General features: G+C 66.3%; 42 protein-coding genes (1 of these 42 running past the window's edge). 28 read left to right on the top strand and 14 right to left on the bottom strand.

The genetic code is table 11. From position 1 onward, the window contains the following. Positions 1-589: 589 nt before the first annotated feature. Positions 590-871 carry a hypothetical protein gene (locus tag BP26_RS0116405; protein ID WP_029921657.1) on the bottom strand — a complete coding sequence of 94 codons (282 nt, stop codon included), beginning with the start codon at positions 869-871 and terminating at the stop codon, positions 590-592. Positions 872-1,225: 354 nt separating this feature from the next. Here BP26_RS0116405 and oxc point away from each other — a divergent pair, with 354 nt between their 5' ends. From oxc to frc (BP26_RS0116425), 4 genes are all read left to right on the top strand, one after another. After that, positions 1,226-3,016 carry an oxalyl-CoA decarboxylase gene (gene oxc, locus BP26_RS0116410; RefSeq protein ID WP_036517167.1) on the top strand — a complete coding sequence of 597 codons (1,791 nt, stop codon included), beginning with the start codon at positions 1,226-1,228 and terminating at the stop codon, positions 3,014-3,016. 27 nt (positions 3,017-3,043) lie between these two features. Continuing rightward, entirely contained in the window at positions 3,044-4,297 is a 1,254-nt protein-coding gene (frc, locus tag BP26_RS0116415; RefSeq protein ID WP_029921659.1) for a formyl-CoA transferase, read from the top strand. An 82-nt stretch (positions 4,298-4,379) separates the two neighbouring features. Beyond that, positions 4,380-4,829, top strand: a complete 450-nt coding sequence (locus BP26_RS0116420; RefSeq protein ID WP_029921660.1) for a PAS domain-containing protein — start codon at positions 4,380-4,382, stop codon at positions 4,827-4,829. Between the two features lie 230 nt (positions 4,830-5,059). Then, positions 5,060-6,307, top strand: coding sequence for a formyl-CoA transferase (gene frc, locus BP26_RS0116425; protein ID WP_029921661.1), 1,248 nt, complete (start codon positions 5,060-5,062; stop codon positions 6,305-6,307). A 236-nt stretch (positions 6,308-6,543) separates the two neighbouring features. On the opposite strand, the gene BP26_RS29580 is transcribed toward frc (BP26_RS0116425), so the two are convergent. After that, positions 6,544-6,699, bottom strand: a complete 156-nt coding sequence (locus BP26_RS29580) for a hypothetical protein (protein WP_157572571.1) — start codon at positions 6,697-6,699, stop codon at positions 6,544-6,546. A gap of 985 nt (positions 6,700-7,684) precedes the next feature. Here BP26_RS29580 and gcl point away from each other — a divergent pair. The 7 genes from gcl to BP26_RS0116470 all read left to right on the top strand — a co-directional run bounded on the left by gcl (position 7,685) and on the right by BP26_RS0116470 (position 15,469). Then, positions 7,685-9,442 carry a glyoxylate carboligase gene (gene gcl, locus BP26_RS0116440; RefSeq protein ID WP_029921662.1) on the top strand — a complete coding sequence of 586 codons (1,758 nt, stop codon included), beginning with the start codon at positions 7,685-7,687 and terminating at the stop codon, positions 9,440-9,442. Between the two features lie 67 nt (positions 9,443-9,509). Further along, complete coding sequence (gene hyi / locus BP26_RS0116445; RefSeq protein ID WP_029921663.1) at positions 9,510-10,286, top strand: hydroxypyruvate isomerase; 777 nt, start codon at positions 9,510-9,512, stop codon at positions 10,284-10,286. A gap of 45 nt (positions 10,287-10,331) precedes the next feature. Beyond that, positions 10,332-11,231 carry a 2-hydroxy-3-oxopropionate reductase gene (gene glxR, locus BP26_RS0116450; RefSeq protein WP_281172770.1) on the top strand — a complete coding sequence of 300 codons (900 nt, stop codon included), beginning with the start codon at positions 10,332-10,334 and terminating at the stop codon, positions 11,229-11,231. 113 nt (positions 11,232-11,344) lie between these two features. Continuing rightward, positions 11,345-12,649 (top strand): glycerate kinase type-2 family protein, encoded by a 1,305-nt coding sequence (locus BP26_RS0116455; protein WP_036517170.1) that lies wholly within the window; start codon positions 11,345-11,347, stop codon positions 12,647-12,649. Next, the gene (pyk, locus tag BP26_RS0116460; protein ID WP_029921666.1) at positions 12,633-14,045 is read left to right on the top strand and encodes a pyruvate kinase; all 1,413 of its coding nucleotides are present in this window, start codon (positions 12,633-12,635) and stop codon (positions 14,043-14,045) included. The genes BP26_RS0116455 and pyk overlap by 17 nt, the downstream gene beginning before the upstream one ends. A 41-nt stretch (positions 14,046-14,086) precedes the next feature. Further along, positions 14,087-14,458 (top strand): cyclophilin-like fold protein, encoded by a 372-nt coding sequence (locus BP26_RS0116465; RefSeq protein ID WP_029921667.1) that lies wholly within the window; start codon positions 14,087-14,089, stop codon positions 14,456-14,458. Positions 14,459-14,491: 33 nt separating this feature from the next. Then, complete coding sequence (locus BP26_RS0116470) at positions 14,492-15,469, top strand: NAD(P)H-quinone oxidoreductase (RefSeq protein WP_029921668.1); 978 nt, start codon at positions 14,492-14,494, stop codon at positions 15,467-15,469. A 58-nt stretch (positions 15,470-15,527) separates the two neighbouring features. Here BP26_RS0116470 and BP26_RS0116475 read toward each other — a convergent pair whose 3' ends face one another. The 3 genes from BP26_RS0116475 to BP26_RS0116485 form a co-directional block, all read right to left on the bottom strand. Next, on the bottom strand, positions 15,528-16,307 hold the full coding sequence (locus tag BP26_RS0116475; protein WP_029921669.1) for a fumarylacetoacetate hydrolase family protein: 780 nt from the start codon (positions 16,305-16,307) through the stop codon (positions 15,528-15,530). A 156-nt stretch (positions 16,308-16,463) separates the two neighbouring features. Further along, positions 16,464-17,093, bottom strand: a complete 630-nt coding sequence (locus tag BP26_RS0116480; protein WP_029921670.1) for a Crp/Fnr family transcriptional regulator — start codon at positions 17,091-17,093, stop codon at positions 16,464-16,466. 192 nt (positions 17,094-17,285) lie between these two features. Further along, a complete protein-coding gene (locus tag BP26_RS0116485; RefSeq protein ID WP_029921671.1) occupies positions 17,286-18,314 on the bottom strand; it encodes a 2-dehydropantoate 2-reductase in 1,029 nt (342 codons plus the stop codon). 708 nt (positions 18,315-19,022) lie between these two features. Here BP26_RS0116485 and BP26_RS0116490 point away from each other — a divergent pair. From BP26_RS0116490 to BP26_RS0116515, 5 genes are all read left to right on the top strand, one after another. Continuing rightward, on the top strand, positions 19,023-20,837 hold the full coding sequence (locus BP26_RS0116490) for a hypothetical protein (RefSeq protein WP_029921672.1): 1,815 nt from the start codon (positions 19,023-19,025) through the stop codon (positions 20,835-20,837). Positions 20,838-21,156: 319 nt separating this feature from the next. Next, complete coding sequence (oxlT, locus tag BP26_RS0116500) at positions 21,157-22,482, top strand: oxalate/formate MFS antiporter (protein WP_051749069.1); 1,326 nt, start codon at positions 21,157-21,159, stop codon at positions 22,480-22,482. A 78-nt stretch (positions 22,483-22,560) separates the two neighbouring features. Next, the gene (gene sucC, locus BP26_RS0116505) at positions 22,561-23,823 is read left to right on the top strand and encodes an ADP-forming succinate--CoA ligase subunit beta (protein WP_084183161.1); all 1,263 of its coding nucleotides are present in this window, start codon (positions 22,561-22,563) and stop codon (positions 23,821-23,823) included. A 219-nt stretch (positions 23,824-24,042) separates the two neighbouring features. Beyond that, complete coding sequence (locus BP26_RS0116510; RefSeq protein ID WP_029921675.1) at positions 24,043-25,119, top strand: HAMP domain-containing protein; 1,077 nt, start codon at positions 24,043-24,045, stop codon at positions 25,117-25,119. A 34-nt stretch (positions 25,120-25,153) separates the two neighbouring features. Then, positions 25,154-25,690, top strand: a complete 537-nt coding sequence (locus BP26_RS0116515) for a DUF8082 domain-containing protein (protein WP_029921676.1) — start codon at positions 25,154-25,156, stop codon at positions 25,688-25,690. A 19-nt stretch (positions 25,691-25,709) separates the two neighbouring features. On the opposite strand, the gene BP26_RS0116520 is transcribed toward BP26_RS0116515, so the two are convergent. The 3 genes from BP26_RS0116520 to thiC form a co-directional block, all read right to left on the bottom strand. Next, positions 25,710-26,522 carry a thiazole synthase gene (locus BP26_RS0116520; RefSeq protein WP_029921677.1) on the bottom strand — a complete coding sequence of 271 codons (813 nt, stop codon included), beginning with the start codon at positions 26,520-26,522 and terminating at the stop codon, positions 25,710-25,712. 87 nt (positions 26,523-26,609) lie between these two features. Further along, complete coding sequence (gene thiS / locus BP26_RS30365; protein WP_036517173.1) at positions 26,610-26,813, bottom strand: sulfur carrier protein ThiS; 204 nt, start codon at positions 26,811-26,813, stop codon at positions 26,610-26,612. Between the two features lie 4 nt (positions 26,814-26,817). After that, positions 26,818-28,731, bottom strand: a complete 1,914-nt coding sequence (gene thiC, locus BP26_RS0116530) for a phosphomethylpyrimidine synthase ThiC (RefSeq protein ID WP_029921679.1) — start codon at positions 28,729-28,731, stop codon at positions 26,818-26,820. 509 nt (positions 28,732-29,240) lie between these two features. Between thiC and BP26_RS0116535 the strand changes: the two genes are divergently transcribed. From BP26_RS0116535 to ppc, 5 genes are all read left to right on the top strand, one after another. After that, positions 29,241-29,729 carry a formate dehydrogenase subunit gamma gene (locus BP26_RS0116535; RefSeq protein ID WP_029921680.1) on the top strand — a complete coding sequence of 163 codons (489 nt, stop codon included), beginning with the start codon at positions 29,241-29,243 and terminating at the stop codon, positions 29,727-29,729. Continuing rightward, positions 29,726-31,264, top strand: a complete 1,539-nt coding sequence (locus tag BP26_RS0116540; RefSeq protein WP_029921681.1) for a formate dehydrogenase beta subunit — start codon at positions 29,726-29,728, stop codon at positions 31,262-31,264. The genes BP26_RS0116535 and BP26_RS0116540 overlap by 4 nt, the downstream gene beginning before the upstream one ends. Before the next feature lie 12 nt (positions 31,265-31,276). Continuing rightward, positions 31,277-34,135, top strand: coding sequence for a formate dehydrogenase subunit alpha (fdhF, locus tag BP26_RS0116545; RefSeq protein WP_029921682.1), 2,859 nt, complete (start codon positions 31,277-31,279; stop codon positions 34,133-34,135). Positions 34,136-34,152: 17 nt separating this feature from the next. Then, positions 34,153-34,398 (top strand): formate dehydrogenase subunit delta, encoded by a 246-nt coding sequence (locus BP26_RS0116550; protein WP_029921683.1) that lies wholly within the window; start codon positions 34,153-34,155, stop codon positions 34,396-34,398. Between the two features lie 122 nt (positions 34,399-34,520). After that, positions 34,521-37,286: a phosphoenolpyruvate carboxylase gene (gene ppc / locus BP26_RS0116555; protein ID WP_029921684.1), complete on the top strand. Its 2,766-nt coding sequence runs from the start codon at positions 34,521-34,523 to the stop codon at positions 37,284-37,286. Positions 37,287-37,292: 6 nt separating this feature from the next. On the opposite strand, the gene chrA is transcribed toward ppc, so the two are convergent. The 4 genes from chrA to BP26_RS0116575 all read right to left on the bottom strand — a co-directional run bounded on the left by chrA (position 37,293) and on the right by BP26_RS0116575 (position 42,863). Continuing rightward, positions 37,293-38,495 carry a chromate efflux transporter gene (chrA, locus tag BP26_RS0116560; protein WP_029921685.1) on the bottom strand — a complete coding sequence of 401 codons (1,203 nt, stop codon included), beginning with the start codon at positions 38,493-38,495 and terminating at the stop codon, positions 37,293-37,295. Positions 38,496-38,607: 112 nt separating this feature from the next. Next, on the bottom strand, positions 38,608-39,759 hold the full coding sequence (locus tag BP26_RS0116565) for an alpha-hydroxy acid oxidase (protein ID WP_029921686.1): 1,152 nt from the start codon (positions 39,757-39,759) through the stop codon (positions 38,608-38,610). 127 nt (positions 39,760-39,886) lie between these two features. Continuing rightward, complete coding sequence (glk, locus tag BP26_RS0116570; RefSeq protein WP_157572572.1) at positions 39,887-40,894, bottom strand: glucokinase; 1,008 nt, start codon at positions 40,892-40,894, stop codon at positions 39,887-39,889. Then, the gene (locus tag BP26_RS0116575; RefSeq protein WP_051749074.1) at positions 40,887-42,863 is read right to left on the bottom strand and encodes a glycoside hydrolase family 5 protein; all 1,977 of its coding nucleotides are present in this window, start codon (positions 42,861-42,863) and stop codon (positions 40,887-40,889) included. The genes glk and BP26_RS0116575 overlap by 8 nt, the downstream gene beginning before the upstream one ends. A gap of 100 nt (positions 42,864-42,963) precedes the next feature. Here BP26_RS0116575 and BP26_RS0116580 point away from each other — a divergent pair, with 100 nt between their 5' ends. Further along, positions 42,964-44,349 carry an MFS transporter gene (locus BP26_RS0116580; protein WP_245611826.1) on the top strand — a complete coding sequence of 462 codons (1,386 nt, stop codon included), beginning with the start codon at positions 42,964-42,966 and terminating at the stop codon, positions 44,347-44,349. On the opposite strand, the gene BP26_RS0116585 is transcribed toward BP26_RS0116580, so the two are convergent. Beyond that, positions 44,313-45,023, bottom strand: coding sequence for a TetR/AcrR family transcriptional regulator (locus tag BP26_RS0116585; RefSeq protein ID WP_084183164.1), 711 nt, complete (start codon positions 45,021-45,023; stop codon positions 44,313-44,315). The genes BP26_RS0116580 and BP26_RS0116585 overlap by 37 nt on opposite strands. Before the next feature lie 183 nt (positions 45,024-45,206). On the opposite strand from BP26_RS0116585, the gene BP26_RS27740 reads away from it, so the two are divergent. Beyond that, complete coding sequence (locus tag BP26_RS27740; RefSeq protein WP_169740726.1) at positions 45,207-48,371, top strand: tannase/feruloyl esterase family alpha/beta hydrolase; 3,165 nt, start codon at positions 45,207-45,209, stop codon at positions 48,369-48,371. Between the two features lie 245 nt (positions 48,372-48,616). Here the strand turns inward: BP26_RS27740 and BP26_RS0116600 are convergent, their stop codons facing one another. Beyond that, entirely contained in the window at positions 48,617-49,240 is a 624-nt protein-coding gene (locus BP26_RS0116600) for a TetR/AcrR family transcriptional regulator (protein ID WP_029921691.1), read from the bottom strand. Positions 49,241-49,436: 196 nt separating this feature from the next. On the opposite strand from BP26_RS0116600, the gene BP26_RS0116605 reads away from it, so the two are divergent. The 5 genes from BP26_RS0116605 to BP26_RS0116625 all read left to right on the top strand — a co-directional run. Then, entirely contained in the window at positions 49,437-51,983 is a 2,547-nt protein-coding gene (locus BP26_RS0116605; protein WP_084183166.1) for a TonB-dependent receptor, read from the top strand. A gap of 52 nt (positions 51,984-52,035) precedes the next feature. Beyond that, the gene (locus BP26_RS0116610) at positions 52,036-52,962 is read left to right on the top strand and encodes an alpha/beta hydrolase (RefSeq protein WP_169740727.1); all 927 of its coding nucleotides are present in this window, start codon (positions 52,036-52,038) and stop codon (positions 52,960-52,962) included. Positions 52,963-53,041: 79 nt separating this feature from the next. Then, positions 53,042-56,452 (top strand): alpha-L-rhamnosidase, encoded by a 3,411-nt coding sequence (locus BP26_RS0116615; protein ID WP_051749073.1) that lies wholly within the window; start codon positions 53,042-53,044, stop codon positions 56,450-56,452. A 298-nt stretch (positions 56,453-56,750) separates the two neighbouring features. After that, entirely contained in the window at positions 56,751-57,380 is a 630-nt protein-coding gene (locus BP26_RS0116620) for an energy transducer TonB (RefSeq protein ID WP_029921695.1), read from the top strand. Between the two features lie 75 nt (positions 57,381-57,455). Continuing rightward, positions 57,456-57,671, top strand: partial view of a MotA/TolQ/ExbB proton channel family protein gene (locus BP26_RS0116625; RefSeq protein WP_036517176.1) — the start only. The gene runs 621 nt beyond the window's last position; the window shows 216 of its 837 coding nt (coding positions 1-216); its start codon is at positions 57,456-57,458; its stop codon lies off the right edge, out of view.

Raw genomic sequence — 57,671 nt, forward strand, 5'->3', positions numbered from 1 at the left:
ATGTTGAGCAGGGCGTCGAAGTGGATGCGGCCGCCCAGGCTGGCATCGAAATTGCCATCGCTGGACTTGATCTTGATGCCGCCCGTGGTGGAGGCATCGTCCGCATAGGCGGCGCTGGTGCCCAGGCCGATGAACACGGCCAAGGCACTGTAACGAAACAGTCTATTCACTTGTATCTCCCATCCCAGTGGTTGAAGGACTACTCAAACGAACATCGGAACGACTGGCGGCTGGCCGGCCATCCTTTGCTGCTCTTCAAGGGGCTTTAAGCAACACCCCGGTATATTCGGCCTGACGGACCTGCGGTGGGAGTTTGATCGTGTCACCGGCCAGTACTGCATCCACGCAACCCCCGGCCGCCAAATGGCGGACGAATCCGCGGGCTGCACGAAGGCGCTTTGGAAATGGCGACATTTCAGGTCTCCTCAAATTTTTATAGATACAGCTGCGGCAGCCTCTTCGGGCCCCGCATCGGATTCCGTCATGCTTCTGCCAGCACAGACGCATGACGCCAGGCAAAATTATGGCGATGTCGCTTTCATCGCGGCATTGACCATGGTCAAGATTCTAGACATTAGTTGTCACATTGTCACAATGTCGAAATCCCCTGTGCCGCCGGCTCTTTTTGCAGGGACCGGATTTGTGGATTGATGGCAAGCATTCCGGCCTGATCAGTACTTTCCCGGGTGGGATCTCCCAAGACGGCGTGCTGCGGCTTGCGCGATACCGCGCCGGACCAACGCAGACCATCTGCCTGCGCTTCGGGCCAGCGCGCGCCCCCGAGCAGCAACGCCAAGCCGAGTGACGCGCCGAGTGCGCCGAAGGCTGCGGCCAGAACCAGCAAGGCGGCAACGATGATATTCCAGGGCATGATCGAAGCTCCGCGACGGCACGTTCCAGCACTGTAGGAACAGCGGCCCGCGCTTGCATTGATCGCGGTCAAGCATATTGCCGGTGCGCAATCGCCACGACCCGGGCATGCATTGCACCCGGGCAGCACATCTTCTGCTGCCGATCCCCTCCTGGGGGCTCGTTTTCCTGGCAATCGCGTGCGTCTGTTTCATCGAAGCCGGAAAAGTTGACCGTGGTCAATGCGGTGCGTGAAACAGTCTCCCTATGATGCCCCCCAATCCAGAGCGCGGATGCCACGAGGCGCCGGCCTGCGAAATACAAGTGCGGCGCGCAAGTCCACCTTTACAGACGAAAGAAGTCACCAGGAGAAACCATGGCATCAGTCCTCACACAGGCGCCACCCGCGGCCGACGACGCGCCCAAGGCGAAAAGCCGCGAAGCCGCCATCACATCGGTCCTGCATCCGCAGGAATCGGCGGCGCCCCTGACCGATGGCTTTCACCTGGTCATCGACGCACTGAAGCTGAATGATCTGAACACCATCTTCGGCCTGGTCGGCATTCCGATCACCGACCTGGCGCGCCTGGCGCAGGGCGAAGGCATGCGCTTCATCGGGTTCCGCCATGAGCAGCACGCCGGCAATGCCGCCGCCATCGCGGGCTACATGACGCAGAAGCCCGGCATCTGCATGACCGTTTCCGCCCCGGGCTTCCTCAACGGCCTGACTGCCCTGGCCAACGCCACCACCAACTGCTTCCCGATGATCCTGATCAGCGGGTCGAGCGAGCGTGAAATCGTCGATCTGCAGCAGGGCGATTACGAGGAGATGGATCAGCTCAATGCGGCCAAGCCCTATGCCAAGGCCGCCTACCGCGTACTGCATGCCGAGGACATCGGCATCGGCGTGGCGCGCGCGATCCGCGCCGCCGTGTCCGGCCGCCCGGGCGGCGTCTATCTCGATCTGCCGGCGAAGCTCCTGGCCCAGACCATGGATGCCGCACGTGGCAAGCAGTCCCTGGTCAAGGTGGTCGATGCGGTGCCGCGCCAGATTCCCGCTGCGGATTCGGTGCGGCGTGCGCTGGATCTGCTGAAGAGCGCCAAGCGTCCCTTGATCCTGCTCGGCAAGGGCGCCGCCTATGCCCAGGCCGATGCCGAGATCCGCGCCCTGGTCGAAAAGACCGGAATTCCCTATCTGCCGATGTCGATGGCCAAGGGCCTGCTGCCGGACACCCATGAGCAGTCGGCCGGTGCCGCCCGTTCCTTCGTGCTGGCCGAGGCCGACGTGGTGATGCTGATCGGCGCCCGCCTGAACTGGCTGCTGTCGCACGGCAAGGGCAAGACCTGGGGTGGTCCCAAGCAGTTCATCCAGCTCGACATCGCGCCGACCGAAATCGACAGCAACGTGGCCATCGCCGCGCCCGTCATCGGCGACATCGGCTCTTCCGTCTCCGCCCTGCTGGCGGGCATCGGCTCCGGCTTCCCCAAGCCGAGCGCCGAATGGACCGGCGCCATCGCCGAGCGCAAGGACAAGAACCTGAAGAAGATGGCGGTAACGCTGGCGCAGAATCCGTCGCCGATGAACTTCCACAGCGCGCTCCGCGCGATCCGCGATGTGCTGAAGACGCGTCCGGACATCAACGTCGTCAACGAAGGCGCCAATACGCTCGACTACTGCCGCAGCATCGTCGACATGTACGAGCCGCGCAAGCGCTTCGACTCCGGCACCTGGGGCATCATGGGCATCGGCATGGGCTACGCCATCGGCGCCGCCGTGGTCAGCGGCAAGCCGGTCGTCGCCATCGAAGGAGACAGCGCCTTCGGCTTCAGCGGCATGGAGCTGGAAACCATCTGCCGCTATGAGCTCCCGGTCTGCACCATCGTCTTCAACAACAACGGCGTCTACCGCGGCACCGACGTGAACCTCAGCGGCGGCAAGGACGTCGCGCCCACCGTGTTCGTGAAGGGCGCGCGCTACGACAAGATGATCGAGGCCTTCGGCGGCATCGGCTACAACGCCACCACGCCGGAAGAACTGACCAAGGCGCTGCTCGAATCCATCGCCTCGGGCAAGCCGAGCCTGATCAATGCCGTCATCGATGAAGCGGCGGGCACCGAGAGCGGCCGCCTGACCAATCTGAATCCGCAGAGCGCGGCGAAGAAATAACAGTCTCAGTCAATCGAGGAACTTCCCATGAGCAACAAGCCACTTGCAGGCATCAAGATCATCGACTTCACCCATGTGCAGGCCGGCCCCGCCTGCACGCAGATGCTGGCCTGGTTCGGCGCCGACGTGATCAAGGTCGAGCGTCCCGGTTCGGGCGACGTGACCCGCTCCCAGCTGCGCGACATCCCCGATGTCGATGCGCTGTACTTCACCATGCTCAACAGCAACAAGCGTTCGTTGACCCTGGATACCAAGAAGCCGGAAGGCAAGGAAGTCCTGGAGAAGCTGATCCGTGAATCCGACGTGCTGGTGGAGAATTTCGGCCCCGGCGCGCTCGACCGCATGGGCTTCTCCTGGAAGCGCATCAACGAGCTGAACCCGAAGATGATCGTGGCCTCGGTCAAGGGCTTCAGCGACGGACACCACTACGACGACCTCAAGGTCTACGAGAACGTGGCGCAGTGCGCCGGCGGCGCGGCCTCGACCACCGGCTGGTGGGATGGCCCGCCCACGGTGAGCGCTGCGGCCCTCGGCGACAGCAACACCGGCATGCACCTGGCCATCGGCATCCTCACCGCCATCATCGGCCGCCAGCAGACCGGCCGCGGCCAGAAGGTGGCGGTGTCGATGCAGGACAGCGTGCTCAACCTGTGCCGTGTCAAGCTGCGCGACCAGCAGCGCCTGGATCGCCTTGGCTACCTCGAGGAGTATCCCCAGTACCCGCATGGCACTTTCAGCGATGTCGTCCCGCGCGGCGGCAATGCCGGCGGCGGCGGCCAGCCGGGCTGGGTGCTCAAGTGCAAGGGTTGGGAGACCGATCCGAACGCCTATATCTACTTCACCATCCAGGGCCACGCCTGGGCGCCGATCTGCGAGGCGCTGGGCCGGCCGGAGTGGATCAAGGATCCGAACTACAGCACGCCGAAGGCGCGCCAGCCGCACATCATGGATATCTTCGCCACCATCGAAGCCTGGCTGGCGGACAAGACCAAGTTCGAAGCGGTCGACATCCTGCGCAAGTTCGACATCCCCTGCTCGCCGGTGCTGTCGATGAAGGAACTGGCCGCCGATCCCTCGCTGCGCGCCAGCGGCACCATCGCCGAAGTGCCGCACAAGGAGCGCGGGACCTATCTCACCGTGGGTAGCCCGATCAAGTTCTCCGACCTCAAGCCTGAGATCACCGGTTCGCCGCTGCTGGGCGAGCACACCGATGAAGTCCTGGCGGAACTGGGCTACGGCAAGGAGCAGATTGCCGCGCTGCACAAAGCCGAAGCGGTCTGAGCGGGATAGACTGACCGCCCCCGGCGGACTCCGTTCTGGTGAATGGAGTCCGCCGGGGCTCGTCTGCGCCAAGGAGAATCCCATGCTTTCCGATACCGAACTGAAGCAACTCGTCGAAAGCGCCGCCGACGCCATCATGGTCTGCGACGCGCAAGGCGCCATCACCTTCTGGAACGGCTCGGCCGAGCGTATCTTCGGCTTCACCGCGGCGGACATGCTCGGGCAATCGCTGGACATGATCATTCCCCAGCGTCAGCGGCAGCGTCATTGGGACGGCTACCACAAGACGATGGCGACGGGCATCACCAAGTACGGCGCCGACCTGCTGCGCGTACCGGCGCTGCACAAGGATGGGCGCACGCTGTCGATCGCTTTCACGGTGTCGATGCTGCATACGGCGGACGGCAAGGTGAGCGGGATCGTCGCGATCGTACGGGACGAGACCCGGCGTTTCGCCGAAGATCGCGAACTGCGCAAGCGCCTGGCGGAGCTGGAATCCCGGGCGGGCGCGGCTACGGCGGCGGTTGGCTGAACGGGGTTTCCCCGGCGGTTGGCGGAAAAGCTTCGAAATCAACACAAGGAAGTGTATGGTCCGGCACAGTCCGGGCCGGCGGGTTCGCGTGCCCTGGGGCTGCAGGGCGCCGGGCCCTGTATGCTCGGCACAAGCTGGCGCGGTACCTGGTGCGGGCGATTCACGGATAAGCTCTTGGGGCTGGTCCACGCGGTTGCGGTAAAACAGAAAATCCCCAAAGGAGGGGTTGCATGAGCAAGGCATTAGACGGCGTCCGCATCCTGGACTTCACCCACGTGCAGTCCGGGCCGACCTGTACCCAGTTGCTGGCCTGGTTCGGCGCCGACGTGATCAAGGTCGAGCGCCCCGGCGAGGGCGACGCCACGCGCGCGCAGCTGCGCGACGTGCCGGACGCGGACAGCCTGTATTTCACCATGCTGAATCACAACAAGCGTTCGATCACGCTCGACACCAAGGACGCGATGGGCAAGCAGGTCCTGGAGACGCTGATCCGCCAGTGCGACGTGCTGGTCGAGAACTTCGCTCCCGGCGCGCTGGACCGCATGGGCTTCTCCTGGGCCCGCATCAACGAGCTCAACCCGCGCATGATCGTCGCCTCGGTCAAGGGCTTCGGTCCCGGTCCGTACGAGGACTGCAAGGTCTATGAAAACGTGGCGCAGTGCGCCGGCGGCGCGGCTTCCACCACCGGCTTCGACGACGGTCCGCCGATGGTGACGGGTGCGCAGATCGGCGACAGCGGCACCGGCCTGCACCTGGCGCTGGGCATCGTGGCGGCGCTGTACCAGCGCAACAACACCGGGCGCGGCCAGAAGGTGCTGGCGCCGATGCAGGATGCGGTGCTGAACCTGTGCCGCGTCAAGCTGCGCGACCAGCAGCGCCTTGAGCGCACCGGCGTGATGAAGGAATACCCGCAGTATCCGGACGGCACCTTCGGCGACGCGGTGCCGCGCGCCGGCAACGCTTCCGGCGGCGGCCAGCCGGGCTGGATCCTCAAGTGCAAGAACTGGGAGACCGATCCCAACGATTACATCTATTTCATCACCCAGGCGCCGGTCTGGGGCGCCATCTGCAAGGTGATCGGCAAGGAAGAGTGGATCACCGATCCGGACTACGCCACGCCCCCGGCGCGGCTGCCGCGTCTGAAGCAGATCTTCGCCGTTATCGAAGAGTGGACCATGACCAAGACCAAGTTCGAAGCCATGGACATCCTCAACAAGTTCGATATTCCCTGCGGGCCGATCCTGTCGATGAAGGAAATCGCCCACGAGCCGTCTTTGCGCAAGACCGGCACCATCGTCGAGGTCGACCATCCGACACGCGGCAAGTACCTGACGGTGGGCAACCCGATCAAGCTGTCCGACAGCCCCACCGAGGTGACGCGTTCGCCCCTGCTCGGGGAGCACACCACCGAAGTGCTGGAGCAACTGGGTTACAAGGCCGAGCAGATCGAGGCGATGCGGGCCCGGAAGGTTATCTAGCTGCGAGCGTCAGGATCGGCGCGTGCCGGCGGTGCGGCGCTTCCTTGCGGAGAATCCGGAAAGCGAACGGGCAACAAAAAAGCGCAGGCCGAAACCTGCGCTTTTTTAATACTCAAGCTGACGTCTTGTGTCGCAGCTTCGGCCGGTAAGCCGGGGTCAGCGAAAAGCGCGCTGACCAAGCTCTAAAACAGGCAAACCCAGCCTACTTCGCTCACATGCCGGAACAGCGTTGAAAATCACAGACCGCGCAGATGCGTCTCGTCGTAATGATCCATCGAGCGCTCGATATCCTTGGCCAGCTTCTTCACCTTCTGCCAGACGCCCAGGATCTGCTGCTTGAAACCGGTCTTCAGGCCTTCTTCGGTGGAACCCACCAATTCACGTGCACTCATTACGCGCTCTCCAGTAACCAATTGAATTCAAGCAGGTTTTCTATGGAAACTGCTCGAATATTACAGGGTTAGAGTACGCGGATTGTTGCAACGCATCAACAGAGATATTGTCAAGCTATAGCTTAGAAAAACTAAAGCGACTTGAGTTGCCGGGACGTCATCGCGCATCGTCCCTGTCACCAAAAAATGGGGCCGCAGGATAGCCATCCAAGACCCTTGTTTCAAGCGGTCGGGTAACTGGCTTCGCGTCTTGTGTCGATGCCCGATAGTGGGTCCCATCTGGGAAGGCGGCGGTAACGAGCTATCAGTGCCTTTTGACGGATCCGGGATTCTCTCCGGAATCGAAAATAATACGCGGCAGATTTCGCGGCTCGACGAGCGGACATGTTTTAGCTGTGCGGTGCTTGCGGTGGCGTCACACCGCCGATGCGAATTTCCGGATTCATGATGTCCGCATGATGGCGCCGCAAAAAAATGCGGCGATTCGGGCGTCGCATCGCGGGCCGGCATGCGTCTCTTCCGATTCCATCATGATCGCGATGCGGAGTGTGTCGCTGGCGCTCCACTGCATCCATCGCGTGTTGGTGGATCGACACACTCCGGGCCTTGCATCCATGCCGCGAATCACCCTGTTCTCCTGGGAAATGCCGTCGTGGATCTCGCGTCCGCAACGGTGCCGCGGCTTTTAATTTTCGAATCTTGACCGCCGTCAAGGCGCTCCACGAGCGGGTTTTCGCACAATCCCGCCATCGTTCCGGCTCGTACCGGACGACCAGAAAAACGACCATTCAAGAATCACTTCATGAATGGATTCACGAACGGATTGGCAGGAGCGGGATTTTGGACCGGAACTTGAATCATCTCCGCAAAAAGGCCGGCGTCGTTTCCGGCGCGGTGCGGATGTGCGCTTCGGTTCCCTGTGCCCGCGTCCCATCGCGCGCTTGCGCGCGGCTGCATCGGTAGTCCCTTTAAGGAGAGTTTTCGCATGGCCAAGATGACGGCGGCCGACGCGGCGGTCCGCGTGATGGAAATCGAAGGCGTGGAGCACGCCTTCGGCATACCCGGTGCGGCGATCAATCCGCTCTACGCCGCGATGCAGCGCCGCGGCAGCATCGCCCATGTCCTGGCGCGCCACATGGAAGGCGCATCGCACCTGGCCGAAGGTTACACCCGCAGCAAGGCCGGCAACATCGGCGTCTGCATCGGCACCTCGGGCCCGGCCGGCACCGACATGATCACCGGCCTGTATTCGGCGCAGGCCGACTCCATTCCCATTCTCTGCATCACCGGCCAGGCGCCGCGCGCGCGGCTGTACAAGGAAGACTTCCAGGCGGTCGACATCGAATCGATCTCCAAGCCGGTGACCAAGTGGTCGGTCACCGTGCGCGAGCCGGCGCTGGTGCCGCGCGCTTTCCAGCAGGCCTTCCACCTGATGCGCTCGGGCCGTCCCGGCCCGGTGCTGATCGATCTGCCGTTTGACGTGCAGATGGCTGAGATCGAATTCGATCCGGACACCTACCAGCCGCTGCCGCTGTACAAGCCGACGGCGAACCGCAAGCAGATCGACAAGGCGCTGGACATGCTGTTCGCCGCCGAACACCCGTTGATCGTGGCCGGCGGCGGCATCATCAATGCCGACGCCTCGGATCTGCTGGTGGAGTTCGCCGAGCTCACCGGCGTACCGGTGATTCCGACCCTGATGGGCTGGGGCACCATTCCGGATGAGCATCCGCTGATGGCCGGCATGGTTGGTTTGCAGACCCAGCACCGCTACGGCAACGCCAGCATGCTGGCCGCCGACTTCGTGCTCGGCATCGGCAACCGCTGGGCCAACCGCCACACCGGTTCGGTCGAGGTCTACACCCAGGGCCGCAAGTTCGTGCATGTGGACATCGAGCCCACCCAGATCGGGCGCGTGTTCTGCCCCGACCTCGGCATCGTTTCCGACGCCAGGGCGGCGCTGGAGCTGTTCGTGGAAGTGGCGCGCGAGCGCAAGCAGGCCGGCCAGTTGCCGGACTGGAGCGACTGGGCCGCCGACTGCCAGGAGCGCAAGCGCACCATGCTGCGCAAGACCCACTACGACAACGTGCCGATCAAGCCGCAGCGCGTCTACGAGGAAATGAACAAGGCCTTCGGCAAGGACGTGTGCTACGTCAGCACCATCGGCCTGTCGCAGATCGCCGGCGCCCAGTTCCTGCGCGTCAACAAGCCGCGCCACTGGATCAACTGCGGCCAGGCCGGCCCGCTGGGCTGGACCATTCCCGCCGCGCTGGGCGTGTGCGTGGCCGATCCCTCGCGCAAGGTGGTGGCGCTGTCCGGCGACTTCGATTTCCATTTCATGATCGAGGAGCTGGCGGTCGGCGCGCAGTTCAAGATTCCCTACATCCACGTGCTGGTGAACAACTCCTACCTGGGGCTGATCCGCCAGGCGCAGCGCAATTTCAAGATGGACTACTGCGTGCAGCTGTCCTTCGACAACATCAACGCGCCCGAACTCAACGGCTACGGCGTCGATCACGTGGCGGTGGTCGAAGGCCTGGGCTGCAAGGCCATCCGGGTGACCCAACCCGACGATATCCTGCCGGCACTGAAGCAGGCGCAACTGTGGCTGAAGGAGTTCGCCGTGCCGGTGGTGGTGGAGATCATCCTCGAGCGCGTCACCAATATCGCCATGGGCACCGAGATCAATGCCGTCACCGAATTCGAGGAAATCCTCGATGTCGAATCGACGGTCCATGCATAAGGCCACAAGCGCCGCGACGGCCGGCTTCGTCGCCGGCCGCGGCTGACACACGCCAGGAGGAATAGGAATGCCCAAGTTCGCCGCGAACCTGACCATGCTGTTCAACGAGATCGACTTTCCCGAGCGCTTCGAGGCGGCGGCGAAAGCCGGCTTCAAGGGCGTGGAGTACCTGTTCCCGTACGCCTATCCCGCCGAGCAGCTGGCCGGCCTGCTGCAGCAGCACAAACTGAGCCAGGTGCTGCACAACCTGCCGGCCGGCGACTGGGCCAAGGGCGAGCGCGGCATCGCCTGCCAGCCGGAGCGCGTGGGTGAGTTCCAGGATGGCGTCGGCAAGGCCATCGGCTATGCCCGCACGCTCGGCTGCAAGCAGCTCAATTGCCTGGTGGGCATCGCGCCCCAGGGCGTATCCGCGGACAAGGTGCGCGCCACGGTGCTGGCCAATCTCAAGTTCGCGGCCCAGGCCCTCAAGGAAGCGGGTATCAAGCTGCTGATCGAACCGGTCAACACCTTCGACATTCCCGGCTTCTACCTCAATCGTACCGCGCAGGCGCTGGATTTCATCGCCGAAGTCGGTTCCGACAACCTGTACCTGCAATACGACATCTACCACATGCAGCGCATGGAGGGGGAGCTCGCCAACAGCATCAAGGCGCACCTGCCTCAGATCGCGCACCTGCAGCTCGCCGACAACCCCGGCCGCAATGAGCCCGGCACCGGCGAGATCAACTACGCGTTTCTGTTCAAGTTCATCGACCAGCTCGGCTACGACGGCTGGATCGGTTGCGAATACAAGCCCAGGACCACCACCACCGACGGCCTGGGCTGGCTCAAGTCCAGCCTCTGAAGCGTCCGCCAGTGACGACGCAGCACCCGGTGCACACAAGGAGATATGAAGATGGCTAAAGTTGGCTTCATCGGATTGGGAATCATGGGCGCGCCCATGGCAGGCCATCTGCGTGCGGGCGGCCACGAACTCTACGTCTACGACCTGAACCCGATTCCCAAGGACCTGCTGGAAAAGGGCGCCGTCGCCTGCGCCTCCGGCAAGCAGGTCACGGAGCAGGCGGAAATCATCGTCACCATGGTGCCGGATACCCCCCACGTCGAAGCGGCACTGTTCGGCAAGGGCGGCGTGGCGGAAGGCCTGAAGCCGGGCAAGATCGTGGTCGACATGAGCTCGATCTCGCCGATCGAGACCAAGAAGTTCGCCGAGCGGATCGGCCAGCTCGGTTGCCAGTACCTCGACGCGCCGGTTTCCGGCGGCGAAGTCGGCGCCAAGGCCGCCTCGCTGACCATCATGGTCGGCGGTCCCGAGGAAGCCTTCGCCAGGGTCAAGCCGCTGTTCGACCTGATGGGCAAGAACATCACCCTGGTCGGCGGCAACGGCGACGGCCAGACCTGCAAGGTGGCCAACCAGATCATCGTCGCCCTGACCATCGAAGCCGTCGGCGAGGCCCTGCTGTTCGCCTCCAAGGCCGGCGCCGATCCGGGCAAGGTGCGCCAGGCGCTGATGGGCGGCTTCGCCGCCTCGCGCATTCTGGAAGTCCATGGTGACCGCATGGTCAAGCGCACCTTCGAGCCGGGCTTCCGCATCGAACTGCACCAGAAGGACCTCAACCTCGCGCTGCAGGGCGCCAAGGCGCTGGGTGTCTCGCTGCCCAATACCGCGACCTGCCAGGAACTGTTCAACTCCTGCGCCGCGCATGGCGGCTCCAAGTGGGATCACTCCGGCATGGTGCGCGCGCTGGAGATGATGGCCAACCACGAGATCGGCTCGAAAAAAGGGTAGGCTGAAGGCCGGGAATGTGAAGATCATCGCAACCCGGCCGCTTCCGGAAACCAGCCGGCGTTGCGATGACCTGAGCGTCGCGCGCCGCCTGTTCCATTCTTCACGGGACCGACATGCCAGCACCGCATGACCTGCTGCGACAGCTATTCGACGCCGCCATCGCCGCGGCGATGCCGGACAAGTGCATCCCGCAGCACCTGCCGGCGCCGCCGAAGGGCCGCCTGATCGTCATCGGCGCCGGCAAGGCCTCGGCGGCGATGGCGCGGGCGGTGGAGAAGAACTGGCCGGGCAAGTTGTCCGGACTGGTGGTGACCCGCTACGGCTACGCCGTGCCCTGCGAGCACATCGAAATCGTCGAGTCGGCCCACCCGGTGCCGGACGCGGCCGGCGAGACCGCCGCGCGGCGCATGCTGGAGCTGGTGCGGGGCCTGTCGCCGGACGACCTGGTGCTGTGCCTGATTTCCGGCGGCGGCTCCTCGCTGCTGCCCTTGCCGCTGCCCGGCCTGACGCTGGAGGACAAGCAGTCGGTCAGCCGCGCCCTGCTCAAGTCGGGCGCCAGCATCAGCGAGATGAATTGCGTGCGGCGCCACCTGTCCGCCATCAAGGGCGGGCGGCTGGCCGCGGCCTGCCATCCGGCGCAGGTGCTGACCTTGCTAATTTCGGATGTGCCCGGGGACAATCCCATCGACATCGCCTCGGGGCCGACCACGGCCGACCCTACCACTTGCGCCGACGCCCTGGAAATCATCCGGCGCTACGGCATCGAGGTGCCGGCGGCGGTGCTGAAGATTCTCGAAAGCGGGCAGGGTGAGAGCATCAAGCCCGGCGATGCGCGGCTGTCGCGCGCTACCACGCGCCTGATCGCCACGCCGCAGATGGCGCTCGAAGCCGCCGCCGCCGTGGCGCATGCTGCAGGCGTGCCTGCGCTGCTGCTCGGCGACAGCCTGGAAGGCGAAGCGCGCGACGTCGGCAAGGTGATGGCCGGCATCGCCCGCTCGGTGGCGCAGCATGGCCATCCGCACGCGGTGCCCTGCGTGCTGCTGTCCGGCGGCGAGACCACGGTGACGGTGCGCGGCAACGGCCGCGGCGGCCGCAATGTCGAGTTCCTGCTGGCGCTGGGCATCGCGCTCGATGGCCATCCCGGCATCTGGGCCATCGCCGGCGACACCGACGGCGTCGACGGCGCCGAGGAGCGCGCCGGCGCGCTGCTGGCGCCGGACACCCTGGCGCGCGCCCTGGCGCAGGGCATCAATCCCAAGGACAGCCTGGCCGACAACGATGGCCACGGTTTCTTCACGGCGTTGGACGACTCGGTGGTGACGGGACCGACGCTGACCAATGTCAACGATTTCCGAGCAATCCTGATCACTGCGGAGGCGGCCCCGGGGCCGACACACAAAGATGCGCCGACAACGTAACGCCAAGATCGTCGCCACGCTCGGGCCGGCCAGCGCCACGGTGCCCATCATCCGCGCGCTGTTCGACGCGGGCGTGGACATGTTCCGTCTCAATTTCAGTCACGGCAACCATGAGCAGCACCAGGAGCGGCTGACCATGATTCGCGAGGTGGAGCGCAGCGTCGGCCGTCCCATCGGCGTGCTGATGGACCTGCAGGGGCCGAAGCTGCGCGTCGGCACCTTCGCCAACGGGCCGGTGATGCTGGCCACCGGTGCGCACTTCCGTCTCGACCTGGACCGCACGCCCGGCGACGGCAACCGCGTCAGCCTGCCGCATCCGGAAATCTTCGCCGCGCTCAGGCCGGGCACCGATCTGCTGCTCGACGACGGCAAGATCCGGCTGCATGTCACGCGCTGCGGCAGCGACTTCGCGCAGACCGAGGTGGCGGTCGGTGGCCAATTGTCGGAGCGCAAGGGCGTCAACGTGCCGCACGTGGTGCTGCCGCTGTCGGCATTGACCGAGAAGGATCGCCGCGACCTCGAGTTCGGCCTGGAGCTGGGTGTGGACTGGCTGGCGCTGTCCTTCGTGCAGCGCCCCGAGGACATCGACGAGGCGCGCGAACTGACCCGGGGCCGCGCGCAGATCATGGTCAAGCTGGAAAAGCCCGCCGCGGTGCAGCGGCTGGACGAAATCATTGCCAGGTCGGACGCGATCATGGTGGCGCGCGGCGACCTCGGCGTGGAACTGCCGGCCGAACAGGTGCCGGCGATCCAGAAGCGCACCATCCGCAGCTGCCGCGCCGCCGGCAAGCCGGTGATCGTCGCCACCCAGATGCTGGAGTCGATGGTGGGCTCGCCGGTACCGACGCGGGCCGAGGCCTCGGACGTGGCCACCGCCATCTACGACGGTGCCGATTCCGTCATGCTCTCCGCCGAATCCGCCAGCGGCAAATTTCCGGTGGAAGCGGTGCAGATGATGAATCGCATCATCCAGCAGGTGGAGCGGGACCCGACCTACCGCCAGCTGATCGATACCTCGCACACGCCGCCCCGGCCCACCCAGGCCGATGCCATCTGCAATGCCATGCGCCATGTGACCAGCCTGATGCATCCGGCGGCGATCGTGACCTACACCAGTTCCGGCCATACCAGCCTGCGCGCCGCGCGCGAACGTCCCGAGGCGCCGATCCTGAGCATGACGCCGGCGATCGGCACGGCGCGGCGGCTGGCGTTCGTGTGGGGTGTGCACTCGGTGCATACCCATGAAGTGGCCGACGTGCCGGAGATGGTGGAGTACGCCACCCAGACGGCACTGAGCGAAGGTTTCGCCAAGAGCAAGGACATCATCGTCATCGTCGCCGGCATGCCCTTCGCTACGGCTGGCACCACCAACCTGCTGCGCATCGCGCAGATCTGAGCCGCAGCGGCCGGCGGCGTCGGCGAATCCGGAGGCAGCTCATGCAACGCATCAGGATTTCCTGGCCCAAGGGTGAACTGACCGCGGTACTGGCGGATACGCCGACCGCGCGCAAGCTGGTCGCCGCGTTGCCCTGCAGCTCCCGGGCGCAAACCTGGGGCGAAGAGGTCTACTTCAGCCTGCCGGTGGATGCGACGCTGGAAGCGGATGCCGTCCAGGTGGTCGATCCCGGCACGGTCTGCTTCTGGGTCGAGGGCTCATCGTTGGCCTTGCCCTACGGTCCGACCCCGGCGTCGCGCGGCAGTGAATGCCGGCTGGTCAGCAGGGTCAATGTTCTCGGCAAGCTGGAAGGCGACCCACGCCAACTGGCCAAGGTGGCGGATGGGGTTACCATGCACCTCAGCCTGCTTTGAATTGCGGAGATTGCCGTGACCTTGCCGAAGAACATGAGAGCCGTGGAAATCGCCGTCCCCGGCGGCCCCGAAGGCCTCAAGCCGACCATACGCCCCGTGCCGGAGTTGCGTCCGGGCGAGGTGCTGATCCGGGTCGCCGCCGCCGGCGTCAACGGGCCCGACCTGGTGCAGCGGCGCGGCAGCTATCCGCCGCCGCCGGGCGCTTCAGACCTGCCCGGCCTGGAAGTGGCGGGCACCATCGCCGCCGTGGCCGGAGGCGTGACGTCGCTCAAGGTCGGCGACGAGGTTTGCGCCCTGCTTACCGGTGGCGGCTATGCCGAATACTGCGCCACACCCGCCGGCCTGTGCCTGCCGGTGCCGAAAGGGCTGGACCTGGTGCAGGCCGCCTCGCTGCCGGAGACCTATTTCACGGTGTGGTCCAACGTCATGGATCGCGGCCGCCTCGCGGCGGGTGAAACCCTGCTGGTGCAGGGTGGCGGCTCCGGTATCGGTGTGGCGGCGATCCAGATGGCCAAGGCTTTCGGCAACCGCGTGCTGGTGACGGCGGGCTCCGCCGAAAAATGCGCGGCCTGCGAGAAGCTCGGCGCCGACAAGGCGATCAATTACCGCAACGAGGACTTCGTCGAAGCGGCGCGGCAGTTCACCGACAACAAGGGCGTCGACGTAATCCTTGACATGGTTGCCGGCGACTATGTCGCCCGCGAGCTCAAGCTGCTCGCCCCGGATGGCCGACTGGTGATCATCGCCCTGCTCGGTGGCGCCAAGGGCACGGTGGATTTCTCGGCGGTGATGCTGAAGCGACTGACGGTGACCGGCTCGACCCTGCGCCCGCGCCCGGTGGAGTTCAAGGCGGCCATCGCTCAGAACCTGAAGAGCAAGGTGTGGCCGCTGATCGAGGCGGGGAAGATCAAGCCGGTCATTCACTCCACTTTCGCATTGGCGGATGCCGCCAAGGCGCATACGCTGATGGAGAGCGGCGGCCACATCGGCAAGGTTGTATTGATCCCCTGAGGTCAGTTCCCCGGGGACGGATAACGCCGCTCCCGGCGGAGCGGCGTCAATCCACTCTCTAGCCGGCGGCGCCCAGCGTGTTCGACAGCGAGCCGATGCCCTCGATGAACACTTCCACCGTGGAGCCGTCCTTGATCGAGCCGATGCCGATCGAGGTGCCGCAGGCGATGACGTCTCCGGGCAGCAGCGTCATGTCGTGCGAAATCATGCTCACCTGCTGCTCCGGGCTGAAGATCATGTCGGACAGCGGGTAGTTCTGCCGCTCGACGCCGTCCAGCCGGGTGATGACGTGCGCCTGCTTCCAGTCCAGTTGCGTGGCGATCGCCGGGCCGATGCAGCTGAAGGTGTCGAAGCCCTTGGAGCGGCACCACTGCGCGAAGTTGGGATCCTCGTTGAGCAGTTCGCCGGCGGTGACGTCGTTGATGCAGGTATAGCCGAAGATGCAGTCGGCGGCCTGTTCCAGCGGCACGTTGCGGCAGGTCTTGCCGATGACGATGGCGAGTTCGCCCTCGTAGGCGATCTTGCCGGCGTAATCCTTGGGACGGACGATGGGATCGCCGGGGCCCGACAGCGAGGTCGAAGGCTTGATCAGGAACAGGGGGTGCGTGGGCGCCGCCTTGCCGAGCTTGGCGCCGAGCGCCCGGAAATTGTTCCATAGCGCCACCACCTTGCTCGGTGCGCAGGGACTCAGCAGCGATACATCCGACAGCGGGAAGGCCGGGCCGGCCGGCAGCGGCGTGCCCCAGGGATCGCCGCTGTATTCGGTGACCTGGCCCTGCTCGAGGATGCCGAAGCCGATGGCCCCGTTGCCGTGTTTGAAGCGTATCCAGTGTTTCACGATAGTCCGCTCTTCGGGAGGCCGGGAGTCCGGCGTTGGATTGCTGCGGTGATGTTCCAGAACGCGGGGCTCGCGCCGCCTGGGTTCTGTTTATCGGGTGCGCTGTTTCAAAAGACCTTGTGAAGCGCGTTGCAATTTGACCGGAATGATGTTGCTTCAGATCTTGCCCTGGTGCTTCAGCCGGCTCAGGGTTTCGGCCGAGATGTTGAGGTAGGACGCCATCTCCTTTTTCGGGATGTTGTCGAACAGGTCGGCGTGCTTGCGCAGGAAGCGATGCACCCGTCCGGGGGCGTCGAGCAGGTGCAGGGTGATGGTGTGCGCCATGATGTCGCTCATCACCAGCATCACCTCGTACTCGAACGCCTGCTTCAGCGGCAGGTGATGGTCGATGAAGGCCGCCCACTCCGGCAGCGGCAGCTTGACCACGCGCGCCTTGGTCACGCTGACGATGCTGTACGGCGTCTGGTTCTTCAGGCGCCAGGCGGCATAGCTCGTCTCCATGTCGTGCTTGCCGGCAAAGCGCAGGATCATTTCCTTGGCCTGCGGATTGGTCACGACGCGCTTGAGGATGCCATCGAGGATGAAATACTGCTCCATCTCGTAGACGCCCTGGTGCAGCAGAAGGTCGCCCTTGTTGCAGTCGACCACCACCAGGTGCCGCTCCAGTTCGGCGGTCTCGGCCTCGCTCATGTTCTTCAGCACGACGTTCTGCCGCAGCTGGCGCAGAATCGAGTTCCTGTCCGGATGGTCGTGCACCCGATCATGGTGCTTTTCTGGCTGCGACATGGAGGAGGGTGGGCGGCTCTGTGTGAAGGCCCAAGCATGCGTTGAAAGTCCACCGTGGTCAATCACTTAGACGCGCTCCTTGGTCGACGGGCGGTCCGCCCGGAAATCCTTGCCCGGCGCCGCTGCGCCGCCGCCGCGGCCTGTTCCCGGATCCCTGCCGCGCCTGCCGCGCGGGCGCGGGACCGTCCTTCCCTATGCCGCGCTGGCACCCTTGGGTTGGGCCGCCAGCTCCCGCGCCTGCCGCTCCTCGGCAATGGTCCTGGCGAGGAGCTTGGTCAGGGCGTAGACGCTGTCGATATGCGGCGTCGGCGTCCTGGTCAGTTGCCCGAGTTCCGCCACGGATCCGACCAGCGCATCCACTTCCAGGTCGCGCTGGGCCTCGACGTCGGCGAGCATGGAAGTCTTGTGCTTTCCGACCTTCTCCGCCCCGGCGATGCGCTTTTCCAGCGGCACGCGGAAGGTCACGCCGAGCTTGCCGGCGATGGTCTGCGCCTCGGTCATCATCGCCGCGGCCAGCTGGCGCGTCAGCGGGTACTGGCAGATATCGACCAGGGTGGCGCGGGCCAGGGCGCTGATCGGGTTGAAGGTGAGGTTGCCCCACAGCTTCAGCCAGATCTCGCCGCGGATGTCGTCGAGCACCGGCGATTTGAATCCCGCCTTGGTGAAGCAGTCGGCGATCCGCTGCACGCGCTCGCTGGTCGAGCCGTCCAGTTCGCCCACCGGAAAGCGGTCGCCCTCGATGTGCTTCACCACGCCCGGCTTGAGCAATTCGGAGGCGGGGTAGACCACGCAGCCGATGATCCGCTCGCCAGGGATCTTCTCGCTGAGCGTGCCCGTCGGATCGACCGCGTTGACGCGGCTCCCGGCCAATTCGCCGCCATGCTTGTGGAAATACCAGTAGGGAATGCCGTTCTGCATGGTGACGACGACGGTGTCCGGCCCGAACAGCTTGGGCACGTCGTCGGCCACGGCCTCCACCTGGTGGGCCTTCATCGCCAGGATCACCAGATCCTGAGGGCCAGCCGCCGCGTAATCGCTGGTGGCCTTGACGTTGCGGGCGACATGCTCCGTATCGTCGTTCATGATCAGCTTCATGCCGTTCTGGCGGATGGCCGTCAGATTGGCGCCACGCACGATGAACGTCACGTCCTCGCCGGCGAGCGCCAGCTTCACGCCCACATAGCCGCCGATGGCGCCCGCACCGATGATTGCGATCTTCATCCCTGACTCCTGCCGTGGATGCTGTTGCAAGATTTGATGGAACGGACGATGCCCGCCTCGGGTGATGCCGGCAGGAACCATGCCCTGACCATCACCGGCTTTCCGCCGGGGATGCAGGCACACGGAAGCATTGCACGGTGTTGAAGTCTTGTCATGCGTGATGTCCTGCTTTTTGTGGTCGGTGTCTTCGGCTGCGGCACTTTGTTCTGTCCTCGTGCGCGGCCAGGGCTGCAGGGCCTTGTTGCGCCGACAAAGTATGGCGTTGCGTCCGCAGGAAATTCCTTGACCCGAGTCAAGATTACCGAAAGTCCCCGACCTGCCTTGAAGTCTTGTCCGCAGATTACAAGCCTGCGCCGCGTACCGCATCCCGATGTATCCGTGGCATAAGGATCCAGCTGTGTCGGAATTGACGCAGTCGAGGCTTCCGCTCTTGACCATGGTCAAGGTCGGGCGGGCAGCGTATACATAGAATCGCCTATGAGACTGATCGGCCGTTGCGGCGATCAGGATGGCAGGATCGCAATCCGTCGAGCGCTGTATTGAACATGCGGCGGCCCGTCCGGATAAGCCAGCACCCGAGGAATCCATGTCGAGCACGCGTGCGGCAACCTGGGAGAGTCTGTTCGAAGCCGGCTGTCGGCAGCGGCGCTACGCCGCGTGGAAGCCTTGCGGCGGACAGAGCACCGACAGCCGCTGCGCGAAGCTGCCATGAATCTCGCTGTGGACCTTCGCGATGAGCCGTTGGGTCCGTGGAATCCGGGCATCAGTTCGAGCATCCCGCGGCGTCTGCTGCCCATGTCCACCATCTTCCGCCCTGAGCATGCGTTCACCAGTGTCGAGCGTGCGGTCGAGTTGCACGAACTCACCGGGCTGGAACTCGGCGAGCTCGCCGCCCTGCGTCCGCAGCGCCTGGCGCTGCACGAAGTGCTGATCCGCGTCACCGGAAAGATTTCGGTGCCGGACGGATCGCGCTACGAGGACCTGGGCATCAATTTCCGCCGCATGGTTGGGGTGATCCTGGCGCGCTACGTCGATCCGGCGATGGACCAGATCGTCACGGCCTACGACGAACTGCGGCGACAGCTTGCGGTGGTGATCGAATCGGAGATTGCCGCGGCGAAGTCGCCGCCGCAGCGTCAGGATGCACCGGATCAGGGGCGGGCGCTCTCCTTCCCGTGGTTGCGCCGGCGCAGCCGTCCGCAGCCGTCCGCTGCGCAGGCCGGGGGCGCTTCGTTGCAGGAAGCGGCGGAAGCCTGGGACGCACGGGCCGAGGCCGAGCCCGACGAGCTGAAGAAGGCGGCCCTGGCGGCCCTGGTCCGGGTTGCACGCGCCCTCTACAACCGTACCGGGCATTCCTGGGCCTATGCCGAATTGCTGGGCGCCATCGCCCTCGATCTGGCCTGCAATGCCTACTGCAGCCAGGAAATCGGCCGTCTGGTCGAGCCGCTCATCGTGGAGGCCGCCGCGGCCGAGGGCTACCGCTTCCTGCCCGCGCAGCAGTCCCCGGTGGTGATCAACACCAAGGGGCCCTCGGCTTCAGGCAAGAGTACCTTGCGTCCGCTGCAGCGCCAGTTCACCGGCAGGATCGGCGTGCGCTGGGACGAGTTCGCGCTGATCAGCCCGGATATCTGGCGCAAGCAGCTGCTCGATTACGCCTCGCTCGGCGCCGATCATCGCTATGGCGGCATGCTGAGCAGCGAGGAGGTCGCCATCATCGATCAGAAGCTCGATCGCTACATGGCGCGCGAAGCGCAGCGCGGACGCATCCCGCATCTGCTGATCGACCGCTTCCGCTTCGGCAGTTTCTCGGCATCCGAGAACGCCGCGGGAAATCTGCTGAGCCGCTTTGGCCAGCGCATCTATTTCTGCTTCATGATCACGCCGCCGCAGGACATCGTCGAGCGTGCCTGGAAGCGCGGGCTTCAGTATGGCCGCTACAAGGCCGTCGACGACCTGCTGGCGCACAGCGTCGAAGCCTATTCGGGAATGCCGCTGCTGTTCCTGGCCTGGGCACAGCGGACCGACAAATCGGTGCACTATGAATTCCTCGACAACAGCGTGCCGTTCGGCCACCGTCCCAGGACGGTTGCGTTCGGCAGCAATGGGGTCATGGTGGTCCTCGATGTCAAGACCATGCTCGACGTCGGGCGTTACCGCACGGTGAATATCAACGCGACCGCGCCGCCGGAGCTGTACACCGGCACCGATGCGCGGCGCGACGCGCGGACCACGCACGCCGACTTCTTGTTGCAGTGCGTGCGGCAGCTGGGCGAGGTGGTCTTCGCCGACCAGTCCAGCGGCCGCATCTATCTGCAAGTCATAGCCGGAAGCGTATCGTGGGTCGATCCGGAAGCCTTGGGCACAGCCTTGTCCGATCCGGAAACCGCCAGGGGCATTGCGGCCGTTGCGCCCGGCATTGCCGAAGCCGGCCACCCGCTTGCGGAGCGGTCAAGGTACGTCAGGGATCTGCATTTGAAAGAGCAGCCCAGCACGCTGGGCGACTGGGGTGGCGAGGGTGGATAAACGTCCCGATCCCCTTTCGTGCAGCGGCTTTATGAAAATCGCAAATTCTTAACCGTGGTCAAGGAGAACCGCAAAACGTTCTTGCAGAATCGGGCCCATGGAGATCGCAATGCTCGGGCGAGCAGGCGATATCCAGGAGCCATCCGACACTGAACTCAGAGTGAGTTGGCGGAGCAGCCTCATCGGGGAGTAGCGCTTTCTGCGAGCACACCAAGGATCGACCATCGGCTGATCCGCGTGACCAAGAAAGCAGGGACGCAGTTCGCCCCGGACCATGTGATCTGAGCCTTATAAGAAGGACGACGGAGGTAGACGGAGTATGAGCAATTCGAATGAAGCCCGTGCGGTCGGTGCGCCATATACGGGTTTTACGCAGAACCGCTGGCTGCAACTGGTCTTCGGCATCATCTGTATGGGGTTGGTCGCCAACCTGCAATATGCCTGGACCCTGTTCGTCAGTCCCATCGACGCGAAAACCCATTGGGGCCTGCCGGCGATCCAGTTGTCGTTTTCCATCTTCGTGCTGGTGGAGACCTGGCTGGTTCCGGTCGAAGGCTGGCTGGTCGACAAGCTCGGGCCGCGTCCGGTCATTGCCATCGGCGCCATCTTCGCCGGCGTGGGCTGGGTTCTGAATTCCTATGCCGATACCCTGGCGCTGCTGTATACCGCCGCGGTCGTCTCCGGCATCGGCGCGGGTTGCGTCTACGGCACCTGTGTGGGTAATGCCCTCAAGTGGTTCCCGGATCGCCGCGGCCTCGCCGCCGGCCTGACCGCCGCGGGCTTCGGTGCGGGCGCCGCCCTCACCGTCATTCCCATCGCCAACATGATCCAGAGTTCAGGCTATGAGCACGCCTTCCTGTTCTTCGGCATCATCCAGGGCGTGGTCATCTTCATGCTGGCCCTGTTCATGGTGCGGCCGCAGCCGCCGAAGAACTTCACGTTGCGCTCGAACATCGTCGTCACCAAGGTCGACTACACCACGGTGCAGATGCTGAAGACCCCGGTGTTCTGGCTGATCTACCTGATGTTCGTCGCGGTCGCCGCTGGCGGCCTGATGGCCACGGCGCAGATCGGCCCGATCGCCAAGGATTACGGTCTGGCCAAGCTGCCGGTCAGCGTACTGGGCATCACCTTGCCGCTGCTGACCATGACCCTGTCGATCGACAATCTCTGCAACGGCTTCACCCGGCCGCTGTGCGGATTCATCTCGGACCGGTTTGGACGCGAGAACACCATGTGCTTCGTCTTCATCGGCGAAGGACTGGCCATGCTGGGTCTGATGAACTTCGGGCACAACCCTTACGCCTTCATGACCTTCGCCGCGCTGGTGTTCCTGTTCTGGGGCGAAATCTTCTCGATCTTCCCCGCCACCTGCGCCGATACCTTCGGCACCAAGTACGCCGCCGGCAATGCCGGAACGCTGTATACGGCGAAGGGCACGGCCTCCCTGCTGGTGCCGCTGGCCTCGGTGCTTTCGGTCGGCGGCAACTGGGACCGCGTGTTCCTGCTGGCGGCCTCGATCACCATCGCGGCGGGTATCGCGGCCAAGGTCCTGCTGGCGCCGATGCGCCGGCGCACCATTGAAGGATCCGCCAAGGCCGCGACCCAGTTCAAGGGCGCCAAGCCGGTCGACGACATCAGCTGAAGCTGGCTCGAACACGGCCTCGCGGATGCGCCGGCGCGCGTTCCGTGAGGGCCGCCGTGAACTGTCCCAAGAACAGGCATGAATGTCCACGAGTACCAGGGTAAAGAGATCCTGCGCAGGTTTGGCGTGACCACGCCTCGCGGCATCCCCTGCTTTTCGGTGGATGAAGCGGTGCAGGCGGCGCAGGATCTGGGCGGAAAGACCTGGGTGGTCAAGGCGCAGATCCATGCCGGTGGCCGCGGCAAGGGCGGCGGCATCAAGCTCGCGCACTCCCTCGACGAAGTGCGCGAGCACGCCTCGAAAATTCTCGGTATGACCCTGATCACCCACCAGACCGGCCCCGAAGGACGCCTGGTGCGGCGGCTGCTGATCGAGGAGGGCGCCGATATCCGCAAGGAGCTCTACGTCGGGATGGTGGTGGATCGCGCGCGCCAGCGCGTGGTGTTGATGGCCTCCAGCGAAGGCAGTATGGATATCGAGGGCGTCGCGGCGCGCACACCGGAAAAGATCCACAAGGTTTTCATCGATCCCGCCACCGGCCTGACTGCCGGCGAGGCCGAGGCTATTGCCCACAACATCGGACTCGAGGGCGGGGCTGCCTCGCAGGCCCGGGCGCTCATGCTGGGCCTGTATCGGGCGTTCGACCGCAGCGACGCCTCGCTGGCCGAGATCAATCCCCTGGTCCTCACCGGGGACGATCGCGTCGTCGCGTTCGACGCCAAGTTGAATTTCGACGCCAACGCCCTGTACCGGCACCCGGACATCGTCGCCATGCGCGACCCGGACGAGGAAGATCCGGTCGAAGTCGAGGCGTCGAAACACGATCTGCCCTACATCCGGCTCGACGGCAGCATCGGCTGCCTGGTCAACGGCGCCGGCCTGGCGATGGCGACGATGGACGCCATGCTGCTCAGCGGCGGCTGGCCGGCGAATTTCCTCGATGTCGGTGGTGGCGCCACCGCCGGGAAGGTGGCCGAGGCATTCAAGCTGATGCTGCGCAATCCGCAGCTCAAAGCCATCCTGGTCAATATCTTCGGCGGCATCGCGCGTTGCGACGTGATCGCACAAGGCATCGTCGCAGCCCTGGGCCAGGTGAAGCTGCACGTGGCGCTGGTGGTGCGCATGAAGGGGACCAACGAGGAACTGGGTTGGAAGATCCTGGCGCAGTCGAATGTACCCATCATTGCCGCGGATAACATAGTCGAGGCTGCGGACAAGGTGGTGGCCGCGGCGCAGGACGCCAACGCAGCAATCGATTTCGCCCCGCCGGTCTCCCGAGCGATGTCCATTCCGATCAACGGTGAAATCCGGCTTGAGTGCGCCGAATCGGGGACAACGTGAAAGAAGCCGATAGCCGGCTTCATCGCCGGCATCAGCGTGCCGCGGGGGAAGCGCATGGAGCATGCCAGTGTCGTCGTTTCCGGGGGACAAGTGACGCGCAACCCAGGTGAAATGGGCAAGCCGCCAAAGTCGATGTCATAAGATTGCCACCGGACTGCCCACAGCGCGTCCGGTCAGATAACAGCCTCCTGCCAGAGCAGGAGCGGGGGAGGGAAAGGAATGAAGCGCGCCGGATTCAGGTTCGGAATCTTCGAACGGCTGTCGGCCGTTTTCGTGGCCGTGACGCTGCTGCCGTTGCTGGTGATCGGCGCACTGGCGCACGGTTACATCAAGCATCGCGAAGAAAAGAACGCCGATGAAAAGCTGGAACTGATCTCGGCCCGTCTCACCGGTCAGGTCGATGGCTGGACGCGTTTGAACCTCGATGTGCAGCGCACCGTATCCAGAATGCCGGCGATGCGCAGCCCCGGTTCCGCGCCGGGCGCCGCGGCGCTCGGCGTGCTGGTGGCGGCCGAACCCTGGATCTCCAATGCGCATGTGCTCGACCTGTCCGGCAACGACCTGGTGCGCAGCGACGGTAAACAGCCGCAGAGTTTTGCCGACCGCCGCTATTTCACGGAAGTGTTGTCCGGTGCGCCGTACGGTTCGGAAGTCATCTTCAGCCGCACGCTGCACAAGCCGGCGCTGAGCCTGGCGGTGCCGTTGCTCGATGATGCGCAGAAGACGGTGGCGGTGCTGGCCGTCGCCTCCGACCTGGATTCGATTTCCAGGTCGGTCGAAAACCTGCGTTTCGGCGAGACCGGCTATGCCTTCCTGATGCAGGGCGACGGTACGCTCATCGCCAGCCCGCGCGTGCACATTCGCGAGGAACTCCCCGACTTCAGTCATCATCCGGCGTATCTCGCCTACAAGGCCGGTCAGCCGAACCCCATCTCCTATATCGACAACGGCCGCGCCATCATCGCCCACGTGGCCAAGACCGAGGCCGGTTGGGTCAACGTGGTGCAGGAGGACTACGACGAAAGCCGCGCGGCGGTGAAACAGGCCGACCGCCTCATCCTGCTGATGCTGCTTCCGGCGATGGCCCTGGCGCTGATCGCCGCCTTCCTGCTGTCGCGCAACTTCACCACGCCGATCCGCAGCCTCACCACGGTGGCCGACCAGATCAGCCTGGGAGAGCTGGAGCACAACATCGTGCAGGTCGGCCGCCGCGATGAGATCGGCGATCTGGCCCGCGCCATCGAGCGGCTCGCCAAGAGCATGAAGCTCGCCATGGCGCGTCTGCAAAAGCGTTGATGCACGTTCGAATGCCTTCGGGCAGGGCCGCGTCATGAGCGCCGGCAATCAGGCCCTGGTCGAAGCCCTGCAGAAGCTCTGCGCGGAGGGCGCGACCGGTACGCTGTTTCTCACCCTGCCCGACCGGCGCCAGGCGCGGATCGGGCTGCTGCGCGGCCGTATGGTGCACCTGACCCTGTTCACACTGCGCGGCGAGCTGGTGATCCGCGCGCTCGCCAACCGGCCGCCGCTGAGCTTCAGCTTCCATCCCGGCAATGTATCGGAAGAGCAGGGTGAGCTGCCGGACACGGCGGTCATCCTGCAGCGGCTCGGCGGCAGCGGCGGCGGTGCCGAGCCTGGGCCGGTGCAGGTCGAAGCTTCCGCCCCGGCGCTGCCGGAAAGTGTAATGCGCGTGGTGACGCAGGAGCTGGCGCATTTCGTCGGCCCGATGGCCTCGATCCTGGTTGCCGAACAGGCCGGGGCCACTTCGCTGGAGCGCCTGCTGGCCAAGCTTTCGCTGGACCTGGACAACCGCGACGAGATCGAAGCCTTCCGCCACAAGGTCCTCGACCGCCTCAAGGGCGGTCACTAGCTCCAGCTCGCGCTGAACGCTACAGCGCGGGAACGCGCCCGGCCATGGGTGACGAGGGCGAGGCGGCGAAGCGTTTGGGCATACGGCCGGCGAGATAAGCGGCACGTCCGGCCTCCACCGCCAGGCGCATGGCGTGGGCCATCCGTACCGGGTCGCGGGCACCGGCGATGGCGGTGTTCATCAACACGCCGTCGCAGCCCAGTTCCATGGCGATCGCCGCGTCGGAAGCCGTGCCGATACCGGCGTCGACCAGCACCGGCACCTGTGCCTGCTCCAGGATCAGGGACAGGTTCCAGGGATTGAGGATGCCCATGCCCGAGCCGATCAGCGAGGCCAGCGGCATGATCGCCACGCAGCCCATCTCCTCCAGCAGCTTCGCCTGGATCGGGTCGTCGCTGCAGTACACCATCACCTCGAAGCCGTCCTTGATCAGGGTTTCCGCCGCGCGCAGCGTTTCCGGCATGTTCGGGAACAGCGTGCGCTGGTCGCCCAGTACTTCCAGCTTGACCAGCTGGCGGCCGTCGAGCAGCTCGCGCGCCAGCTTCAGGGTATGCACCGCGTCTGCGGCGGTATAGCAGCCCGCGGTGTTGGGCAGGATGGTGTAGCGGGAGGGCGGCACCACGTCGAGCAGGCTCGGCGCGCCCGGATCCTGGCCGATGTTCACGCGGCGGATCGCCACGGTGATGATCTCGGCACCGCTGGCTTCCGTCGCGGCGCGGGTTTCCTCGAGGTCGCGGTACTTGCCGCTGCCGACCAGCAGGCGGGAGCGATAGCTGCGGCCCGCGATGGTCAGGTTTTCCTGTGCGGCTGGCGCCGCTTCCGGCTTGCTCATGAGCATGTCGTGTTCCTGGATGTTGTACGGATCAGCGGTGATCGCCACCGCCTCGTTCGCTTGCGCCATCCCTGGCTGTGCGGCTTTTCAACCTCCGCCGATGGCGCGCACGATCTCCACGCGGTCCAGTTCCTTCAGGATCCGCTGCGGCCACAGCTGCGGCGGCACCACTTCGCGATTGACCGCCACGGCGAGGCGCATGCCCAGCAGGTCCAGCGTGGCGATGAGGCCATAGACCGTCTGGCTGATCAGGATCATGTGCGGCGTGCCGTTCAACTCGATTTCCATCATGGCATCAGCCCTTGCTGTAGAGCTGGGCGCCGCCCTTGAGGAATTCGACGGCCTTGACCTCCATCCCCTGTTGCAGCGCCTGCGCCTCGGAAAGCCCTTGGCCGGCGGCGTAGTCGCGCACTTCCTGGGTGATCTTCATCGAGCAGAAATGCGGGCCGCACATCGAGCAGAAGTGCGCCACCTTGGCCGAGTCCTTGGGCAGGGTCTCGTCGTGGAAGGCGCAGGCCTTGTCGGGATCCAGCCCCAGGTTGAACTGGTCTTCCCAGCGGAACTCGAAGCGTGCCTTGGACAGGGCGTTGTCGCGGATCTGTGCGCCGGGATGGCCCTTGGCCAGGTCCGCCGCGTGCGCCGCGATCTTGTAGGTGATGATGCCTTCCTTGACGTCGTCCTTGTTGGGCAGGCCCAGGTGCTCCTTTGGCGTGACGTAGCAGAGCATGGCGGTGCCGTACCAGCCGATCATCGCCGCGCCGATGCCCGAAGTGATGTGGTCGTAGCCGGGCGCGATGTCGGTGGTGAGCGGCCCGAGCGTGTAGAACGGTGCCTCGCCGCAATGCTCCAGCTGCAGCTCCATGTTCTCCTTGATCAGGTGCATCGGTACGTGGCCGGGCCCCTCGATCATCACCTGCACGTCGTGCTTCCAGGCCACCTTGGTCAGTTCGCCCAGGGTGCGCAGCTCGCTGAACTGCGCCTCGTCATTGGCGTCGTAGATCGAGCCCGGGCGCAGGCCGTCGCCCAGGCTGAAGGACACATCGTAGGCCTTCATGATCTCGCAGATGTCTTCGAAATGCGTGTAGAGGAAGGATTCCCTGTGGTGGGCCAGGCACCACTTGGCCATGATCGAGCCGCCGCGCGAGACGATGCCGGTCATGCGCTTCGCCGTCATCGGCACGTAGCGCAGCAGCACGCCGGCGTGGATGGTGAAGTAGTCGACGCCCTGCTCGGCCTGCTCGATGAGGGTGTCGCGGAAGATTTCCCAGGTGAGGTCCTCGGCCTTGCCGTTGACCTTTTCCAGGGCCTGGTAGATCGGCACGGTGCCGATCGGCACCGGCGAGTTGCGGATGATCCACTCGCGGGTTTCGTGGATGTGCTTGCCGGTGGAGAGGTCCATCACCGTGTCGGCGCCCCAGCGGATCGACCAGGTCATCTTCTCCACTTCCTCGCCGATGGATGAGGTGACTGCCGAGTTGCCGATGTTGGCGTTGATCTTCACCAGGAAGTTGCGGCCGATGATCATCGGCTCGATTTCCGGGTGGTTGATGTTGGCCGGGATGATGGCGCGACCCCGCGCCACTTCCTCGCGCACGAATTCGGGGGTGATCTCGTCCGGTATGCGCGCGCCGAAGGACTGGCCGGAATGCTGGCGGCCCATCAGCCGGGCCAGCTCCGCCCCGGTCGGGCCCGAAGCTTTCAATTGCTCCAGGTATTCCCGGCGGCACAGGTTTTCGCGGATGGTGATGAATTCCATCTCCGGTGTGACGACGCCCTGGCGCGCGTAATGCATCTGCGACACGTTGCGCCCGGCCAGGGCGCGCCGCGGCTTGCGTTGCAGGTTGAAGCGCAGCTCGGCCAGTTTCGGATCATGCAGCCGCTCCACGCCAAAGCGTGAACTGGGTCCGGCCAGTTCCTCGGTATCGTTGCGTCCCAGTATCCACGGCAGCCGCGGCCCGGCCAGGCCGGAGCGGATGTCGATGGCGGCCTGCGGGTCGGTGTAGGGGCCGGAGGTGTCGTAGACGAAGATCGGCGCGTTGCGTTCGGCGCCGAACGAGGCCGGTGTATCGGACTGGCTGATCCGGCGCATCGGCACCTGGATATCGCTCCGCGGACCCGGAACGTAGACCTTGCGCGAATTCGGCAGCGGCTGCACCGCGGCCTCGTCGACCTGTGCGGTGGCGGCGAAAAATAGGGGATTGGCGTTCATCGCATTCCTGTAGTCATGGTCGGATGGCGAAGGAACCCGGGATGGGGTCGCGACGCCAGGACAGGTCTCGCCGGATCGGCTTAATCGACAGGCGCCCGCGCCGGTTGTCCGCGCGTCGTCGGTCGGCGATACGGCGGATCCATTGCCGGGCACCGCTGCGTTATTCGGCCTTCCTGGACTTGGGGCGAATATACGGATCGCTCTGCGATGCCGCATTGACCGCGGTCAAGCATCCGGGTTGCGAAATCGATACGCCCGCTTGACCGTGGTCAAGGAGAAGGGGAGGGCGTTTACTTCACACTTCCTGCCCAGGACGGGTGCGGGTTTTTTTGCCGGCCGCCCGTTTTCGAACGATCGATACCAAGTAGTCCATGCGGGCGCTCGCGGCAGGAGAAGACCCTTGCAGCAGCGCCGCGGCCCGCTTGGAAATCGAACAGAACCGCCATCGCGGGTCCGGATTGTCGAGGTCTTTGATGAAAGGGCAGTTGCAGGAACAAGCGCTGCATCCCATGCCGGCCGCCAGGCCGCTGGCGGCGGCGGAGCGGGCCAAGGTGCTGGAAGTGATCGTGCGGCTGCGCGCGCTGCCCGGTGCGCTGCTGCCGGTGCTGCACGGCGTGCAGGATGCGCTGGGCTATGTGCCGCCCGGCGCGGTCACGCTGATCGCCTCGGAACTGAACCTGACGCGCGCCGAGGTGCACGGCGTCATCACCTTCTATCACTACTTCCGCTCGACCAAGCCGGGCAAGCAGGTTCTGCAACTCTGCCGCGCCGAGGCCTGCCAGTCGCTCGGCGCGGTGGCGCTGGAGCAGCACGTGAAAAGCCGGCTCGGCGTGGACTTCCACGGCACCACCGCGGATGGCCGCTACACGCTGGAGCCGGTGTACTGCCTGGGCAACTGCGCCTGCGGCCCCTCGTTGATGCTGGACGGCGAGCTGCACGGGCGTGTCGATCCGCAAACCTTCGACGAGTTGCTCGCCTCGGCACGGGGTGCCGCATGACCACCACCCTCTACGTCCCCTGCGACGCCAGCGCTCTGTCGCTGGGCGCCGAAGCCACGGCCAAGGCGATCATCGCGGAAGCGCAGCGGCGCGGCGTGGAGATCCGGCTGGTGCGCAACGGCACGCGCGGCATGCTGTGGCTGGAGCCGATGGTCGAGGTGGAGACCGCCGCCGGCCGCGTCGCCTACGGCCCGGTCAAGGCCAGGGACGTCGCCGGCCTGTTCGACGCCGGCTTTCTCCAGGGCGGCACCCACGCGCTGGCGCTCGGCGCACTGGCCGACCATCCCTACCTGAAGAACCAGGAACGCCTGACCTTCGCCCGCGTCGGCATCACCGATCCGCTGAGCCTCGACGATTACCTGGTGCACGGCGGCTATCGTGGCCTGCCCGCCGCCCTGGCCATGGCTGCCCCGGCCATCGTGCAGGAAGTGACCGATTCCGGCCTGCGCGGCCGCGGCGGCGCCGCCTTCCCGGCCGGCATCAAGTGGAAAACCGTGCTCGGCGCCGAGGGCTCGCAGAAATACATCGTCTGCAATGCCGACGAAGGCGATTCCGGCACCTACTCCGACCGCATGATCATGGAAGGCGATCCCTTCGTCCTGATCGAAGGTATGACCATCGCCGGCATGGCGGTGGGCGCCACCCGCGGTTACATCTACCTGCGCTGCGAGTATCCGCACGCCTACCGCACGCTCAACCAGGCCATTGCCACCGCCTATGCGCGCAACTACCTGGGCCAGGACGTGCTCGGCAGCAAGCGCGCGTTCGACCTGGAAGTGAGGCTCGGCGCCGGCGCCTACATCTGCGGCGAGGAGACCTCGCTGCTGGAGAGCCTGGAAGGCAAGCGCGGCCAGATCCGCTTCAAGCCGCCGTTGCCGGCGATCAAGGGCCTGTTCGGTCAGCCTACGGTGATCAACAACGTCATCACTTACGCCTCGGTTCCGATCATCCTCGACCGCGGTGCGCCGTTCTACAAGGAATACGGCATGGGCCGTTCGCGCGGCACCCTGCCGTTCCAGCTTACCGGCAACATCAAGCACGGCGGCCTGATCGAGAAAGCATTTGGTATTACCCTGCGCGAACTGCTCTACGACTACGGCGGCGGCAGCTACAGCGGCCGGCCGATCCGTGCGGTGCAGGTCGGCGGGCCCCTCGGCGCCTACATCCCGGCCTCGCAGTTCGACGCGGTGCTGGACTATGAGGAATTCGCCAAGATCGGCGGCATGGTCGGCCACGGCGGCATCGTGGTGTTCGACGACACGGTCGACATGGCGGCGCAGGCGCGCTACGCCATGGAATTCTGCGCGGTCGAGTCCTGCGGCAAGTGCACACCCTGCCGCATCGGCTCCACCCGCGGCGTGGAGGTCATCGACCGCTTGGTCGCCGGGGAGCAGAAGCAGGAGGTGCTGCTGCGCGACCTCTGCGAAACCATGCTGGCCGGTTCGCTCTGCGCCCTGGGCGGTATGACGCCATTCCCGGTGCTGTCCGCCCTCAACCATTTTCCCGAAGACTTCCGCAACGTTAACAGGCCCTAGGAGATTGCCGTCATGCTGTCGATCGTCGAAAAGGATTACGGCACCCCGGGGCGCCCGGAAGAGAAGCTGGTCACCCTGACCATCGACGGGCGCCAGGTCAGCGTGCCCGAGGGTACCTCGGTGATGCGCGCCGCCGCGCTTGCCGACCTTAAGATTCCCAAGCTCTGCGCCACCGAGCAGCTCGAGGCCTTCGGCTCCTGCCGCCTGTGCCTGGTGCAGATCGAAGGCATGCGCGGCCTGCCGGCCTCCTGCACCACCCTCGTCGCCGACGGCATGAAGGTGACGACGCAGAACCAGAAGCTGGCCGACGTGCGCCGCGGCGTGATGGAGCTGTACATCTCGGACCATCCGCTCGATTGCCTGACCTGCCCCGCCAACGGCCACTGCGAATTGCAGGACATGGCCGGCGTGGTCGGCTTGCGCGAAGTGCGCTACGGCTACGAGGGTGAGAACCACCTCAAGGCCGAGAAGGATGAGAGCAATCCCTATTTCACCTTCGACGCCAGCAAGTGTATCGTCTGCTCGCGCTGCGTGCGCGCCTGCGATGAAGTGCAGGGCACGCTGGCCCTGACCGTGCAGGGCCGCGGCTTCGATTCAAAGATCGCCGCCAGCCAGGACGATTCATTCCTCGATTCCGAGTGCGTCTCCTGCGGCGCATGCGTGCAGGCCTGCCCGACGGCGACGCTGTCGGAAAAAACCCTGATCGAGAAAGGCCAGGCCGAGCACAGCGTCACCACCACCTGCGCCTATTGCGGTGTCGGCTGCTCGTTCCGCGCCGAGATGAAGGGTGAGGAAGTGGTGCGCATGGTGCCGAACCAGGACGGCCACGCCAACCACGGGCATTCCTGCGTCAAGGGCCGTTTTGCCATCGGCTACGCCACGCATTCCGACCGCATCACCACGCCGATGATCCGCGCCAAGATCACGGATTCCTGGCGCATCGTCAGCTGGGAAGAGGCGATTGCCCACGCGGCGTCCGAATTCAAGCGCATCCAACAGAAATACGGCAAGGGTGCCGTCGGCGGCATCACCTCCTCGCGCTGCACCAACGAGGAAACCTACCTGGTGCAGAAGCTGGTGCGCGCCGCTTTCGGCAACAACAACGTGGATACCTGCGCCCGTGTCTGCCATTCACCCACCGGCTACGGCCTGAAGCAGACCCTGGGCGAGTCCGCCGGCACGCAGACCTTCGACTCGGTGATGCAGGCCGACGTGATCCTCGTCATCGGCGCCAATCCCACCGATGGCCACCCGGTGTTCGGCTCGCAGATGAAGCGGCGCCTGCGCCAGGGGGCGAAGCTGATCGTCGCCGACCCGCGCCGCATCGACCTGGTGCGTTCGCCGCACATCCAGGCCGACCACCATCTCAAGCTGCGCCCCGGCACCAATGTCGCGCTGGTCAATAGCCTGGCCCACGTGGTGGTGAGCGAGGGCCTGGTCAACGAGGCTTTCGCCGCCGAGCGCTGCGAGAAGGACAGCTTCGATCGCTGGAGGACCTTCGTCTCCGAGGCGCGCAACTCGCCGGAGGAAATGGAAGCCGTGACCGGCGTCCCCGCCGCCGAGGTGCGCGCGGCCGCGCGGCTGTACGCCACCGGCGGCAACGCCGCCATCTACTACGGCCTGGGTGTCACCGAGCACAGCCAGGGCTCGACCATGGTGATGGGCATCGCCAATCTGGCCATGGCCACCGGCAACATCGGCCGCGACGGCGTCGGTGTGAATCCGCTGCGCGGCCAGAACAATGTGCAAGGCGCCTGCGACATGGGCTCCTTCCCGCATGAGCTGCCCGGCTACCGCCATGTTTCCGACGGCGAGGCCCGCGGCCAGTTCGAACAGGCCTGGAACGTCCCGCTCAACGCCGAACCGGGCCTGCGCATTCCCAACATGTTCGAGGCGGCTCTGGACGGCGAATTCAAGGGCCTGTACCTGGAAGGCGAGGACATCGCCCAGTCCGATCCCGACACCCAGCACGTCACCGCCGCCCTGAGCGCGATGGAATGCATCGTGGTGCAGGACCTGTTCCTCAACGAGACCGCCAAGTTCGCCCATGTCTTCCTGCCCGGCTCCTCCTTCATGGAGAAGGACGGCACTTTCACCAACGCCGAGCGCCGCATCTCGCGCGTGCGTCAGGTGATGCGCCCCAAGGCGATCTATGCCGACTGGGAAACGACCCAACTGCTGTCCAATGCGCTGGGCTATCCGATGAACTACAGGCATCCGTCCGAGATCATGGACGAGATCGCCAGCCTCACGCCCACCTTCACCGGCGTCAGCTACGAGCGCCTGGACCAGCTGGGCAGCATCCAGTGGCCGTGCAACGCGGAAGCGCCGCAGGGTACGCCGATCATGCACGTCGAGGAATTCGTGCGCGGCAAGGGCCGCTTCCTCATCACCGAGTACGTGGCCACGCGCGAGAAGGTCAACGCCAAGTACCCGCTGATCCTCACCACCGGCCGCATCCTGTCGCAGTACAACGTCGGCGCGCAGACCCGCCGTACCGCCAATGTCGCCTGGCATGACGAAGACCGCCTGGAACTGCATCCGCACGATGCCGAAGAGCGCGGCATCCAGGAAGGCGACTGGGTCGGCGTACAGAGCCGCGCCGGTGAAACGGTGCTGCGCGCGCGCGTTACCGATCGGGTGCAGCCGGGCGTGGTCTACACCACCTTCCACTTCCCCGAGTCCGGCGCCAACGTCATCACCACCGACAACTCCGACTGGGCCACCAATTGCCCGGAGTTCAAGGTCACCGCGGTGCAGGCGGTGCGGGTCAGCCAGCCCTCGGAATGGCAGAAGCGCTACCGCACCTTCAGCGAACGCCAGCAGGAACTGCTCGCCGGCAGCGGCAGCGAAGCGGCCATCGCCAAATAACACAGTAAGGGAACCAGATGAACGTCGAACGGCTGGCGGAGATGGCGAACGATATCGGTGCTTTTTTCGTGGGCGCCGAGGAGCCTGCCGCGGCGGTGGCCGGCATTGCCGACCACATCGGAAAATTCTGGACGCCGCGCATGCGCGAACAGCTGACCGAGCACCTGCCGCAGCTCGGCGACGGCATCGACGAACTGCCGCGGGCGGCGCTGCTGCGCCTCGCGGTGCAGGCCCGCTCCAGGGCGCAACCCGTCGCTGCCTGACGGCGTGAGGGTGATCGCGGTCCGCCTGCTTGCCGATGGCTGCGCGGGAGCAGTCAAGTTATCCTCCCGGTCCCGGCCGGTTTCTTGCTGGCTGTTCCCGTATTTCGGCAACCAGGACCGACATGAGCCAGGACCAGGACAAGGATGACCCCCTTCGCGAGGACATACGCCTGCTCGGCCGCATCCTCGGCGACACGGTGCGCGGCCAGCTGGGCGATGCCGCGTTCGAGCTGATCGAGCGTATCCGGCAGACCTCCATCCGTTTCCATCGCGATGCCGATGAGTCGGCGCGCGCCGAGCTGGAGGAGATGCTGCGCGGCCTGTCGCACGACCAGACCATCCAGGTGGTCCGCGCCTTCAGCTACTTCTCGCACCTGGCCAACATCGCCGAGGACCAGCACCACATCCGCCGCTCGCGCGCCCACCTGATCGCGCAGTCCGCGCCGCGCGAAGGCAGCATCGCCTGCGCCATCGACCGCGCCTACGACGCCGGCCTGGGCCGGGCCGAACTGGGCGCCTTCTTCGACAGCGCCCTGATCAGCCCGGTGCTGACCGCGCACCCCACCGAGGTGCAGCGCAAGAGCATCCTCAACTGCCAGATGGTGATCGCCCGCCTGCTCAACGAGCGCGACCGCATGCAGTTGACGCCGGAGGAGGAGGAAGCCAACGCCGACGCCCTGCGCCGCGCCGTGCTGACGCTGTGGCTGACCCGCATGCGCCGCCTGGTCAAGCTGTCGGTGATCGACGAGGTCGAGAACGGCCTGACCTATTACGACTACACCTTCCTGCGCGAGCTGCCCAAGTTCTACGCCAGCCTGGAAGACCAGCTCGCGAAACGCGATCCGGCCTGGGACGCAGTGGAACTGCCGTCCTTCATGCGCGTCGGCAGCTGGATCGGCGGCGACCGCGACGGCAATCCCTTCGTCACCGCGCCGGTGCTGGAAAAGGCGCTGGCGATGCAGTCCGAAGTGGCGCTGCGCCATTACCTCGATGAGCTGCAGGCGCTTGCTTCGCAGTTGTCGCTGGCACAGCGGCTGTCGCCCGCGTCCGAGGCCCTGGCCGAACTGGCCGCACGCGCGCCGGACCAGTCCTCGCATGGCGGCGACGAACCCTACCGGCGTGCCATCACCGGCATCCACGCCCGCGTCTGGGCCACTCATGCCGCCCTGCTCGGCTTCGAGCCGCGCCGTGGCTCGGCGCGCCAGACGGTGGCGCCGGCGACGGCCTACACCGCGGTGGCCGAACTGTCGGAAGAGCTGGATGTCATTCATCGTTCGCTCTGCGCCAACGGCGCCATGGCGCTGGCCCGCGGCCGCCTGCGGCAGCTGCGCCGCGCCGTGCGCGTCTTTGGCTTCTCGCTGGCGCCCATCGACCTGCGGCAGAACTCCGAGGTGCATGCCCGCGTCGTCGGCGAATTGATGGAAGTGGCCCGGCCCGGCACCGGTTATGCGGAGCTCGACGAGGAAGCGCGCATCACCCTGCTGCGCCAGGAACTGGCCACCACGCGGCCCCTGGTTTCGCCCTATGTCGATTACTCGGAAGAGACCCGCTCCGAACTGGATATCTTCAAGGCCGCTTACCAGGCGCACCGGCGCTATGGCCCCGAGTCGGTGCCCAACTGCATCATCTCGCAGACCAATGGCGTTTCCGATCTGCTCGAAGCCGCCCTCTTGGCCAAGGAAGCAGGCCTGCTGCGCCCGGGCGAGCAGGTGCTGGACGTCAACATCATCCCCCTGTTCGAGACCATCGCCGACCTGCAGAACAGCAGCGGCGTGATGGAGCGCCTGCTGAGCCTGCCCGAGTATGCCCGCCTGCTGCCTTCGCGCGGCAACGCGCAGGAGGTGATGCTGGGTTATTCGGACAGCAACAAGGACGGCGGCTTCCTCACTTCGGGCTGGGAGCTGTACAAGGCCGAGATCGGCCTGCTCGAAGTGTTCCGCCGGCACCGCTTACGGCTGCGCCTGTTCCACGGCCGCGGCGGTTCGGTCGGCCGCGGCGGCGGCCCCAGCTACCAGGCAATCCTGGCGCAGCCGGGCGGGGCGGTGCAGGGCCAGTTGCGCCTGACCGAGCAGGGCGAGGTGATCAGCGCCAAGTACGGCAACCCCGAAGTGGGCCGCAGGAACCTGGAAGTGCTGGCGGCCGCCACGCTGGAAGCCACCGCCCTGGCGCCGCGCGACGCCGCGCCGAAGGCGGAATACCTCGCCGTCATGGACGAGCTTTCAGCGCACGCGTTCCGCGCCTACCGCAGCCTGGTCTACGAGACCGAAGGCTTCGAGCAGTACTTCCGCGAATCCACCGTGATCGCGCAGATCGCCGACCTGAACATCGGCTCGCGCCCCGCCTCGCGCAAGAAGTCCACCGCCATCACCGACCTGCGCGCCATCCCCTGGGTCTTCAGCTGGTCGCAATCCCGCGTCATGCTGCCGGGCTGGTACGGCTTCGGCTCCGCAGTGAGCGCCTTCCTCAAGAGTCATCCGGCGGATGGCCTGCAAAGGCTGCGCGAGATGTACCGCGAGTGGTCGTTCTTCTCCACCCTGCTGTCGAACCTGGACATGGTGCTGGCCAAGACCGATATGGCCATCGCCTCGCGGTACGCGGCCCTGGTCAAGGACGAGACGCTGCGCAGAGGGATCTTCAAACGTATCGCCGCCGAGCGGGACAGCGCGATCGGCACGCTGCTGCGGATCACCGAAACGCAGGAGCTGCTGGATTCCAATCCGCTGCTCAAGCGCTCGATCCGCAACCGCTTCCCTTACCTGGATCCGCTGAACCATGTGCAGGTTGAGCTGCTGCGGCGCTGCGGCGACGGCGACCAGGACGACCGCGTCCGCCGTGGTACGCACCTGTCCATCAACGGCATCGCCGCGGGCTTGCGCAACAGCGGCTAGGCCCGCTCACCAGCCGGCGGCGGTGGCCAACAGGCGGCCCGCCACACACCAGGCGACGACTGCCAGTGCCGGCACCCGGCCGGTGAGCAACAGCAACAGGCCGGTCAGCGCGATGCCGATGTCGACCGGCGCATGCACCGCGCTGATCCACAAGGGATCGTACAGCGCCGCGGCCAGCAACCCGACCACGGCGGCGTTTACCCCGGCCATGGAGCGCGCCGCGCCTGCATTCGCTGCCAACCGGTTCCAGAACGGCAGCACCCCGGACACCAGCAGCAGGCCGGGCAGGAAGATGGCGCCAAGGCTGACGGCCGCACCGAGTGCACCACCCTGCCCGTGATCGAGGCGCGCGCCGAGGAAGGCGGCCACCGAAAACATCGGTCCCGGCATTGCTTGCGCCGCGCCATAGCCGGTCAGGAAATCGCTCTCGCCGAGCAGTCCCGGCTCCACCACCGCCTGCTTCAGCAAGGGCAGCACCACGTGGCCGCCGCCGAACACCAGCGAGCCGGTCTTGTAGAACGCCGCCGCGGCCCGCAGCAGCAGAGGCGCATTTGCGGGAATCAGCCAGGAGCCCAGCAGCAACACCGCGAACAGCGCCAGCAAGGCCGCGCCCGTCCCGCGCCCGTAGTCCAGCGGCAGCGCTGCGCCGATGCGCGGACCGACGGAACGGCAGGCCAGCGGGCCGCATGCCGCACCCAACGCGATCACCGCAAGCTGCGACCAGCCGCTCCCGGTCGCCACGACCAGCGCCAAGCTGAGCAGGGCCAGCAATATGCGCGGCCGGTCCGGGGTGAGCGTGCGGGCCATCGCCAGCACGCCTTGCGCCACCACCGCCACGGCGGTCAGCTTCAGTCCCTGCAGCAGGGCCTCGCCATAGGGGCCGCCGAAAGCCGGGCTGAAGCGGGCAAAGACGAACAGCAGCAGGGCCGAGGGAAGGGTGAAAGCGAGGAAGGCAGCGAGCGCGCCGCGCCAGCCCGCGCGCAGCAGGCCCACGCAGAAGCCGAACTGGGTGCTCGACGGTCCCGGCAGGAACTGGCTGGGGGCGAGCAACTGGGCGTAATGGGATTCGTCCAGCCAGCGGCGTCGTTCGACGAACTCGCGGTGGTAGTAGCCCAGGTGGGCGATGGGGCCGCCGAACGAAGTCAGCCCCAGACGCAGGAACACCTGGAAAACCTCGCTTGCCGGTCTGCGCGGTGTAGCGCCGCTCACCTGGCCGCCTCTGAACGCGCAGGCCGCCCAGACCGCTGCCGATGCATTTTGAATAACCTGGTCGATCCGGAGGACATTGCGCTCCGATTGTAGCCAGATTCAATAGCGCCGCTCAGCTCCGGACACCTGGCTTCCACAATACGCGCCCGTCGATGTCGGCAACGTTGCGGGTACCCGTCAGCGCCATGCTCACGTCCAGCTCCTTGTGGATCAGTTCCAGCGCGGTATGCACGCCAGCCTGTCCCATGGCGCCGAGGCCGTAGAGGAAGGCCTTGCCGATGAAGGTGCCGCGCGCGCCCAGCGCCATCGCCTTGAGCACGTCCTGGCCGCTGCGCACGCCGCTGTCGAACAGCACCTCGGTGCGCTGCCCCACTGCATCGACGATGTCGGGCAGGGCGGAGATCGAAGACGGTGCGCCGTCGAGCTGGCGGCCGCCGTGGTTGGACACCACCACCGCGTCGGCGCCGCTGTCGACCGCCGCGCGCGCATCGTCGGCATCGAGGATGCCTTTCACGATCAGCTTTCCCGGCCACAGGCCGCGCACCCAGGCCACGTCCTTCCAGCTCAGCGTCGGATCGAACTGGCCGGCGATCCATTGCGACAGCGTGGTCAAACCCTTGCCGCCGGGCACCGAGCCTGCGAGGTTGCCGAAATTCTTGTGCGGGCTGGCCAGCATGCGCAGCGCCCAGGCCGGCTTGGTGGCGATGTCGAGCAGGTTGGCCAGGGTCAGGCGCGGCGGCACGGTCAGGCCGTTCTTGATGTCGCGATGGCGCTGGCCCTGGATCTGCAGGTCGGCGGTGAGCATCAGCGCGGAGCACTGTGCCGCCTTGGCCCGTTCGATCAGGGATGCGGCGAAACCGCGGTCGCGCATCACGTAAAGCTGGAACCAGAACGGCTTCTCCACCGCCGCCCGCACCGCCTCGATCGAGCAGATCGACATGGTGCTGAGGGTGAAGGGCACGCCGAATGCCTGTGCCGCGCGCGCCGCCAGGATCTCGCCGTTGGCGTGCATGATGCCGGTCAGTCCGGTGGGACCCAGCGCCACCGGCATCGCCGCCTCCTCGCCGACCAGCCGCGTGCGCAGCACACGCGTATCGACATCGATCATCACCCGCTGGCGCAGTTTCAGGGCATCGAGATCGGCGCGGTTGGCGCGGAGGGTGGATTCGTCGTAGGAGCCGCGGTCGGCGTAGTCGAAGATGGCGCGCGGCGCGCGGCGCATCGCCAGGCGGCGCAGATCCTCGTTACAGGTGATGACGGGCATATGCTGCTTGCTCCTCGTGGTTCGTTGTCGATCTTGCCGCAAGGCCGCGCTGTTTCTGCGCGGCGGGTATTTCAGCCGATGGTGGTCGGAGTCATCAGCCGGTACGCCGCAAGCATGATGCAGCCAATCATGCCTGCATGGCGTTCCACAGGTGTGTCGCCGCGCCGAGCAGGCCGGGGTAGGGATGCACGACCAGCGGTGTCGGAATGCCCGCCATATGGTGCTGCAGCGGCGCCTTGTTTTCGAACCGTGCGCGGAACTGCCCCTGCGCCAGGATGCCCGCCATGCGCGGCAGGATGCCGCCTGCAAGATATACACCGGTACGCGCGCCGGCAATCAGCGCCACGTCGCCGGCATAGGCGCCGAGAATGGCGCAAAAGCGCTGCGCCGTTCGCAGGCTCAGCGGATGATCACCGCGGCAGGCCGCCTCCACGATCTGCGCTGCGCTGCGCGGTTCCGGCGCCACGCCGTGAATTTCGCCCAGCGTCTCGAACAGCAATTGCAGGCCGGGACCGGAGAGGATGCGCTCGTTCGACACCCGGCCGCAGCGCCGCAGCAGCACGCGGCAGATCTCGATCTCCTCCTCGTCCTGCGGCGCGAAGCTGGCGTGCCCCGCCTCGCTGGCGATGGGGCGCATCGATCCACCGACGGCGTGGAGGATGCCAGCGCCGAGGCCGGTACCCGGCCCTACCACCGCCCGGCAATCCTCTGTCGCCGTGTCCACCCGCAGGGCCGGGCCGCCGATGCATGCCAGATCGGCACTGGCGAACCAGGGCAAGGCCAGCGACAGCGCGGTGTAATCGTTGATCACGCTGGCGTGCGCCAGCCCCAGCCGCCGGGCAAAAGCGCCGCCTTCTATACACCAATGGAGGTTGGTCAGCCGCGCGGCATTGTGCCGCACCGGGCCGGCCACGGCGATGCTCGCCGTCAGCGGTCGTCCCAGGTACCACTGCTCCCGCAGATAGGCCTCCGCCGCTTCGGCCAGGTCGTTGTACTTGGCGGTGGGCCGGCTTTCCGGTGCCAGCAGCCGCGGTAGCGGCTGATCCAGGGCCACCAGCGCGAAGCGCGCATTGGTGCCGCCGATATCGCCCACCAGCCCGAGGGCGGCGCTGCCCGGCCGCATCGGCTCAGCCATGCCCACGGCTGTTCTGCACGGCAGCGTCGCCGCCGAAGCGCAGAGTGACCTTGAGCGGACCCGCCTGGGTCGCGCGTATCGACAGGCGCTGGGCGCCAGCGTCGTGCTGCCACTCCACGGCGACGGAACTCTCGACCGATATCGCGCCAAGACCGGCGGGTACGAATATTTCCGTCGGTGCATCGATGGCCGGATCGGCCGCGAACTCCAGCGTGTAGCTGTGCACCGCGGCGTCATAGCGCATCAGCGACAGCACGCCCTGGGTGCAGCGCACATAGGGCCGGCAAAAGCCCTCCACCGCGCGGCCGCCGTCGAGGCCGTCCCCGGCCGAGCGCTGGTCGTCCGAATATACCGACAGGTCTTCCTGGTTCCAGCCGTCGCCGATGCGCAGGTCGTTGCGGTTGCTGGCGGTGTAGTTCCACTGGGTGGAGGAGAGCAGCAATTCGTCCAGAACTTCGTAGGTCAGCGCCAGCGCCTGCGACTGCGCCTCCCATACCCCGGCGCCGCGCTCACCCTGCGCCCAGCGCTTGAAGGATTCGCCGTCGTTGACGTCGTAGGGAATGCCGAATTCGCCGATCAGCGTCGGCGCACCGCCGTTGAGCCGTTGGCCGAGACTGCGCAGATAGCCGAGCTGGAAGCGGTAGCGCTCTTTCAGTTCCTTTCTTTGCGCGTCCGTCATGCCGGCGTCGAAGCGTTTGCTCCACAAAAGTACCATGTCGTACCAATGGCTGGCGTTGACGGTGGCCGGGGGCATGTCCGCGGGAAAAGTGCCGCCGCGGATGATGGAGTGCGGATTGATCTCCGCGAACAGCAGCCAGTCCGGCCGCACCTCGCGGATGGTGCGCGCCACGCCGTTGAAGAACGGCGCCATGCAGTCGCGATCCAGGCGCAGCGGGCCCTGCGGGCCGCGGCAGAAGAAGTCTTCATCCAGCGCCGCGGCCTCGCCGTTCTCCAGCTTCCAGGCGCCGGCCTGCTCGAACGGATCCGCCACGCCCGGCAGCCAGATGGAGACGCGCCCCGGATTCACCGGCACCTGTGCGCGCACCGGCTCGCCGTCCGGGGTCGTGCCGGTCACTGTCGATAGCGACACGCTCAGGCCGCGCGCCACCTTGAGGCCGTCCAGCGGCGTCCACGCCGGTGCCTGGCGCAGCGCCGGGGGGCCGAAGGTGCTTTCTTCCTGCGGTGACCCCGACAGGCGCTGGCCGATCCAGCCCTGGCCCGGTTCGTTGAGGCTGTCGAAGCCCAGCACATTGGGCAGGTCGCGCACACGCTCCGCCATGGCCCGCACCGCGCCGAAGTAATGCTGCTGCAGGTAGTCCTGCACGTTACGGCCGTCGATCAGCCATTGCGGCGTCAGCGTGGCGCCGGCGAAGAATGCGGTCCAGACGATGCCGTTGACCGGCATCAGATAGTTCAGCGCCCAACTCATCATCGGGTAGCGCTCTTCCTGCCGCAGCACCGGGCTGGAATAGTCGTAGCGGTGCTGCATCACGTGCGCCGCGCCGGCGGCATCGAACTTGCGGAAGTCCAATCCCAGCTTCTCGAACACCCAGCCGGGGGCGCCGCTGCCGCCCGACATGCGACTCCACACGTCCTGGTGGAAATCGATGAAGATGGACAGGCCGAAGGCCTGGGCGCGCTCGCACAGTTGCCCGATATGCTCGATGAAGTCGCGGTCGTAAAGGCCGGGGCCGGCGTGTTCCACCGCTTCCCAGTTGACCAGAAGGCGCATCACATTGAAGCCCCAGCCGGCGATGCGGCCGAAATGCGTGTCGGCTTCATCCGGCGGGAAGGGGCGGCCGACGAAGCTCACCGTGCGATGGTCGGAGAAGTCGCTGGGATGATGAGTGCCGCCGTCGGGATACGGCACCTTGGTATCGCCGCCGACGTTGAGGCCGCGCAGGATGACGTGCCGGCCGGCGCCGTCGACGAAGCGGTTCTGCTGCACCCCGATCCAGAGCTTGGACATTTTGGTTTGGTCGCGTTTGAGATACACTGAAGTCTCATTATACAGTCGGTGAATAAAATCGTCGAAAGACGTCAGCCGACCCCGGGAGGAGTGTTTCGTGATGACCGCAAAAGGCATGAGCCCGAATATGAATCTGGGCCGCAAGATCGCCCTGGGCGCCGGCGATTTCGGCTTCAATCTCTATTGGCAGACGGCTTCGCTCTACCTGCTGTTCTTCTATACCGACGTGCTCGGCCTGCCGGCCGCCACCGCGGGCACCATCTATATGGCGGCGCTGATCGTCGATGCGCTGCTCGACCCGCTGATGGGCCTGCTGGCGGACCGCACGCGCAGCCGCTATGGCCGCTACCGTCCTTATCTGCTGTTCGGCGGCATCCCGCTGGGCCTGCTGTTCGCCGCCATGTTCATGGGGCCGGCCGGTGGCGATACGGCCTCGGTGGTTTTCGCCGCGGCCACCCATATCGCCTTCCGCACCATTTATGCGGTGATCTCCATTCCCTATGCCTCGCTGTTCGCGCGCGTCACCCGCGACGCCCAGGTCCGCACCAACCTCACTGCCTTCCGCATGGTCTTCGCCACCCTGTCCGCCGTGGCCGTGGCGGCCCTGACCCTGCCGGTGGTGAAAGCCCTGTCGACTCCGGAGGCGCCGCGCCATGGCTGGGTGGTGCTGGCGGTGGTGTTCGGCACGCTCGCCACCCTGATCCTGCTGCTGGTGGCCTGGGCCACCAAAGGCTATGACGCCGACGAGACGGCGGAACCGTCCGTGGTGCGGCCGCCGATTCTGGCGGCTCTCCGCTCGGTGCTGGCCAACCGCGCCCTGCTGGTGGTGCTGGGCTCGGTGGTCATCTCCTCCTTCTGCAACACCCTGTTCGGCAAGAACCTGGTCTATTACTTCAAGTACGTCATCGGCAAGGCCGAACTGGCCGGCGGCGCGCTGGCCTTCGTCGCCCTGCTGGCGGCGCTGTGCGCGCCGCTATGGGCGCTGGTGGCGCGGCGGGTCGGCAAGCGCAATGCCTGGCTGCTGGGTTCGATCCCCGGCATCGCCGGCCTGCTGCTCTGGCATTTCGGCGACGGCGTGGTGCCGCTGCTGTTCGTCGCCCTGAGCCTGCAGGCGATCAGCACCGGCGCCTACATCGTGAGTTACTGGTCGATGCTGCCCGACACGGTGGAATATGGCGAATGGCGCACCGGCGTGCGCACCGAGTCCATGGTCTTCGGCCTGGCCACGCTGGGCCAGAAGGCGGCTCTCGGCCTGGGCGCCGGTTTCCTCGGCCTGGCGCTGACGCACGTGGGTTACGCGCCCAACGCGACGCAGTCGCCCGAAACCCTGGAAGGCATCAAGCAGATGATGTTCTGGTTCCCGCTGATCGGCGGCCTGATCTCGGCCGGCCTGGTGGCGTTGTATCCGATGGATCTCGCCGCGCACCGCCGCATCGTCGAGGAGATCGCTCAGCGCACCAGTACGGCGAGCAGCGCTTCGATGTGAGCGGCGGTCACCGCCTCGTCGGCGGGGTCGATGCCCCAGACGCGCCGGACTTCCGGCGCCAGCGTGTAGAACAGCTGGGCGCTGCCGACGATGATGTAGACCAGGGCCGGCACCGATACGTCCGGCAATATGCCTTCGCGCTGCAGCATCTGCACGAAGCGCTCGGCCCGCGAAGCCGTGCCGGAGATGAAGGTATCGGCGGCCCATTGCAGGCGCTCGCTGTCGCGCACGCTCTCCTGCATCATCAGCCGCGCGTGTTCGGGATGGCGCGCGCAGTACAGCACGTACTGGCGCAGGATTTCGCGCGCATGATCGCGGCGGCTCAGGTGTGTTTTGGCGGTGACGGCCGTGGCCGGCGGATCGAAACTCATCTCGGCGGCCTGGCGTTCGAACAGGAAAGTCACCGCGGCGCGCCACAGCGTGTCCTTGCTGCCGAAGTAATACTTGATCAGGGCGTGATGCACGCCGGCATGCGCTGCAATGTCCCGGGTGGAGCCGCCGTCGAAGCCGCGCTCGGAAAAGATCAGCAGGGCGGATTGCAGGATCGCCGCCCGCGTCGCCTCCTTCTGCAAGGTGCGGGAGTTGGGTGGAGTGGTCTGCGCATCGCCGGTGCCGGCCTCGGCATCCGTGCTGTCGCGCTTGCCGCGCGGCGTGCGGGTTTTTTTGACATTCATGCCGGATAGACTATTATAAAACTCATTATACAAATGGTTAATCAAAGCATCGACAAGCGGCGACGCAGGGCGGCAGGAACGGTGAAGCGACGGCAGCGCCGTTCGATCCGGCTCGATTGCGCAAGGCATTGCGCGAGGCCCCGCATCGACCGCGAACCACGGTGCATGCAAATGGAGGCGGCGATGGCGAGCAGCAAGCGTCCGACAAGGACGGGTTCGATGTGGGCGGGTTGGTGCGCGGCCGTTTTTGGCGCGGCGACCCTGGCGATGCCGGCGATCCTGCATGCCGATGCGCTGCAGGACGTGGTGCATGTCGACGGCGGTGCGCTGCAGGGTGTGCATGAAGGCACCATCGCCTCGTTCAAGAACATCCCTTATGCCGCGCCGCCGCTTGGCGCGTTGCGCTGGCGCGCGCCGGCTGCACCCGAAGCCTGGAGCGGCGTGCGAGACGCCACCCGTTACGGCAACGACTGCATGCAGAACCGCATGTCCTGGGACAAGACGGCATCGACCCAGCCGCTGAGCGAGGACTGCCTTTACCTGAACGTGTGGGCTCCGGCCAATGCCGGCAAGAAGCTGCCGGTGCTGGTATGGCTTCACGGCGGCGGTTTCGTCAGCGGCTCCGGCACCGCCAAGGTCACCGACGGCGGCCTGCTCGCCGCGCGCGGCGCGGTGGTGGTCAGCTTCAACTACCGCCTCGGCCGCTTCGGCTTCTTCGCCCATCCGGCCCTGAGCGTGGAAAGCCCCGACGCCCCGGTCGGCAACTACGGTTTCATGGACCAGATCGCGGCCCTGCAATGGGTCAAGCGCAACATCGCCGCCTTCGGCGGCGATCCAGGCAACGTCACCATCTACGGCGAATCAGCCGGCGGCGAGTCGGTCAACATCCTGATGCTGGCGCCGCAGGCGCGCGGCCTGTTCCACAAGGCCATCGTCTCCTCCGGTGGCGGCCGCTCGATCTGGCCGCAACTGCGCGGCGACGGCAAGACCCCGGTGCCGGTCGGCACTCCGGTTCCGGCCGAGACCGTGGCCAAGGCCTTCGCCGTCAAGGCCGGCGTGGCCGGCGACGATCTCGCCGCCCTGCGCGCGCTGCCGGCGGCCAAGGTGCTGGGCAGCATCAGCATGCTCGAAAACGAGAAGGCCACGTACAGCGGTCCGATGGTCGACGGCCGCATCGTCACGGGCGACGTGGCGGGCGGCTTCGCCGCCGGCAAGCAGGCCAAGGTGCCGTACATCGTCGGTGCCAACAGCAACGAACTGGGCTTCCTGCCGAGCTTCTTCCTGCGGCCGATGATCGCCGAGTTCTCGCCGCGCCTCGCTCCCGACCTGGACAAGATCAAGGCGGCCTACGGCAGCAAGGATGCCTTCGACACCTACTTCGCCAACGACTTCATCTTCGTCGAGCCGGCGCATTTCCTCGCCGGCGCGGCGGACGCCGGCGGCGACCACGACCATACCTACCTGTACCGCTTCAACTATGTCGCCGAAGGCAAGCGCAAGTCGCTGAAAGGCGCGCCGCATGCAACCGATGTGCCCTACGTCTTCGGCAATCTCGCCGCGACGGGCGAAGCGGTGTCGGATGCCGACCGTGCCATGGCGCAGCTGGTCGGCGACTACTGGATTTCCTTCGCCGCCACCGGCACGCCCGCTGCGGCCGGTCACGCCGCATGGCCGGCTTATACGAGCAAGACCGACCAGTTGCTGGAGTTCTCGCCCGAAGCGGGCGCCGCCCCCGCCACCGCCGGCGACGCCAGGCTGGCGGCCATCGCCAGCCACTTCGCCCAGGCAGGGAGCGGCGCTGTCGCCGCGGCTCCGGTGGCGCAGACCGTCAACCCGGCCGATGCCGCCTGCGCGGCATTGCAGAACTTCAAGATGGATGCGGTGCACGTCGATGCGGCCCAGTCGCTGGCGCCGACCGACACACTCGACCTCGGCATCAAGGGCGTGCCGCCCTTGCCGGTGCAGGCCGCGTTCTGCCGCGTCCAGGCGACGCTGGCGCCGACGCCCAGTTCGCAGATCCGCATCGAAGTGTGGCTGCCGCCGCAGGACCAGTGGAACGGCAAGTTCATCGGCGCCGGCAACGGCGGCTACGCCGGCACCTTCACCTCGCCCTACATCTACATGCGCGGCGCGGTGGCCAGGGGCTACGTCGCCGCCGGCACCGACGGCGGCCACAGCGGCGACGGCAGCGGCAACGAAGTCGGTGCCGACTGGGCGCTGGGACAGCCGGAAAAGATGAAGGACTATGGCTACCGCGCCAACCATCTCACCGCGGAGACCGGCAAGGCCCTGCTGCTGTCCTACTACGGCAAGGCGCAGCAGCATGCCATCTTCGAAGGTTGCTCCGACGGCGGCCGCGAAGCGCTGATGGAAGCCTATCGCTTCCCCGAGGACTACGACGGCATCATCGCCGGCGCGCCGGCGAATCCCTGGACCCGCCTGATGGGCCAGTTCGCCTGGAACACCCTGGCCAACACCGCCACGCCGGAAGCCACGTTGCCGGCTGCCAAGCTGAGCGTGTTGCAGGATGCGGTGATGAAGAAGTGCGACGCGCTGGACGGCGTCAAGGACGGCGTGCTGGAAGACCCGCGCCGCTGCAAGTTCGATCCGGCCACGGTGCAGTGCGCGGCGGGCGACCGCGAGGACTGCCTCACCGCCGCGCAGGTGCAGACCGCGCGCAAGATCTACCAGGGCCCGAAGAGCCCGCGCACCGGCAAGTCGCTCGGACCCGGATTCCCGCCGGGCAGCGAGGCGGTGCAGTGGAACCAGTGGATCACCGGCCCCACCTCGGAGCAGGCGTTCTTCTCCACCGAGTTCTTCCGCAACATGGTGTTCGAGAAGCCGGACTGGAGCCTGTCCAGCCTCGACTTCGACAAGGACCTCGCCACGGCTTCGGCGCGCACCGATTCCATCCTCAGCTCCCAGCCGGACCTGCGTCCCTTCGCCAAGCGCGGCGGCAAGCTGATCATGTACCACGGCTGGGGCGACGCGGCGATCTCGCCGCTGAACAGCATCGACTACTACCAGCAGGTGCGGGCCAAGGTGGGCGGCCCGGCCACCGATGCATTCATGCGCTTCTATCTGGTCCCGGGCATGAGCCATTGCCTCGCCGGCCCCGGCCCCAACGCCTTCGACATGCTGGGTTCTCTGACGCAGTGGATCGAGAAGAAGACACCGCCGGCGGACATCCTGGCCACCAAGTACGCCAACGACTACGCGCAGTTCCTCGGCTTCCCGCCCGGCGACCCGGTGCGGACGCGTCCGCTGTGCCCGTATCCGAAGACCGCGCACTGGACCGGCAAGGGCTCCAGCGACCAGGCCGGGAACTTCGTCTGCCGCGCGGACTGAGGCTTGTGAGCCCGTGACCGGGGCGGGACCGGAAGGGGACTTCGGCGATCTCGTCGCGCTGATCCGCGCGCGGGTTGGCGAATGTCCCGAACATTCAGTCCTGGTGCCCGGTCACATCGGGGCATTCCGCGCCGGCGCTTCGATCAGGTACCTCGTGGTATCGATAAGCCGACTGCGCGCGGGCATGGGCATCGTGCCGCAGCCGGCAGCTGCGCACCGCTGAACCGGCGTTTCCGTACCGCCGGTCAGCGCACCAGCACCGCCAGCAGTGCGTCGATATGCGCGGCGATGACCGAGTCGGCGGCGGGGTCGATGCCCCAGACACGGCGCACCTCCGGTGCCAGCGTGTAGAACGGCTGCGCCGCGCCGACGATGATGTAGACCAGGGCCGGCACCGATACGTCCGGCAGCACGCCTTCGCGCTGCAGCATGCGCACGAAGCGCTCGGAGCCGCGGGCAATGCCGGCGATGAAGGTATCGGTGGCCCATTGCAGGCGTTCGCTGTCGCGCAGGCTCTCCTGCATCATCAGGCGCGCGTGCTCGGGATGGCGCGCGCAGTACAGCACGTAGTGGCGCAGCACCAGGCGCGCGTAGTCGCGGCGCTGCTGCCGCGTGTCGAGCTTGCCGGGCGGCATGTCGAAGCTCATCTCGGCGGCCTGGCGCTCGAACAGGAAGGTTACCGCCGCGCGCCACAGCGTGTCCTTGCTGCCGAAGTGATACTTGATCAACGCGTGGTGCACGCCGGCATGCGCGGCGATATCGCGGGTCGAGCTGCCGTCGAAGCCGCGTTCGGAAAAGACCAGCAGCGCCGACTGCAGGATCGCCGCGCGGGTAGCCTCCTTCTGCACGGTGCGGGAACTGGATTTCATCGCCGTCGCCGCCCGTCGTGCGCACGCGACCATGCCGCGCCTGCCACGGACGCGGTTGTAGCGTGAATCGTCGATGAAGCGTTTGACATTCGTCCGGCATGCGCTATGATTATTTTCATTATACATACGGCTAATGAAATTGTTGTCGGCAAGGCCGGTGCCGGAGAAGCATCCATAACGAGGGAGGAGAGGCGGTATGAGAGCTGGCAGCGAGAGCGCACGCACGCGTCGTGTCACCCCGGCTTTGCCGGTTTGCGGATTGACCGCCCTGCTGTGCCTGTGGCCGGCCCTGCGCGTTGCGGCCGACGAGCCGCCGCCCGCGGATACCGCGCAGTCCTCGTCCACCCCGGTTGCCGCGGCCCCCGCGCCGGCGCCGGCGGATGCCGCCTCTGACAACGCCAGCTCCGGTTCCGGCGCAAGCAAGGTCACCAAGATCGACGAAATCGTGGTGACGGCACAGAAGCGCAAGGAAAAGCTGCAGGACGTGCCTCTGGCGGTGACGGTGGTCAACCAGGCGCAGCTGCGCGCGCAGAACATCACCCAGGTCAGCGAACTGAGCCGCGCCGTCCCCGCCATCGAGACCAACGGCGAGCCGGGCAATCCCGACACGCGCATCAGCATCCGCGGCATCTCCACCAACTCCTTCAGCGTCACCGCCGAACAGGCCGTGTCCTACGTCGCCGACGGCGTGGTGCTGGGCAAGGCGCCGGCGGTAAACCTGTTCGACGTCAGCCGCATCGAAGTACTGCGCGGACCGCAGGGCACCCTGTTCGGCAAGAATGCTTCGGCCGGCGTGATCAGCGTCACCACCAATGCGCCGGACCCGTCCAGGTTCGAGGTCATGGGCCATGCCGACCTGGGCTTCGAATACGGCCACCGCCTGCTGCAGGCCGCGGTGAACCTGCCGATCAGCAGCGACGCGGCGCTGCGCATCAGCGTCGGCCAGAGCTACGAGAAGGGGCTGATCCACAACGTCCCGCGCAACGAGGACAGCACCGCCTGGGTCAATGGCGCGCGCGCGCGTTTCCTGTGGGAGCCCACGCCGGAACTCAGCTTCAACCTGATCGGCGACTACGAGAAGTCCAGCACCACGCAGCAGCTCTACATCCTGTTCTCGCGCTACAACGACGCCAGCACCGGCCAGCCGGTGCCGATCCCCGGCTGCGGCGGCACCATCGCTTCGTACGACGCGCGCACCGCCTGCGGCGCCGATCCCACCTACAACAAGAGCGGCGCCTGGGGCCTGTCGGCGCAGATCGACTACAAGTTCGAAGACTTCACCGTCACCTCGATCACCGCCGGCCGCCGTTATACCCAGAACGGCGTCATCGACGTCGACGGCCTGCCGGGCAACTACTTCGGCAACGGCAATACCTTCGACAACAAGGTCATCTCGCAGGAGCTGCGCATCGCCTCGCCCACCGGGCAGCAGCTTGAGTACGTGGCGGGTTTCTTCTACTCCAAGTCCAATGTGCCGAACTTCCTCAGCCAGACCATCGGCGGGGATACCCTGGCCTCGCTGTTATCGGGATTCGTGCCGATCTCGCCCTGCACCGGCCTCGGCATCTGCCTGAAGGACACGCTGGCGCTGTACCAGCCCAACGAGTACGTCGCCAGCCTGAAGAGCGCGGCGCTGTTCGGGCAAGCCACCCTGCGCGTCACCGACAAATGGCGCTGGATCGCCGGTGTGCGCGCCACCCGCGACGATGTCGGCATGTCGTCAACCTCCTACCTCGGCGTCTCGGCTAACCTGGCGCCGATCCTGGGCCTCGTCGCCCCGCCTCTTGCATCCCTGTTCAATAGCGCCACGCTGGCCTCGGTTCCCCTGAACGAACCGCTCAACGGCGCCGACGCGGTGAAGAACATCTCCTGGCGCGGCGGCATGCAGTACGACGTCACCAGGCACATGATGGTGTACGCCACCGCCTCGCGCGGCTACAAGGGCCCGCAGATCGTGTTCAATCCGCCCAATGTCGTGCCCGGCATCAGCACGAGCGGTGTATCGCTGCCGACGCCGGCCTCGATCTCGCTGGTCAAGCCGGAATACCCGATGGACTACGAGGCGGGCGTCAAGACCACGCTGCTGCGCGGCGCCTTCGCCGCCAACTTCAACCTGTTCCACACCACCATCAAGGATTTCCAGTCCTCCGTCTTCACCGCCAACGGCTCCATCCCCAACAACATCCCGCACGTGCTCACCGAGGGCGCGGAGCTGGACCTGTTCGGCTTCCTGGCGCCGGGGCTGATCCTCAACGGCGGCTTCATCTACAACCGCGTCACCTATCCGCACGGCTACCTCACCGGCTGCTCGCAGGTCGGTCCGAACTGCCCCAACACCACCGGCGCGCTCGAAGACGTGGGCGGCACCCAGCTGATCGCCGCGCCCAAGTTCAAGTTCACCCTGACGCCGACCTACCAGCGTGACCTCAACCAGTACATGAGCGCCTTCATCTCGACCGACGTGGTCTACAAGACCGATATCCGCTACGAGGCTTCCACCGATACCCGCGACCACACCGGCAACCACGCCATCGTCGGCATGCGCATCGGCCTGCGCGATCCCGACGACAAGTGGGGCATCTCGTTCTTCGGCCGCAACATCTTCAACGCCTACAATCCGGCCTTCCTGTTCTCGCCCTACCTGTTCGCCTCGGCGACCTCACCGGGCATCGACACCGTCGGCCAGGCCGTCTCCACCGAGTCCTACCGCTTCTTCGGCGTCTCGCTCGACGGCAGGTTCTGAGAACATGGTACGGCGTAGTACGAGGACGGCGGAGGGACAGGGAGGACGGTGCATGGCGGCAACGGCAATGAAGTTCGGCGTTGGCGCGTTCGGTGTCCTGCTGGCAGCGTACGCGGCGGGCGCCGGCGCCGACGCTCCGGTCGCCGCAGCGGCGCCCCTGATTCCGGTGTGGCAGGGCCTGCCGCCGGGCGCCAGCGCCGCGGACCTGAAAGAGCAGGATACCGAGATGCCCGGAGGCGATCGCGTGGTGCGCAACGTCACGCGACCGACGCTGCAGCCTTTCCTGCCCGAAGCCGGCACTGCCACCGGTACCGCCATCGTGGTCTGTCCCGGCGGCGGCTTCCGTTTCCTCAGCATCGACACCGAAGGCCTGGAAGTCGCCCGCTGGCTCAGCGCCCACGGCATCGCCGCGTTCGTCCTGCGCTACCGGGTGATGCCGACGCCCGCCGACGACGGCGACTTCGCCGGCCAGCTCGGCGCCTTGCTGGCGCCGCTGTTCGGTCCCGGCATCAACGACGAGATGAAGCGCCTCGGCCCTCCGGCCATCGCCGACGCGCAGCAGGCCATGCGCCTGGTGCGCCAGCGCGCAAAGGAGTGGCATGTCGTGCCCGACCGCGTCGGCATCCTCGGCTTCTCCGCCGGCGGCGTGGTCGTCACCGGCATCGCCCTGCAGCACGACGCGAAGAGCCGTCCCGACTTTGCCGGCGCGATTTACCCCGGCCCCTGGGACATCGGCAAGGTGCCCAAGGATGCGCCGCCGTTGTTCATCGCCGCCGCGAGCGACGACGCCCTGACCGACATCGGCGCCCAGCCGCTGCAGGCGGCCTGGCAGCAGGCCGGCCACCCGGTGGAGACACACATCTATGACAAGGGCGGCCACGGCTTCGGCATGAAGCAGCAGGGTGGCGACAGCGACCATTGGGTCGACCAGTTCGGCGCGTGGCTCGACAAACAAGGCCTGCTGAAGGCGAAGAAGTAGATTGCGCCGCGGCGCCGGAACGGATGCAATGCACAAGGGTGCCGCCCGAGCGGACGCCCCGGTTGGAGGAGAAGCCATTTTGAACAGTTTCCGGTGCGGTTCCCGCCTGGGTTTTCATACCGTCGCCCTGATGGCGGCCTGCCTGTCGCTGCCGGCCTGCACCCAGACCGCGCAACTGCCGGCGGACAGCGCTGCCCGTTCCTCCGACGCGCCGCAGGATGAGCCGGTGTCGAAGCAGTCCACACCTTATGAACTGCGCGCCGAGTACGCGCGCGAACCCCTGGGCATCGACGTGCCCAGGCCGCGTCTGTCCTGGCATCTGCCCAACAGCGACGGCGACGGCATGCAGAGCGCCTACCAGGTCCGTGTCGCCGCCTCGGTCGACGCGCTGCCCGCGGCGGCGCTGTGGGACAGCGGCGAGATCGCTTCCACCGACTCCTCGCAGATCGCCTATGCCGGCACGCCGCTGGTTTCGCGCCAGCGCTGCTACTGGCAGGTGCGGGTGTGGGACGGGCAGGGCCGCCCCTCCGAATGGAGCGAGCCTTCCTGGTGGGAAAGCGGCCTGCTCGAGTCCAAGGACTGGTCGGCGCAGTGGATCTCCGGCCGCCTCAATGCCGATCACGACTGGCACGACGCGCGGATCAGTTTCGATTTCACCTTGAACGGCAACGCACTCGGCTTCCTGTTCCGCGCCCGCCCGGTCGGCAAGACCTACGGCGAAGCCTACCTGTGGAAGCTCAGCACCGACGGCGGCCAGGTGCGCCTGCTGGAGCAGGTGCGGCGCTACGCCGGCGGCAGCAGCTCCCGCGTCAACATCCAGACCCTGCGCACCATCAGCCTGTCCGCCACGGTGGCGGAGTGGAAGGCGCGCAAGCACGTCCTGCAGGTCGATGCGCAAGGCAGCAGCCTCGTCACCTCGGTCGACGGCGCCACGGTGGACACGCTGACCGACGCCGCCCAGGCCAGCGGCACCATCGGCATGATCGCGTCCGCGGCGGACGCCGCCGTGATCCACGCGGTGTCGGTGCAGGCCGGCGGCGGGCAGGACTTCCACGCCGACTTCGCCGGCGGCGCCAATCCCTTCACCGGCGGCACCGTCACCGCCGATGGCCTGCAGGTCGCCGCCGGCGTGCCGGACAAGGACCTGGTGCTGCCGATCGGTACGCCCGCGCCGCTGCTGCGCAAGGCCTTCGACCTGCCGGGCCGCGTCGCCTCGGGCCGCCTCTATGTCGCCGGCGGCGGCCTGCCCCGCGTCAGTCTCAACGGCCACACCATCGGCGAAGCCCTGCAGGACGGCTATACCGACTACGGCAAGCGCGTGCTGTACCGCAGCTTCGATGTCACGGCCCTGCTGGCGCAGGGCAACAACGTCCTCGGCGCCGAACTCGGCCATGGCTGGTACGGCGCCACCGAGCCGAGCGAATGGTACTGGCACATGGCGCCCTGGCATGCGGCTCCGGCGCTGCTGGCGCAGCTCGAAGTGCGGCTTGAAGACGGCCGCCTGTTCACCGTCGCCAGCGACGGCAGCTGGCGCACGGTGGATGGCCCCACCCGCTACGACTCGGTATTCGGCGGCGAGCACCACGATGCGCGCCTGCTGCCCGCCGGCTGGCAGGCCAGCGGGTTCGACGACAGCCACTGGGCCGCGGCCAACGTCGTCGCCGGGCCGAAGGGTGCCCTGCACGCCGCCGCGCAGGAACCGGTCGGCGTGGTCGGCAAGATCCGCCCCGTATCGGTCAGCCAGCCCAGCCCCGGCATCTACGTCTTCGACTTCGGCCGCATCTTCGCCGGCCGCCTGCGCCTCTCCGCCACCGGCCCGAAAGGCACCCACATCACCCTGGTGCAGACCGAAAAGCTCAATACCGACGGCACCGTGGCCATCGCCAGCGGCCTGGTCGATACCCAATTGCAGACCGACCAGTACGTGCTCGCCGGCGGCGGCCCGGAAAGCTGGACGCCGTCCTTCAGCTACAAGGGCTTCCGCTACGTGCAAGTCAGCGGCTACCCCGGCGTGCCGACGCTGGACGCGCTGGAAGGCGAGGTGATGCACTCCACGGTGCGCTCGAACGCCTCGTTCGAAAGCTCCAGCGAGCTGCTCAACCGCATCCAGGCTGCGGCGCGCGCGACCATCCTCAACAACATGTACGGCAACCAGACCGACACGCCGACCTACGAGAAGAACGGCTGGACCGGCGACGCCCAGGCTTCGGCGCTGGCCTCGGTCATCAACTTCGACGTGGCGCGGGTCTGGACCAAGTGGCTCGGCGACTTCCGCGACGCGCAATCGCCGAAAGGCGAGATCCCCAAGATCGTGCCGTCCACGCCCTACTACAGCTACGAGAACTCGCCGGGCTGGAACATGATCTGGGGCGCGGTGCCGTCCTGGGACGCGGCCACCCTGGTGCTGCCCTGGGAAATGTACCTGGCCTACGGCGACCGGCGGATCCTGGCGCAGATGTACGACACGCAGAAGAAGCTGCTCGACTACACCGCGACTTACTTCACGCCCGACAGCCTGGCCTACAACAATCCCAACAATCCCTTCCTCGGCGAATACGCCGCCGTGCTGCCGCCCGGCGGCCTGATGGAAGCGGCGATGCGCCAGCCCAGCGGCCCGGTCGACGCCACCGCCACGGCCTACTACTATCACATGCTGGACCTGCTCTCGCGCAGCGCCGGCCTGCTCGGCAAAAGCGAAGACCAGGCACGTTACAGCGCCCTGGCCGCGCGCGTGCGGACCGCTTACAACACGCGCTACTGGGACGGCGCCGCGCACCTGTACCGCAACAAGAGCGCCAGCGGCGAAATCCGTCCCTACGCCGAGACCCCCAACGTGCTGGCGGTCGCCTTCGGCTTGGTGCCGGCCGGCGAGGAAGCCGCGGTGGTCGGGCACATCAACGAGGACATCGTGTCGCGCGGCTACCACCTCGGCACCGGCGTCTATGCCGGCCGCTACGTCATGACCATGCTCGGCGACTACGGTTACGCCGACACCGCGTACGCCGTTGCCACCAGCACCACCATGCCGAGCTGGGGCTTCTGGCTGGAGAGCGGCCTTTCCACCATGGCCGAAGGCTGGGAACTCTCCTCGCGCTCCTACGATCACCACTACTGGGGTTCGGTCAGCTCGTACTTCTACCAGAGCCTTGCCGGCATCCGCGCCGGCGAACCGGGCTACGCCAGGGTTCTCATCAAGCCCAATCCGCCTGCCGGGCTCGAGTGGGTGCGCGGCACGGTGCGCGCACCGCAAGGCAACATCGAATCGTACTGGAAGCGCGAAGCGGGCAAGCTGCTGCTCGAAGCGCGCATCCCGCAGGGATGCAGCGCTGAAATCTGGCTGCCCGCCGCGGGCGTGCGGCCCGCTGCGCAACCGCAAGGCGTGGAGTTCCTGCGCCTGGACGGCCAGTACGCCGTGTATCGCACCGGCCCCGGCAGTTACCGCTTCGAAGGCCGCGACAGCGCCGGACCCGCCGCTGCTCCCTTGTCCTGATAACGCGCGCGCCCGAAGGCGCGCGGCGGACAGGGCCATCCCGTAACGCCGTCATGGCGGTGTCGATCGCGCGCGTCGCGTCGAAGTTCCCTTCGAAAAACCTCCACGCCGGCAAGCGGACTTGCGCAAGAGCGTGCGTATTTTTTACGCCAAATCCCTTGACTCATTAATTCCCATTATATAAAATATCATCCCATAATATGAAATTAACACGGTGACCGGCCTCCAGATGTCGGCGCCGGATATTCGCGGACCGATTGCCGCCTGCGCTGATCGGACCCGTGGAGGAGACGAGGTCATGCAGTTGGGTCAGCGCCAGGACCAGGGTCAACGCGCCGCCGGCATCGGCTTCGTCATCCTGTTGCACGTGGCCGTCGTCTACCTGCTGGTCGCCGGCCTGTCGCACAAGACCATCGAGCTGCTGCCGCCGCCGATCGAGACCAAGATCCTGCAGGAAATCCATCCCAAGGAACCGCCGCCGCCACCGCCGCCGCCCAAGTTCACGCCGCCGGTGCCGACCTTCGTGCCGCCGCCGGAAATCGTCATCCAGCAACCGCCGCCGCCCGCCGCCATCGCCGTGGTCACCACGCAGCGCCCGTTGCAGGCGCCGGCGCCGGTGCACAGCGCCGCCGCCAATGGTCCGGCGCATGTGCCGCCGGTGATCGACGCCAAGCGCAACTGCCGCGAGCCGGACTATCCCCCGGCCTCGCTGCGCATGGGCGAGAGCGGCACGGTGACGCTGGCCTTCATGATCGGCACCGACGGCAAGGTGGTGGAGAGCAAGGTACAGACCACCAGCGGTTTCGCGCGTCTCGACGAAGCCGCGCGCAATGCGCTGAGCCGCTGCAAGTTCACCCCCGGCAGCTTCAACGGCGTCCCCGAACAGGCCTGGGCCAGCATGAAATACACCTGGCAGATCCCCGAATAGCGAAGGCGCCCTGGCCAGGCAGGCGCTGCCCCGCTGATTGCAGTAAACGAGTTGTCCGCTCCGGAGGTTTTTTCCATGTCATTGCGCGCACGCTTCAAGTCGCTTTCCGCAGGCCTCCTGCTGGCCTGGTCCGCCGTGCTGCCGGGCCTGGTGCTGGTCGCCCCCGCGGCGCAGGCGCAAACCGCCGAAGCGCCGGCCGCTCCCGCCGCGGACGCCGGCATTGCCAAGATCGCCAATCCCTACGGTCTCGACGCGCTGTGGAAAGGCGGCGACGCCATCGCCCGCGGCGTG

The organism is Nevskia soli DSM 19509, assembly GCF_000711955.1.
Lineage (GTDB): Bacteria > Pseudomonadota > Gammaproteobacteria > Nevskiales > Nevskiaceae > Nevskia > Nevskia soli.

Excerpts from the sequence above, each read along its gene's own strand:
- BP26_RS0116405 (WP_029921657.1), bottom strand. The coding sequence starts at position 871 with ATGCCCTGGAATATCATCGTTGCCGCCTTGCTGGTTCTGGCCGCAGCC.
- BP26_RS0116575 (WP_051749074.1), bottom strand. The coding sequence starts at position 42,863 with ATGTCCAAGCTCTGGATCGGGGTGCAGCAGAACCGCTTCGTCGACGGC.
- frc (WP_029921659.1), top strand. The coding sequence starts at position 3,044 with ATGAGCAACAAGCCACTTGCAGGCATCAAGATCATCGACTTCACCCAT.
- thiC (WP_029921679.1), bottom strand. The coding sequence starts at position 28,731 with ATGAACGCCAATCCCCTATTTTTCGCCGCCACCGCACAGGTCGACGAG.
- BP26_RS0116520 (WP_029921677.1), bottom strand. The coding sequence starts at position 26,522 with ATGAGCAAGCCGGAAGCGGCGCCAGCCGCACAGGAAAACCTGACCATC.
- sucC (WP_084183161.1), top strand. The coding sequence starts at position 22,561 with ATGAATGTCCACGAGTACCAGGGTAAAGAGATCCTGCGCAGGTTTGGC.
- thiS (WP_036517173.1), bottom strand. The coding sequence starts at position 26,813 with ATGATGGAAATCGAGTTGAACGGCACGCCGCACATGATCCTGATCAGC.
- BP26_RS0116485 (WP_029921671.1), bottom strand. The coding sequence starts at position 18,314 with ATGAAGATCGCAATCATCGGTGCGGGCGCCATCGGCGGCTATGTGGGC.
- BP26_RS0116580 (WP_245611826.1), top strand. The coding sequence starts at position 42,964 with ATGACCGCAAAAGGCATGAGCCCGAATATGAATCTGGGCCGCAAGATC.
- BP26_RS0116535 (WP_029921680.1), top strand. The coding sequence starts at position 29,241 with ATGCCGGCCGCCAGGCCGCTGGCGGCGGCGGAGCGGGCCAAGGTGCTG.
- frc (WP_029921661.1), top strand. The coding sequence starts at position 5,060 with ATGAGCAAGGCATTAGACGGCGTCCGCATCCTGGACTTCACCCACGTG.
- gcl (WP_029921662.1), top strand. The coding sequence starts at position 7,685 with ATGGCCAAGATGACGGCGGCCGACGCGGCGGTCCGCGTGATGGAAATC.
- oxlT (WP_051749069.1), top strand. The coding sequence starts at position 21,157 with ATGAGCAATTCGAATGAAGCCCGTGCGGTCGGTGCGCCATATACGGGT.
- oxc (WP_036517167.1), top strand. The coding sequence starts at position 1,226 with ATGGCATCAGTCCTCACACAGGCGCCACCCGCGGCCGACGACGCGCCC.
- BP26_RS29580 (WP_157572571.1), bottom strand. The coding sequence starts at position 6,699 with ATGAGTGCACGTGAATTGGTGGGTTCCACCGAAGAAGGCCTGAAGACC.
- BP26_RS0116515 (WP_029921676.1), top strand. The coding sequence starts at position 25,154 with ATGAGCGCCGGCAATCAGGCCCTGGTCGAAGCCCTGCAGAAGCTCTGC.
- fdhF (WP_029921682.1), top strand. The coding sequence starts at position 31,277 with ATGCTGTCGATCGTCGAAAAGGATTACGGCACCCCGGGGCGCCCGGAA.
- glk (WP_157572572.1), bottom strand. The coding sequence starts at position 40,894 with ATGGCTGAGCCGATGCGGCCGGGCAGCGCCGCCCTCGGGCTGGTGGGC.
- hyi (WP_029921663.1), top strand. The coding sequence starts at position 9,510 with ATGCCCAAGTTCGCCGCGAACCTGACCATGCTGTTCAACGAGATCGAC.
- pyk (WP_029921666.1), top strand. The coding sequence starts at position 12,633 with ATGCGCCGACAACGTAACGCCAAGATCGTCGCCACGCTCGGGCCGGCC.
- BP26_RS0116550 (WP_029921683.1), top strand. The coding sequence starts at position 34,153 with ATGAACGTCGAACGGCTGGCGGAGATGGCGAACGATATCGGTGCTTTT.
- BP26_RS0116470 (WP_029921668.1), top strand. The coding sequence starts at position 14,492 with ATGAGAGCCGTGGAAATCGCCGTCCCCGGCGGCCCCGAAGGCCTCAAG.
- BP26_RS0116420 (WP_029921660.1), top strand. The coding sequence starts at position 4,380 with ATGCTTTCCGATACCGAACTGAAGCAACTCGTCGAAAGCGCCGCCGAC.
- BP26_RS27740 (WP_169740726.1), top strand. The coding sequence starts at position 45,207 with ATGGCGAGCAGCAAGCGTCCGACAAGGACGGGTTCGATGTGGGCGGGT.
- ppc (WP_029921684.1), top strand. The coding sequence starts at position 34,521 with ATGAGCCAGGACCAGGACAAGGATGACCCCCTTCGCGAGGACATACGC.
- BP26_RS0116490 (WP_029921672.1), top strand. The coding sequence starts at position 19,023 with ATGAATCTCGCTGTGGACCTTCGCGATGAGCCGTTGGGTCCGTGGAAT.
- BP26_RS0116455 (WP_036517170.1), top strand. The coding sequence starts at position 11,345 with ATGCCAGCACCGCATGACCTGCTGCGACAGCTATTCGACGCCGCCATC.
- BP26_RS0116565 (WP_029921686.1), bottom strand. The coding sequence starts at position 39,759 with ATGCCCGTCATCACCTGTAACGAGGATCTGCGCCGCCTGGCGATGCGC.
- BP26_RS0116540 (WP_029921681.1), top strand. The coding sequence starts at position 29,726 with ATGACCACCACCCTCTACGTCCCCTGCGACGCCAGCGCTCTGTCGCTG.
- glxR (WP_281172770.1), top strand. The coding sequence starts at position 10,332 with ATGAAGATGGCTAAAGTTGGCTTCATCGGATTGGGAATCATGGGCGCG.
- BP26_RS0116510 (WP_029921675.1), top strand. The coding sequence starts at position 24,043 with ATGAAGCGCGCCGGATTCAGGTTCGGAATCTTCGAACGGCTGTCGGCC.
- BP26_RS0116600 (WP_029921691.1), bottom strand. The coding sequence starts at position 49,240 with ATGAAATCCAGTTCCCGCACCGTGCAGAAGGAGGCTACCCGCGCGGCG.
- BP26_RS0116585 (WP_084183164.1), bottom strand. The coding sequence starts at position 45,023 with ATGAATGTCAAAAAAACCCGCACGCCGCGCGGCAAGCGCGACAGCACG.
- BP26_RS0116465 (WP_029921667.1), top strand. The coding sequence starts at position 14,087 with ATGCAACGCATCAGGATTTCCTGGCCCAAGGGTGAACTGACCGCGGTA.
- BP26_RS0116610 (WP_169740727.1), top strand. The coding sequence starts at position 52,036 with ATGGCGGCAACGGCAATGAAGTTCGGCGTTGGCGCGTTCGGTGTCCTG.
- BP26_RS0116620 (WP_029921695.1), top strand. The coding sequence starts at position 56,751 with ATGCAGTTGGGTCAGCGCCAGGACCAGGGTCAACGCGCCGCCGGCATC.
- BP26_RS0116605 (WP_084183166.1), top strand. The coding sequence starts at position 49,437 with ATGAGAGCTGGCAGCGAGAGCGCACGCACGCGTCGTGTCACCCCGGCT.
- BP26_RS0116480 (WP_029921670.1), bottom strand. The coding sequence starts at position 17,093 with ATGTCGCAGCCAGAAAAGCACCATGATCGGGTGCACGACCATCCGGAC.